Annotated in this window: 50 protein-coding genes, 3 tRNA genes and 2 pseudogenes (1 of these 55 only partly in view); 34 read left to right on the top strand and 21 right to left on the bottom strand. The window is 59.6% G+C overall.

What is annotated here, in order from left to right:
• Positions 1 to 1114, bottom strand: partial view of an ABC transporter substrate-binding protein gene (locus NAV32_RS13320; RefSeq protein ID WP_256053277.1) — the 5' portion only. Its footprint begins 74 nt before the window's first position; 1114 of the gene's 1188 nt are visible here — the first part of the coding sequence; its start codon is at positions 1112 to 1114; the stop codon falls past the left edge of the window.
• Positions 1115 to 1269: 155 nt separating this feature from the next.
• Here NAV32_RS13320 and NAV32_RS13315 point away from each other — a divergent pair, with 155 nt between their 5' ends.
• The 4 genes from NAV32_RS13315 to NAV32_RS13300 all read left to right on the top strand — a co-directional run bounded on the left by NAV32_RS13315 (position 1270) and on the right by NAV32_RS13300 (position 4256).
• Positions 1270 to 1707 carry a copper-binding protein gene (locus NAV32_RS13315; RefSeq protein WP_256053276.1) on the top strand — a complete coding sequence of 146 codons (438 nt, stop codon included), beginning with the start codon at positions 1270 to 1272 and terminating at the stop codon, positions 1705 to 1707.
• Between the two features lie 24 nt (positions 1708 to 1731).
• Complete coding sequence (locus tag NAV32_RS13310; RefSeq protein ID WP_256053275.1) at positions 1732 to 2994, top strand: sensor histidine kinase; 1263 nt, start codon at positions 1732 to 1734, stop codon at positions 2992 to 2994.
• Positions 2991 to 3644, top strand: coding sequence for a response regulator transcription factor (locus NAV32_RS13305; protein ID WP_256053274.1), 654 nt, complete (start codon positions 2991 to 2993; stop codon positions 3642 to 3644). Before NAV32_RS13310 ends, NAV32_RS13305 begins: the two co-directional genes overlap by 4 nt.
• Before the next feature lie 150 nt (positions 3645 to 3794).
• A complete protein-coding gene (locus tag NAV32_RS13300; protein ID WP_256053273.1) occupies positions 3795 to 4256 on the top strand; it encodes an REP-associated tyrosine transposase in 462 nt (153 codons plus the stop codon).
• A 104-nt stretch (positions 4257 to 4360) separates the two neighbouring features.
• On the opposite strand, the gene NAV32_RS13295 is transcribed toward NAV32_RS13300, so the two are convergent.
• Both NAV32_RS13295 and exaA read right to left on the bottom strand, forming a co-directional pair.
• Positions 4361 to 5008, bottom strand: coding sequence for a pentapeptide repeat-containing protein (locus tag NAV32_RS13295; protein WP_256053272.1), 648 nt, complete (start codon positions 5006 to 5008; stop codon positions 4361 to 4363).
• A 194-nt stretch (positions 5009 to 5202) separates the two neighbouring features.
• On the bottom strand, positions 5203 to 7074 hold the full coding sequence (gene exaA, locus NAV32_RS13290) for a quinoprotein ethanol dehydrogenase (protein ID WP_256053271.1): 1872 nt from the start codon (positions 7072 to 7074) through the stop codon (positions 5203 to 5205).
• A gap of 345 nt (positions 7075 to 7419) precedes the next feature.
• Between exaA and pedF the strand changes: the two genes are divergently transcribed.
• The 7 genes from pedF (at position 7420) to glgB (ending at position 18916) form a co-directional block, all read left to right on the top strand.
• Positions 7420 to 7857 carry a cytochrome c-550 PedF gene (pedF, locus tag NAV32_RS13285; RefSeq protein ID WP_256053270.1) on the top strand — a complete coding sequence of 146 codons (438 nt, stop codon included), beginning with the start codon at positions 7420 to 7422 and terminating at the stop codon, positions 7855 to 7857.
• 5 nt (positions 7858 to 7862) lie between these two features.
• Entirely contained in the window at positions 7863 to 8759 is an 897-nt protein-coding gene (locus tag NAV32_RS13280) for a substrate-binding periplasmic protein (protein ID WP_256053269.1), read from the top strand.
• Between the two features lie 102 nt (positions 8760 to 8861).
• Complete coding sequence (gene pgm / locus NAV32_RS13275) at positions 8862 to 10517, top strand: phosphoglucomutase (alpha-D-glucose-1,6-bisphosphate-dependent) (protein ID WP_256053268.1); 1656 nt, start codon at positions 8862 to 8864, stop codon at positions 10515 to 10517.
• 139 nt (positions 10518 to 10656) lie between these two features.
• Positions 10657 to 10941, top strand: a complete 285-nt coding sequence (ihfB, locus tag NAV32_RS13270; protein WP_181086929.1) for an integration host factor subunit beta — start codon at positions 10657 to 10659, stop codon at positions 10939 to 10941.
• Positions 10942 to 11228: 287 nt separating this feature from the next.
• Complete coding sequence (locus NAV32_RS13265) at positions 11229 to 13247, top strand: alpha-1,4-glucan--maltose-1-phosphate maltosyltransferase (protein WP_256053267.1); 2019 nt, start codon at positions 11229 to 11231, stop codon at positions 13245 to 13247.
• A gap of 133 nt (positions 13248 to 13380) precedes the next feature.
• Positions 13381 to 16707, top strand: coding sequence for a maltose alpha-D-glucosyltransferase (treS, locus tag NAV32_RS13260; RefSeq protein WP_256053266.1), 3327 nt, complete (start codon positions 13381 to 13383; stop codon positions 16705 to 16707).
• Complete coding sequence (gene glgB / locus NAV32_RS13255) at positions 16700 to 18916, top strand: 1,4-alpha-glucan branching protein GlgB (RefSeq protein ID WP_256053265.1); 2217 nt, start codon at positions 16700 to 16702, stop codon at positions 18914 to 18916. The genes treS and glgB overlap by 8 nt, the downstream gene beginning before the upstream one ends.
• A 101-nt stretch (positions 18917 to 19017) precedes the next feature.
• On the opposite strand, the gene NAV32_RS13250 is transcribed toward glgB, so the two are convergent.
• Positions 19018 to 20010 (bottom strand): TRAP transporter substrate-binding protein, encoded by a 993-nt coding sequence (locus NAV32_RS13250; protein WP_256053287.1) that lies wholly within the window; start codon positions 20008 to 20010, stop codon positions 19018 to 19020.
• Between the two features lie 274 nt (positions 20011 to 20284).
• Here NAV32_RS13250 and NAV32_RS13245 point away from each other — a divergent pair, with 274 nt between their 5' ends.
• A complete protein-coding gene (locus NAV32_RS13245) occupies positions 20285 to 21142 on the top strand; it encodes an SDR family oxidoreductase (protein ID WP_256053264.1) in 858 nt (285 codons plus the stop codon).
• Between the two features lie 91 nt (positions 21143 to 21233).
• Here the strand turns inward: NAV32_RS13245 and NAV32_RS17685 are convergent, their stop codons facing one another.
• A complete protein-coding gene (locus NAV32_RS17685) occupies positions 21234 to 21464 on the bottom strand; it encodes an H-X9-DG-CTERM domain-containing protein (RefSeq protein WP_423836434.1) in 231 nt (76 codons plus the stop codon).
• On the opposite strand from NAV32_RS17685, the gene fdnG reads away from it, so the two are divergent.
• The 5 genes from fdnG (at position 21381) to NAV32_RS13220 (ending at position 29587) form a co-directional block, all read left to right on the top strand.
• Positions 21381 to 24395, top strand: coding sequence for a formate dehydrogenase-N subunit alpha (fdnG, locus tag NAV32_RS13240; RefSeq protein ID WP_423836433.1), 3015 nt, complete (start codon positions 21381 to 21383; stop codon positions 24393 to 24395). The genes NAV32_RS17685 and fdnG overlap by 84 nt on opposite strands.
• The gene (fdxH, locus tag NAV32_RS13235; protein ID WP_256053263.1) at positions 24395 to 25330 is read left to right on the top strand and encodes a formate dehydrogenase subunit beta; all 936 of its coding nucleotides are present in this window, start codon (positions 24395 to 24397) and stop codon (positions 25328 to 25330) included. The genes fdnG and fdxH overlap by 1 nt, the downstream gene beginning before the upstream one ends.
• Positions 25327 to 26016, top strand: coding sequence for a formate dehydrogenase subunit gamma (locus NAV32_RS13230; protein WP_256053262.1), 690 nt, complete (start codon positions 25327 to 25329; stop codon positions 26014 to 26016). The genes fdxH and NAV32_RS13230 overlap by 4 nt, the downstream gene beginning before the upstream one ends.
• Before the next feature lie 11 nt (positions 26017 to 26027).
• Positions 26028 to 26966 carry a formate dehydrogenase accessory protein FdhE gene (gene fdhE / locus NAV32_RS13225; protein WP_256053261.1) on the top strand — a complete coding sequence of 313 codons (939 nt, stop codon included), beginning with the start codon at positions 26028 to 26030 and terminating at the stop codon, positions 26964 to 26966.
• A 173-nt stretch (positions 26967 to 27139) separates the two neighbouring features.
• A complete protein-coding gene (locus tag NAV32_RS13220; RefSeq protein ID WP_256053260.1) occupies positions 27140 to 29587 on the top strand; it encodes an acyl-CoA dehydrogenase in 2448 nt (815 codons plus the stop codon).
• 141 nt (positions 29588 to 29728) lie between these two features.
• On the opposite strand, the gene dacB is transcribed toward NAV32_RS13220, so the two are convergent.
• Entirely contained in the window at positions 29729 to 31186 is a 1458-nt protein-coding gene (gene dacB / locus NAV32_RS13215; RefSeq protein ID WP_256053285.1) for a D-alanyl-D-alanine carboxypeptidase/D-alanyl-D-alanine endopeptidase, read from the bottom strand.
• A 258-nt stretch (positions 31187 to 31444) separates the two neighbouring features.
• Here dacB and NAV32_RS13210 point away from each other — a divergent pair, with 258 nt between their 5' ends.
• A complete protein-coding gene (locus NAV32_RS13210; protein ID WP_256053259.1) occupies positions 31445 to 31789 on the top strand; it encodes a YggL family protein in 345 nt (114 codons plus the stop codon).
• Here NAV32_RS13210 and NAV32_RS13205 read toward each other — a convergent pair.
• The 6 genes from NAV32_RS13205 to NAV32_RS13180 all read right to left on the bottom strand — a co-directional run bounded on the left by NAV32_RS13205 (position 31779) and on the right by NAV32_RS13180 (position 37345).
• Positions 31779 to 32885: an FUSC family protein gene (locus tag NAV32_RS13205; protein WP_256053258.1), complete on the bottom strand. Its 1107-nt coding sequence runs from the start codon at positions 32883 to 32885 to the stop codon at positions 31779 to 31781. The genes NAV32_RS13210 and NAV32_RS13205 overlap by 11 nt on opposite strands.
• 180 nt (positions 32886 to 33065) lie before the next feature.
• Positions 33066 to 34397, bottom strand: a complete 1332-nt coding sequence (locus NAV32_RS13200) for a deoxyguanosinetriphosphate triphosphohydrolase (protein WP_256053257.1) — start codon at positions 34395 to 34397, stop codon at positions 33066 to 33068.
• A 254-nt stretch (positions 34398 to 34651) separates the two neighbouring features.
• Complete coding sequence (locus NAV32_RS13195; protein ID WP_041014316.1) at positions 34652 to 34951, bottom strand: hypothetical protein; 300 nt, start codon at positions 34949 to 34951, stop codon at positions 34652 to 34654.
• Positions 34948 to 35328 carry a phage holin family protein gene (locus NAV32_RS13190; RefSeq protein WP_200599565.1) on the bottom strand — a complete coding sequence of 127 codons (381 nt, stop codon included), beginning with the start codon at positions 35326 to 35328 and terminating at the stop codon, positions 34948 to 34950. Before NAV32_RS13190 ends, NAV32_RS13195 begins: the two co-directional genes overlap by 4 nt.
• Before the next feature lie 17 nt (positions 35329 to 35345).
• Positions 35346 to 35747, bottom strand: coding sequence for a DUF883 family protein (locus NAV32_RS13185; RefSeq protein WP_256053256.1), 402 nt, complete (start codon positions 35745 to 35747; stop codon positions 35346 to 35348).
• Positions 35748 to 36061: 314 nt separating this feature from the next.
• The gene (locus NAV32_RS13180; RefSeq protein ID WP_256053255.1) at positions 36062 to 37345 is read right to left on the bottom strand and encodes an OprD family porin; all 1284 of its coding nucleotides are present in this window, start codon (positions 37343 to 37345) and stop codon (positions 36062 to 36064) included.
• 381 nt (positions 37346 to 37726) lie between these two features.
• Between NAV32_RS13180 and NAV32_RS13175 the strand changes: the two genes are divergently transcribed.
• Positions 37727 to 37963, top strand: coding sequence for a glutaredoxin family protein (locus NAV32_RS13175; protein WP_256053284.1), 237 nt, complete (start codon positions 37727 to 37729; stop codon positions 37961 to 37963).
• 103 nt (positions 37964 to 38066) lie between these two features.
• Here the strand turns inward: NAV32_RS13175 and NAV32_RS13170 are convergent.
• From NAV32_RS13170 to mobA, 3 genes are all read right to left on the bottom strand, one after another.
• Positions 38067 to 38143 (bottom strand) — tRNA-Pro (locus NAV32_RS13170).
• Positions 38144 to 38248: 105 nt separating this feature from the next.
• On the bottom strand, positions 38249 to 38470 hold the full coding sequence (locus tag NAV32_RS13165; protein WP_256053254.1) for a YgdI/YgdR family lipoprotein: 222 nt from the start codon (positions 38468 to 38470) through the stop codon (positions 38249 to 38251).
• Positions 38471 to 38518: 48 nt separating this feature from the next.
• Positions 38519 to 39121, bottom strand: a complete 603-nt coding sequence (gene mobA, locus NAV32_RS13160) for a molybdenum cofactor guanylyltransferase MobA (RefSeq protein WP_256053253.1) — start codon at positions 39119 to 39121, stop codon at positions 38519 to 38521.
• Between the two features lie 66 nt (positions 39122 to 39187).
• Here mobA and moaB point away from each other — a divergent pair, with 66 nt between their 5' ends.
• The 3 genes from moaB (at position 39188) to NAV32_RS13145 (ending at position 42137) form a co-directional block, all read left to right on the top strand.
• Positions 39188 to 39727, top strand: coding sequence for a molybdenum cofactor biosynthesis protein B (gene moaB / locus NAV32_RS13155; protein ID WP_256053252.1), 540 nt, complete (start codon positions 39188 to 39190; stop codon positions 39725 to 39727).
• The gene (gene glp, locus NAV32_RS13150) at positions 39724 to 40941 is read left to right on the top strand and encodes a gephyrin-like molybdotransferase Glp (RefSeq protein ID WP_256053283.1); all 1218 of its coding nucleotides are present in this window, start codon (positions 39724 to 39726) and stop codon (positions 40939 to 40941) included. The genes moaB and glp overlap by 4 nt, the downstream gene beginning before the upstream one ends.
• 161 nt (positions 40942 to 41102) lie before the next feature.
• Positions 41103 to 42137: an acyltransferase family protein gene (locus NAV32_RS13145; protein ID WP_256053251.1), complete on the top strand. Its 1035-nt coding sequence runs from the start codon at positions 41103 to 41105 to the stop codon at positions 42135 to 42137.
• Positions 42138 to 42141: 4 nt separating this feature from the next.
• Here NAV32_RS13145 and NAV32_RS13140 read toward each other — a convergent pair whose 3' ends face one another.
• Positions 42142 to 42435 (bottom strand): I78 family peptidase inhibitor, encoded by a 294-nt coding sequence (locus NAV32_RS13140; RefSeq protein WP_256053250.1) that lies wholly within the window; start codon positions 42433 to 42435, stop codon positions 42142 to 42144.
• 137 nt (positions 42436 to 42572) lie between these two features.
• Here NAV32_RS13140 and NAV32_RS13135 point away from each other — a divergent pair, with 137 nt between their 5' ends.
• Both NAV32_RS13135 and NAV32_RS13130 read left to right on the top strand, forming a co-directional pair.
• Positions 42573 to 42974, top strand: a complete 402-nt coding sequence (locus NAV32_RS13135; protein ID WP_256053249.1) for a PA2779 family protein — start codon at positions 42573 to 42575, stop codon at positions 42972 to 42974.
• A gap of 77 nt (positions 42975 to 43051) precedes the next feature.
• Entirely contained in the window at positions 43052 to 43921 is an 870-nt protein-coding gene (locus NAV32_RS13130) for a PA2778 family cysteine peptidase (RefSeq protein WP_423836432.1), read from the top strand.
• 1 nt (position 43922) lies between these two features.
• Here NAV32_RS13130 and NAV32_RS13125 read toward each other — a convergent pair whose 3' ends face one another.
• Complete coding sequence (locus NAV32_RS13125; RefSeq protein ID WP_256053247.1) at positions 43923 to 45206, bottom strand: NAD(P)/FAD-dependent oxidoreductase; 1284 nt, start codon at positions 45204 to 45206, stop codon at positions 43923 to 43925.
• Between the two features lie 171 nt (positions 45207 to 45377).
• On the opposite strand from NAV32_RS13125, the gene NAV32_RS13120 reads away from it, so the two are divergent.
• The 10 genes from NAV32_RS13120 (at position 45378) to NAV32_RS13075 (ending at position 53183) form a co-directional block, all read left to right on the top strand.
• A tRNA-Val gene (locus NAV32_RS13120) sits at positions 45378 to 45454 on the top strand.
• A 222-nt stretch (positions 45455 to 45676) separates the two neighbouring features.
• Positions 45677 to 47599, top strand: a complete 1923-nt coding sequence (thrS, locus tag NAV32_RS13115; RefSeq protein ID WP_256053246.1) for a threonine--tRNA ligase — start codon at positions 45677 to 45679, stop codon at positions 47597 to 47599.
• Complete coding sequence (gene infC, locus NAV32_RS13110; RefSeq protein ID WP_256053282.1) at positions 47599 to 48150, top strand: translation initiation factor IF-3; 552 nt, start codon at positions 47599 to 47601, stop codon at positions 48148 to 48150. Before thrS ends, infC begins: the two co-directional genes overlap by 1 nt.
• 62 nt (positions 48151 to 48212) lie before the next feature.
• Entirely contained in the window at positions 48213 to 48407 is a 195-nt protein-coding gene (gene rpmI / locus NAV32_RS13105) for a 50S ribosomal protein L35 (RefSeq protein WP_256053244.1), read from the top strand.
• A gap of 25 nt (positions 48408 to 48432) precedes the next feature.
• Positions 48433 to 48789, top strand: a complete 357-nt coding sequence (rplT, locus tag NAV32_RS13100) for a 50S ribosomal protein L20 (protein WP_131648508.1) — start codon at positions 48433 to 48435, stop codon at positions 48787 to 48789.
• Between the two features lie 157 nt (positions 48790 to 48946).
• Positions 48947 to 49963 (top strand): phenylalanine--tRNA ligase subunit alpha, encoded by a 1017-nt coding sequence (gene pheS / locus NAV32_RS13095; protein WP_256053243.1) that lies wholly within the window; start codon positions 48947 to 48949, stop codon positions 49961 to 49963.
• Positions 49964 to 49999: 36 nt separating this feature from the next.
• Positions 50000 to 52378, top strand: a complete 2379-nt coding sequence (pheT, locus tag NAV32_RS13090; RefSeq protein ID WP_256053242.1) for a phenylalanine--tRNA ligase subunit beta — start codon at positions 50000 to 50002, stop codon at positions 52376 to 52378.
• Between the two features lie 3 nt (positions 52379 to 52381).
• A complete protein-coding gene (gene ihfA / locus NAV32_RS13085; protein ID WP_256053241.1) occupies positions 52382 to 52684 on the top strand; it encodes an integration host factor subunit alpha in 303 nt (100 codons plus the stop codon).
• Entirely contained in the window at positions 52665 to 53021 is a 357-nt protein-coding gene (locus NAV32_RS13080; RefSeq protein ID WP_256053240.1) for a MerR family transcriptional regulator, read from the top strand. Before ihfA ends, NAV32_RS13080 begins: the two co-directional genes overlap by 20 nt.
• Before the next feature lie 85 nt (positions 53022 to 53106).
• Positions 53107 to 53183: transfer RNA gene (locus tag NAV32_RS13075), tRNA-Pro, on the top strand.
• 174 nt (positions 53184 to 53357) lie between these two features.
• Here NAV32_RS13075 and NAV32_RS13070 read toward each other — a convergent pair.
• From NAV32_RS13070 to NAV32_RS13060, 4 genes and pseudogenes are all read right to left on the bottom strand, one after another.
• Positions 53358 to 53875, bottom strand: a pseudogene (locus NAV32_RS13070) (transposase); the annotation flags it as partial.
• A 64-nt stretch (positions 53876 to 53939) separates the two neighbouring features.
• Positions 53940 to 54014, bottom strand: a pseudogene (locus NAV32_RS17665) (REP-associated tyrosine transposase); the annotation flags it as partial.
• Positions 54015 to 54206: 192 nt separating this feature from the next.
• Positions 54207 to 54980 (bottom strand): glucose 1-dehydrogenase, encoded by a 774-nt coding sequence (locus NAV32_RS13065; protein WP_256053239.1) that lies wholly within the window; start codon positions 54978 to 54980, stop codon positions 54207 to 54209.
• Positions 54977 to 56278 carry a serine hydrolase domain-containing protein gene (locus tag NAV32_RS13060; protein ID WP_256053281.1) on the bottom strand — a complete coding sequence of 434 codons (1302 nt, stop codon included), beginning with the start codon at positions 56276 to 56278 and terminating at the stop codon, positions 54977 to 54979. Before NAV32_RS13060 ends, NAV32_RS13065 begins: the two co-directional genes overlap by 4 nt.
• Positions 56279 to 56580 lie beyond the last annotated feature (302 nt).

Here is a 56580-nt window from a genome sequence, read left to right as displayed (position 1 = left end):
GATGCAGGAAGCCATCCTGCGGCGAGTTGGAAACCAGCCCGCGTGGATGCACCAGCGGAATCGGCTGACGCAACTGACCGTTCCACGGGCGGAAGGTCAGCTTGCGGCCCTTGAAGCCATCGAGTGGCAATTCTTCGCTGAGCGATAGCTGGCGGATGACCTGAGGGTCCGCCTCGCCAAGCTTGGTAACTGCCGCCGCGAGGCTGCGCACGCCCATCCAGGCGGCGAAGTCGCGGTCATTCATCCAGCGATCGGCATGGGCCTCGAAGCGTTTTTGCAGTTGTGCGGCACCGTAGGTTTCAACCGTCTTGTGCCAACCGGTGGGCGTCAGGCCCTGGGTGCCGACGACAGGGCGCGGCAGCCAGGTGTGGTAGGGCACGTACTCGCCAAAATCACCTCGCTCGTCGGCCACCACCACCACGTCGTAGTCGCGGGCCTGGGTGAACAGCGGCATTTCCGCCTGGGCGCTGCGGCGCTGGTCGTTGTCGAAGCTCCAGGTCTTTTCCTCGACGATCTTGTGACCGAAGCGTTTGGCTGCGCGCTTCAGGGCCTCGGCATAGGCTTGGTCCTCGGCGGTCGGGCCGGTGATCAGCAGCCAGCGATTCCAGCGACGCACGGACAGGAACTGGCCCAGCGCGTCGGCGAGCATGCTGCGGCTGGGCAGGGTGTGCAGCACGTTGGGCAGGCAAAGGTCGGTCCGCAGCTCGTCAGCGGCGCTGCCAGCATTGATCAGCAGACTGTCGGGTAGCGCCTCGGCGAGTTGTCGCAGCGAGGCGGCCGGCGCATTGATCACGAACAGGCGCAGACCGTCGGTATGCAGCTTTCGGGCTTCTTCGAGCAATTGCTCGGGGGTTGCGCTGTTCAAGGCTTGCAGTTGGTAGCTGTGCTTGAGGAAACGTCCCGTGGTGTTGCTGTCGGCAATGGCCAGCTCGGCCCCGCGCTGCCCGGCATCCGCTGGCTCGGGAATCACGTTGGAGAGTAGCGGACCGGGATCGGGGCGATAACCCAGGTAACCGATACGCACGGATAGTTCCTTGGCTGGCGCGGCATGAGCCAATGCGGCGCAGCAGGCAAGGGCGATCAGGCAGCTGGCGTGTTGCAGGAAATGGCGCATGGGGAGCTCCTGTGGCGTTGCGGCCAGCATAGGAACCCTGTCGGAGCGGGGGAATATGCAGAAAGTACCAGTCGCTGTGTACCAAGGTAGTAAAGGGCGGTGGGGGTCGTGCCCATAGGATAGGCACATCGATAACAACAAAAGAGATCAGTCCCATGCGCGTAGCCAAGCCCTTTTTGCTCAATATCCTCTTCATCGGCAGCCTGATCGGCTTTGACCAGAGCCATGCGGCGGGTGACCTGACGCTGCGCACGCAGTCGCTGCCGGATCTTGCGTTCGGCTCCGAGGAAAGCGATTACGCGGTTTCCCAGAAGCAGTATCAGCTTGAAACCGGCGTCGCCTATCAGCTCAAGATCAGCTCCGATGGCCAGAAGGAATGTGCATTTCAGGCCCCCGAATTCGCCCAGTCGATCTTCCTGCGCAAGGTCGAGGCGGGCGGTATCGAGATCAAGGCTGTGACGCTGCTCGAGCTGGAGTTCGAGGATGCCGGTGAGGCCGAGATATTCTTCCTGCCGATCAAGCCCGGCAACTATCCCTTCTATTGCAAGGGGCTGCAGAACAAGGGCATGCAAGGCGAATTCATCGTCAAGTAATTCTTCCAGCCGGGACGAGCCTCCATGTCCGCACTCTGGCGCATCTACTGGCTGGTCTCGCTGTTCTTCGGCCTGATCGGCACGGTTTGTCTGCTGGTACTGCTGCGTCAGGCCAGCCATGACGTGGGCCGTGAACTGGACGCCGCGCAAGCGATGGTCACCTACCTGAGCGAGGTCGCCGAACGCGACCCTGCCGCGTTGCAAGCGGAACTCACTGACAACCTGCGGCATGTTCGCGTGCGCTGGCTGGAACCTGGGCAGATGTCGGAGCTGCAGAACGGGCGTTCCTGGCTCGATTATCAGATCTACCCGGCCGAACTTGCCGAGCCGGTAACTCTGCCACTGCCGGATGGCAGGCTGTTGCAGCTGAGCGTCGATCCGGGTGACGAGATCGACGAGGTCTGGGATTCGCTGCTGCAACTGCTGACCCTGTTCGGCTTTGCGCTGCTGCTTAGCCTGTTGGCAATCCGCTGGGCGCTGCGACCGGCGCTGGCGGTGCTGGATGAACTGCTTGCAGCTCTGGAGCAGGTTTCCCGGGGCCAGCTCGATAGCCGTCTGGATAGCCACTCGCTGGCCGAAGCGCGTCAGCTCGCCGGGCATTTCAACCGGATGGTCACCTCTTTGCAGAGCGCCCGGCGAGAGAACGATGAACTGACGCATTCGCTGCTGGCCCTGCAGGAGCGCGAGCGCACCCAGCTGGCGCAGACACTGCACGACGATCTTGGCCAGTACCTGGCTGGCATACGCGCCCAGGCCTGCCTGTTGCAGGCCGTCAAGGATCAGCCAAAGCTGGTTGCCAGCACCGCGCGAAGGCTGGATGACAACTGCGAGCAATTGCAGAACGGCTTCCGTCGTCTGACCCGCGAGCTGTACCCGGTGATGCTCGAGCATCTGGAGCTGCCGGAAGCGATCCGCCTGCTGGGTCAGCAATGGCGGGACGCCCAGGGTATCGAGCTGCGCCTGCATGTCGATGGGCGCATTCCGGCATTGCCATTGAACACCAAGGAACACCTGTACCGGCTGCTGCAGGAGGCGCTGACCAATGTGGCCCGACACGCTCATGCGAGCCGGGTGTGCATCCGTTTGCGTCTGCGCGGCGGGCGCTTGCTGCTGCTGGTCCGCGACAACGGCTGTGGCGCGAGCGAGGCGCGACCGCTGGGAATCGGGCTGCGCTCGATGCGTGAACGGGCGCGCTGTCTGGGCGGAACCCTGACCCTTTCCAGTCGTTCCGGCAGTGGCTGGGCGATTCTTCTGAGTATTCCGCTGATGGAGATCATGGCCGAATGAAGATTCTTCTCGTCGACGATCATGCCGTGGTCCGCCAGGGCTACGCGGCGCTCCTGCGTGCATTGCTGCCTGAGGCTCAGGTGGTCGAGGCCTGCGATGGCGAAGAAGCACTGGCAAAAGTGCAGGAAGAGATCCCCAGTCTGGTGATCATGGATGTCGGCCTGCCCGGTATCAGTGGGCTGGAAACCACTCGCCGACTGATCCAGCGGCTGCCGCAACTGCGGGTGCTGTTTTTCAGCATGCACGATGAGTTGCCCTTGGTGCGGCAGGCGCTCGATGCCGGTGCCGCGGGCTACATCACCAAAAGCTCTTCACCGCAAGTGCTGGTGGATGCGGTACGGCGCACGCTGGCCGGCTATGCCTATATCGAACAGCCACTGGCGACCCAGCTGGCGCGCAACCCGACTGCAGCCAATGCGCAGGATCCACGCCTGCAGGGCATGACGCAGCGAGAGTTCGAGATATTCGTGATGCTGGCCAAGGGCACGCCGGCCAGAGTCATTGCCGAACGCCTGTGCATCAGCGGCAAGACGGTGTCCAACTACCTGACCCTGCTCAAGAGCAAACTGCAGGTCAGCTCCCAGGCTGAGCTGGTACATCTGGCCATCGATACGGGCGTGTTGCGCGTGGGTGAGCGGGCGGTGGGGTAAGGCCTAAAAGCTCGCGGACAAGTCCGCTCCCACAAAAGACTGGACAACCGTGCGGACTTGTCCGCGAGCTTTGCTTTTATGATCCAGCGCGGATTTCCCTGCGAGCGTTTGTGCTACATCCATAACCGTTAATCCAACGAAGACAATGGAATGTCCCGCTCCATCATCGCCGCCCACCGGCTGCGCCTCGGGCGCTTTTCCGAATCGGGCCGCTGTTATCTCCTGACCACCACGGTACGCCGGCGTGAGCCGCTGCTCGGGGCATTCGCCACAGGTCGCCTGCTGGTCGCAGAGTTGCGTGCGACACATGAACAAGGCTGGGCCACGTCACTGGCCTGGGTGGTCATGCCCGACCATCTTCACTGGCTGGTTAGCCTGCAGGACCGCCCGCTGGATGAGCTGATGAAACGCATCAAGAGCAACAGCGCCCGCGCGATAAACCGCCGCCTGGGGCGCGAAGGGGCGTTATGGCAGAACGGCTATCACGACCGCGCGTTACGCAAGGATGAAGATCTGCCAGCTGTCGCCCGCTATATCGTGGCTAACCCTCTGCGTGCCGGACTGGTCGAGCGGGTGGGGGATTATCCGTTATGGGATGCGATCTGGTTATGACTGCCCTAAAGCTCGCGGACAAGTCCGCTCCCACGGGGATCGGTGTGGTTGTTTAGCCTGTGCGCGAGGCCGCACCGTGGTGGTGGCGGACTTGTCCGCGAGCGTTATTTCTCCCAATCCTGTGGGCAATCGGTGCATTGCTCCATGTTGGTTCCCTGAAAGGTTGCGTAGTGGCGGCGTGCGCCGGTAAGGGTGGCGCTGGCCAGGTTGGCGTCGTTCAGCTTGGCTTCCTGCAGGTTGGCATCGGTAAGGTCGGCGCCCTTGAGGTCGGCCTTGCTCAGCCAGGCCATTTCCAGGTTCGCTGCCGTCAGCTTCGCTCCATGCAATTTGGCCCCGCTCATGCGGGCGAATTCCAGGTTGGCGGCAGACAGGTCGGCACTCTGGAACTGGGCTGCTTGGGCGAATAGCCCCCAGCCCTGGATCGCGACCAGTCGGGCATTGGTGAAATTCGTCAGGCGCAGATTGGCCTGTTGCAGGCTGGCACGGTTGAGGATGGCACCGCTGAGGTCTGCTTTCTCCAGATTGGCCAGATCAAGCCGGGTGTGACGCAGATTTGCGCCGGACAGATTGGCTCCGGCCAGATTGATTTTGCTCAGGTCCATGTTGCTGAGGTCGGCGCCGCGCAAATCGGCGTTGGGGCATTGGCTTTCGGGCTGTAGTACACAGCCGTTGATGGTCGGCTGATCGCCATCGGCATGGGCTGTGATGCTGGCAAGCAGCAGGAGGGGAAGCAGAAGATTGGGTGATTTCATGACAGGTTCCCTGTTGGGATGGGGAGGTTCTGGAGCGGCGTTAGCTGCTAAATCGCGGACAAGTCCGCTCTCACAAGAAGCTGAGAGCTGGATGCCGGGAACCGAGAGCGCCAACTCTGCCGGTTCCCGATCAATTCCATGGCTGTCCGTAGGGCCGAATTCATTCGGCCACGGGGCCATAAAGGCCGAACAAGTCAGCGCTTCGCGGTCTTGCTGTCCCACTCGGGTAGTTTAAATACCCAGAACGAACCACCCTGCGCGACCGGCTTGGTCAGGGTGGCCATGTCGCCACCCCATAGCGGCACCGCGCCGCCATAGCCGACGGTCACGCCGATGTATTGCTGGCCGTCCTGATCCCAGGTAATCGGCGGGGAGATGATTCCGCTACCGGTCTGGAATTTCCACAGCTCGGCGCCGGTTTTCGCGTTGAAGGCCTTGAAGTAACCATCGCTGGTGCCGGTAAAGACCAGATTGCCCTTGGTTGCCAGCACGCCGGCCCATAAGGGCAGTGGCTCCTTGTGTTCCCAGGCGACCTTGCCGGTGGTGGGGTCCATGGCGCGCAGAATGCCGACGTGGTCGTCGTACATGCGCTTGATGCGAAAGCCCTGTCCGAGGTAGGCGTTGCCTTTCTTGTAGCTGACTTCCTCGGTCCAGTAATCCTCTTTCCAGTGGTTGGCAGGCACGTAGAACAGACCGGTGTCCTGGCTGTAGGCCATGGGGTTCCAGTTCTTGCCGCCGAGGAAGGGTGGCGAGACCTCGACCGATTTGCCGCGTGTTTCACCTGGTTCGGGCCTTGGTGGGCGCTGGCCTTCACGTTCGACCGGGCGTCCGGTCTTGAGGTCGATATGGCTGGCCCAGGTGATGTTGTCGACGAAGGGGAAGGCGTTCTTCAACTTGCCGTCCTTGCGGTCGACCACATAGAAGAAGCCGTTGCGGTCAGCGTGGGCGGTGGCCTTGACGGTCTTGCCGCTCTTGTCTTTGTAGTCGAACAGCACCAGTTCGTTGTTGCCGGAGAAATCCCAGGCATCGTTCGGGGTGTGCTGGTAGAACCACTTCACTTCGCCGGTGCTCGGATCAACCCCGACCTGGCCGGAGGTATAAAGGCTGTCGTAGTCCTTCGGATCGCCACCGTCGCTGGTGCGCTCCCAGCCATTCCAGGGGGCCGGGTTGCCGGCGCCGACGATGATGGTGTTGGTTTCCGGGTCGAAGCTCGCGCTCTGCCAGGGTGCACCGCCGCCCTGGCTCCAGGCTTCCTTCTTGCCGGTAGGGTGATTCGGATCGTCCGGCCAGGATGGCGCCTTGATGTCGCCAGTGGGCGTGCTTTCCTTGCCGTTCAGACGGCCCATGTGGCCTTCGACGAAGGGGCGCATCCAGACTTCCTCGCCGGTGTCCGGGTCGCGGGCGAAGAGCTTGCCGACGATGCCGAATTCGTCGCCGGAGCTGCCGTGAATGAGCAGCGTCTTGCCGGTCTTGCCGTCCTTTACCAGGGTGGGTGCGCCGGTCATGGTGTAACCCGCGCCATGATCGCCGAACTTCTTGCGCCAGACGACCTTGCCGGTGTCCTTGTTGAGTGCCACGACGCTGGCATCGAGGGTGCCGAAATAGATCTTGTCGCCATAAATGGCCGCACCCCGGTTGACCACGTCGCAGCAGGGCCGGATGTCGTCTGGCAGGCGATGGCTGTAGCTCCAGAGGCGCTTGCCGGTGCGTGAATCCAGTGCGAACACGCGCGAATAGGAGCCGGTCACGTAGATCACGCCATCGTGGATGATGGCCTGGGATTCCTGGCCGCGCTGCTTCTCGTCGCCGAAGGAGAAGGACCAGGCCGGGGTCAGCTTGAAGACATTGCTCTCGTTGACCTGCGCCAGCGGGCTCCAGCGTTGGGCGTTGGTGCCAAGCCCGTATTGCAGGACGTTTTCGGTGGAAAGGTGGTCATTGGCGATGTCTTCCCAGGTGACGTTCTTGGCCTGTGCAAGGCCACCCAGCGCCAGACTACCGGCCAGTGCCAGACAATGTACGGCGAGGGCGAGAGGGCGTTTGCTGCCGGGGTGCGATCTTGTTGTCATGGTTGCGATTCCCTTGGTCGATACGAACAAGGCCTTGCCGCATGAACGAGGTTGTCCGTTGCGAGCGAATGGCCAGGCAGGTCGATTATTGGAAGCGCGAACTCCGCTCGATACGGAAAAGCTCCCGCCGATGCAGGGAAAACTTCCCAAACGCTGTGTGTTTTCGCCTTGCTACCGGCGCACTGGCTACAAGGATCGCGTGGCGGCCTGATGCCTTACTACCAAGGAAGGAGATGCAGGCAACCAAAGCAGGATTCTGCCATTTCGAGCCGATCTCCAAGATGACCGCCATGCGCTCCGTACGGAGCCGCCTTGCTCAGGTTCTTGAACTCAACGGTGGTAGTCATGAATAACAAAACCCTATTGCGCACTCTTTTTGCTGCCAGCCTGCTCGGTGCCGCCGGCCTTGCGATGGCCCACGGTGACGTAACGCCACAGAAGGTCGAGACCAAGGGGCTGGCGCCGCTGGGCGAAGAGTGGCTGGACGAAAACCCCTACCGTGCCCCGAGCGAGTTCCACGACAGAGCCGTCGAAATTGGCTCTTCGGCCTATAACCAGAACTGTGCCCGCTGCCATGGTCTGGAAGCGATTTCCGGGGGGATCGCTCCGGATCTGCGCGAGCTGGAAGCCGATTTTGATGGGGACGAGTGGTACAAGGATCGCGTGATCAACGGTGCGGTGCGCGACGGTGCGGTCTATATGCCGCGAATGGCCGACTACCTCAGCCAGGAAGCGCTCTGGGCGATCCGTACCTATATCGAAAGCGAGGCTGCCAAGCAGTGATCACCATGCGCCGGTGGCTTGTGGGCCTTTGTCTGTTGGCGTTTTGCGCCCTGGTACAGGCACAGGTGCCACATGTGGCGAAGGTGCGCGAGTTCGACGACATCATCGACTCCGGTGTACTCAAGGTCGCGCTGTACGAGCACTTTCCGCCGTACAGCTTCATGGTCGATGGCGAGGCGCGCGGGGTTGATGTCGAGCTTGCCCGGCAACTGGCCAGCGGCCTGGGCCTGAAGGTCGAGCTGCTGTGGATCTCGCCGGATGAAACGCTGGACGATGATTTGCGCAACTTCATCTGGCGCGGACACTACCTGCGCCCCGGTGTAGTGGCCGATGTCATGTTGCGTGTGCCCTACGACCGCGAATTCTCCTACAAGCAGAACGAACTGGGCGAGTTGATCAACGAGCTGGTGGTGATGTTCGGCCCTTATCAGCGCGAGCGCTGGCAGTCGGCATTCGATCAGCGCCGCCTGGAGGAAGTGTCCAGTGTGGCGGTGTTCCAGTACCACCCGGTCGGGGTTGAGGTGGAAAGCGTGCCTTCGTTCTATCTGTCTTCGGTGCTCAACGGCAATATCAGGAAGATGCTGCATCACTATCCGAGCACCCAGGCGGCCTTTGCAGCGATGCTGGCTGGCGAAGTGGATGCGACCATGGGCATGCGCGGCGAGATCGACTGGCTGCTGAAACAGGCTAACGACAGCAATTTGCAGCTGGCCGAAAATGCTTACCCCAACATGGGCAAGCAGGTCTGGGACCTGGGCATGGCCGTGCACGAGTCCAATCGCCAGCTGGCGTATGCCATCGAAGCCGTGCTGGAAGGGCTGATCGGCGATGGCAGCCTGGAGCGCATCTATGCCGGCTACGGCTTGCGCTACGAACTTCCGGGGTTGTATCAGGCCGACTGAGCAGGGGAAATGAATTCGCTCGACTGCGGTCGTATGGAGTCGACCGCCCCTGACCGTTAATCTGGGGCGATTTATGACTTCCATCTTCCCAGGGAATGACCCATGAGCATCGATCCCAACGCAGGACGCCTGCCAGACGAACACTCGCTGACCCACATCCCGCGCCTGGTCTCGCGTTACTACAGCGAGCGGCCTGATCCCTCCGATCCGGCGCAGCAGGTTGCCTTCGGCACCTCTGGGCACCGTGGTTCTTCGCTCAAGAACAGCTTCAACGAATGGCATATCCTGGCGGTCACCCAGGCCATCTGCGATTACCGCCGGGAGCAGGGCATCGACGGACCGCTGTTCGTCGGCATGGATACCCATGCGCTGTCCGAACCGGCGTTCGTATCGGCCCTGGAAGTGCTGGCGGCCAATGGCATCGAGACGCGCATTGATGCTGGTTGTAGCGAAACCGGCGGCGCCCCCGGCTATACCCCGACGCCGGCAATCTCCCACGCCATTCTGCAGTACAACCAGGGCCGTAGCGGCGGCCTGGCCGATGGCATCGTCATCACGCCCTCGCACAATCCCCCCGCCGATGGCGGCTTCAAATACAACCCCGCCAATGGCGGGCCGGCTGATACGGATGTCACCAAGTGGATTCAGGACCGAGCCAATGCCTTGCTGGAGGCCGGGCTGCGAGGCGTCGAGCGTATGGACCATGCCCGTGCCGTGAAGGCGTCGACGACCCGGCGTTTCGATTTCATCGACAGCTATGTTGGTGGGCTTGGGCAGGTGATCGACCTGGACGCCATTCGTGGTTCGGGCCTGAAGTTCGCGGTCGATCCGCTTGGCGGCGCCGGCGTGCATTACTGGGCGCGAATCGCCGAACGCTATGGCTTGCCGCTGGAAGTGCTGTCCACGGTGGTCGATCCGACCTTCCGCTTCATGCGCCTGGACTGGGACGGCAAGATCCGCATGGATTGCAGCTCACCCCACGCCATGGCCGGGCTGATTGAAAGCAGGGACCGCTTCGACGTGGCCTTCGCCTGTGATACCGATCATGACCGCCACGGCATCGTCACACGCTCTGCCGGGCTGCTGAACCCCAACCACTATCTGGCCGTGGCCATCGAATATCTCTTTACCCATCGCCCCGAATGGAGCGCGGATGCTGGCATTGGCAAGACCCTGGTGTCCTCTTCGATGATTGACCGTGTGGCCCACGGCATTGGGCGCAAGGTTATCGAGGTGCCGGTGGGCTTCAAGTGGTTCGTTACCGGCCTTCTGGATGGCAGTCTGGGCTTTGGCGGTGAAGAGTCGGCGGGCGCTTCGTTCCTGCGCAAGGCCGGTGGCGCCTGGTCGACCGACAAGGACGGGATCATCCTCGGGCTGCTGGCTGCGGAGATGACCGCTGTCACTGGCAAGGACCCAGGCGAACGCTACCAGGCACTGACCGAGCGGTTCGGGGCGCCTGTCTACCAGCGCATCGACGCTCCTGCAGACCGTGAGCAGAAGGCCAGGCTTGCCAAGCTGTCCGCCTCCCAGGTCACGGCGGACGAACTGGCTGGCCGACCCATTACCCAGATACTGACCGAAGCACCCGGCAACGGTGCAGCCATTGGTGGGCTCAAGGTCGTGACGGATACCGGCTGGTTCGCCGCGAGGCCGTCCGGCACCGAAGACGTCTACAAGATCTACGCCGAAAGCTTCGAAGGTGAATCGCACCTCAAGCGCATTCAGGAAGAAGCCAGGGCGCTGGTAGAGCGGGCGTGAGACGTAATAGTCATCCCGGTGCGTGCCTTCTCCCGCGTCGGGTGACAGGAAAACCTCACGGGCTGTTCAAACTCTGAACAACATGCTACAAACGGCCGCAACACAAATGATCTAGCCGCTTGAAAACGAAGGGAAAACCATGACCAAGTCGGAGTTGATCGAGCGAATCGTCACCCAGCAAGGGCTGCTTTCGTCCAAGGATGTGGAACTGGCAATCAAGACCATGCTTGAGCAAATGGCTCAGGCATTGGCTACGGGTGATCGCATTGAAATTCGCGGCTTCGGCAGCTTCTCGCTCCATTACCGCGCGCCCCGCGTCGGTCGCAATCCCAAGACCGGCCAGTCCGTCCCACTCGACGGCAAATACGTGCCGCACTTCAAACCTGGCAAAGAGTTGCGCGACCGGGTGAATGAGGACGAGTGACACGGGCTGCCGCGAGAGCCCCAGTAAGGGGGCCATCTACGCTTTCGCAGGGGCGGACGGCTATCTCACATGGAGCTCATGTCCGCCGGTGTCATCTGTATGCACGCGCGTTGCTGTTGTAAGTAAGGTTTTTGCTGAACTTTTACGGGCTCTTCTGGTTCGGAAGAACTGAGTTCGTGAAACCCCTCCCAGTGGGTTTTCCTCGGTATATCCGGCCCGCTTGATAATGGTTCCTGAAGCGGACGGGTCTGCCGTATCGCAGCGTTGACGCGTCAGGAGCCCGTTCGATGACCGAAGCACCCTCTAATACCCCCATGGATTCCCGAGTCGAGCAGGCTTTGCGGACGCCGCGCATTGCCATCGATGCCATACAACCTGTGCTGGATGATGGGCGCTTTGCGGCCAAGGCAAGCATCGGGCAGCCGGTTGTGGTCAGCTGCCGGGTGTTTGCCGACGGCCACGATCAGCTCGCTGCTGCGGTTGGCTGGCGGCTCAAGGGTGAGGAGGGCTGGCGGCATGCACCGCTGAAGCGGATAGATGCCGGACTGGATATCTGGCAAGGCCAGTTCACCGCCACCCAGGTCGCCACCCATGAATTCCGTATCGAAGCCTGGTGGGACCTCTATGAAACCTACCGCTATGAATTGTCCAAGAAGCATGCCGCGGGCATTACGGTTTCGCTGGAGCTGACCGAAGGGCGCCTGCTGATCGAACGCGCCGCGCAACGTGCGCAGGGCGAAACTCGCGCCATGCTGGAGGATTTGTTGCATCGTCTCGACAGCTCGCACCTGGATGACGAGCGCGTTTCCGTGCTGCTGGCGGCGGAAACGGCCACGGCAATGGCTGCGGCTGATCCTCGTGAGCATTGCAGTGCCAGTCCCATCTATTCGCTTGAAGTCGAGCGGCCACTGGCGCAGTTCGCCAGTTGGTACGAGCTGTTTCCCCGTTCGGAAACCGACGATCCGAACCGACACGGCACTTTTCGAGATGTACACAAGCGCCTGCCGATGATCCGCGATATGGGCTTCGATGTGCTCTATTTCCCGCCGATCCATCCCATTGGTCGCGCGCATCGGAAGGGGCCGAACAACAGCCTGCAGGCCGGGCCGAACGATCCCGGCAGTCCCTATGCAATCGGCAGCGAAGAGGGTGGTCACGATGCCATTCATCCGCAGCTGGGAACGCTTGAGGACTTCCGCGAGCTGGTCGCTGCTGCCGCCGAGCACGGCCTGGAAATCGCCCTCGACTTTGCCATCCAGTGTTCCCAGGATCATCCCTGGCTGAAGGAACATCCCGGCTGGTTCTCCTGGCGACCGGACGGAACCATCCGCTATGCGGAAAATCCGCCGAAGAAATACCAGGACATCGTCAATGTCGACTTTTACGCCGAAGACGCCATGCCCGGTCTGTGGCTGGCATTGCGCGACGTGGTCTGGCACTGGGTAGAGCAGGGCGTGAAGATCTTTCGCGTCGATAACCCGCATACCAAACCACTGCCGTTCTGGGAGTGGCTGATCGCCGATATACGCGAGCGCGACCCCGATGTGATGTTCCTCTCTGAAGCCTTTACCCGGCCGGCGATGATGGCGCGTCTGGGCAAGGTCGGATTCAACCAGAGCTACACCTATTTCACCTGGCGCAACGGCAAGGCCGAGCTCAGTGACTACCTGACCGAGCTGAACGAACATCCGCTGCGCGATTGCTATCGACCGAACTTCTTCGTCAATACGCCGGACATCAACCCTTTCTTTCTGCAGGAATCCGGTCGTGCCGGTTTTCTCATTCGCGCTGCGCTGGCCACCATGGGCTCGGGCCTCTGGGGCATGTATTCGGGCTTCGAGCTATGCGAAGCCGCCGCCATTCCGGGCAAGGAGGAATACCTTGACTCGGAGAAGTACCAGATCCGCCCGCGGGATTATCAAGCGCCGGGCAACATCATCGCCGAGATTGCCCAGCTCAACCGCATTCGTCGGCAGAACCCGGCACTGCAAACCCATCTAGGCTTCAAGCCTTACCTGGCCTTGAACGACAACATTCTCTACTTCGGCAAGCGCACGGCTGATCTCTCGAACTTCGTGCTGATAGCCGTGAGCCTTGATCCGCACAACGCCCAGGAAGCCCATTTCGAACTGCCGCTCTGGGAGTTCGGTCTGCCTGACGACGCCCACACCCAGGGCGAAGACCTTATGAATGGCCATCGCTGGACCTGGTATGGCAAGACCCAGTGGATGCGCATCGAGCCTTGGAATCTGCCGTTTGGTATCTGGCGATTCACTGCGCAAACACCTGATCCGGACTTAAAGTGAATTCTAGTATAGGGATTTAAAGTTCATATATATCAATAGTTTGATATAGAAAACTAATCCTTTTTATAGGACTGATATTCGCCTCGGTGCAGCCGACTGCCGGTCGCCTGAGCCTTGAAAGGAAATAAGAAACATGGCTAAAGCGCGCAAACCCGCCGCCTTCATCAAAGATCCACTCTGGTACAAGGACGCGGTGATCTATCAGGTTCACCTGAAATCCTTCTTCGATTCCAACAACGATGGCGTGGGTGATTTCCCTGGCCTGATCGAGAAGCTCGACTACATCGCCGACTTGGGTGTGAACACCATCTGGCTGCTGCCGTTCTACCCCTCGCCGCGGCGTGACGACGGTTACGATATTGCCGAGTACCGTGGTGTGCATCCTGATTACGGCAACATGGCGGATGCCAAGCGCTTCATTGCCGAAGCGCACAAGCGCGGCCTGCGGGTGATCACCGAGCTGGTTATCAACCACACTTCCGACCAGCATCCCTGGTTCCAGCGGGCGCGCAAGGCGAAGAAGGGCTCGGCAGCGCGCAACTTCTACGTCTGGTCGGATACGGATGACAAGTACCAGGGCACGCGGATCATCTTCCTCGATACCGAGACGTCCAACTGGACCTGGGACCCGGTGGCCAAACAGTACTTCTGGCACCGTTTCTACTCGCACCAGCCGGACCTTAATTTCGACAACCCACAGGTCATGAAGGCCGTGCTCAGCGTCATGCGCTACTGGCTGGACATGGGCATCGACGGGGTGCGCCTGGACGCCATTCCCTATCTCGTCGAGCGCGACGGCACCAACAACGAGAACCTCCCCGAGACCCATGTGGTGCTCAAGCAGATTCGTGCCGAAATCGACGCCAACTATCCCGACCGTATGCTGCTGGCCGAAGCCAACCAATGGCCGGAAGACACCCAGCTCTATTTCGGCGGCGAAGACGGCGGGCCGGGCGACGAGTGCCACATGGCGTTCCACTTCCCGCTGATGCCGCGCATGTACATGGCGCTGGCCCAGGAAGACCGTTTCCCGATCACCGATATTCTGCGCCAGACACCGGATATTCCCGCCAATTGCCAATGGGCAATTTTCCTGCGCAACCACGACGAACTGACGCTGGAAATGGTGACCGACAAGGAGCGCGACTACCTCTGGAACTATTACGCGTCCGACAAGCGTGCCCGTATCAATCTGGGCATCCGCCGTCGTCTTGCGCCACTGCTGGAGCGTGACCGCCGGCGCATCGAGCTGCTCAACAGCCTGCTGCTGTCGATGCCGGGTACCCCGGTGATCTACTACGGTGACGAGATCGGCATGGGCGACAACATCTTTCTGGGGGATCGCGACGGCGTGCGCACGCCCATGCAGTGGTCGCCGGATCGCAACGGAGGGTTTTCCCGAGCCGATCCGCCCACTCTGGTCCTGCCGCCAATCATGGATCCGCTGTACGGCTATCAGGCGGTCAACGTCGAGGCGCAGCAGCGCGATCCTCACTCGTTGCTCAACTGGACCCGGCGCCTGCTCGCGATACGCAAGCAATTCAAGGCATTCGGGCGTGGCACCTTGAAGATGCTGGCGCCCAGCAACCGGAGAATTCTGGCCTATTTGCGCGAGTTCACCGGCCTCAATGGTGAAACCGAAGTCATCTTCTGCGTAGCTAATGTGTCCCGTTCTGCCCAGGCGGCCGAGCTGGAGCTTTCGCATTACGCCGGTATGGTGCCGGTGGAGATGGTCGGTGGCAGCGCGTTCCCGCCCATCGGCCAGCTGCCTTATCTGCTGACGTTGCCACCCTACGGGTTCTACTGGTTCCAGCTTGCGCCGACGCACCAGATGCCGAGCTGGCACCAGGAACCGGTGGAGGTCATGCCGGATTTCCAGACGCTGGTATTCAAGCGTCTCGACACGCTGGACAGCGCCTGCAAACGCACCCTGGAGCATGACTCACTGCCAGCCTACCTGCCGAAACGGCGCTGGTTCGCGAGCAAGGCGGCACCAATCGATTCGATCAAGATCTGCTACAGCGTGCCATTCGGTGATCCGCAACGGCCCGTACTGATCAGCGAGGTCGCGGTCGAGTCCGCCGGACATACCGATCTCTACCAGCTACCGCTTGGTTTTCTCGCCGAAGCCGATTTCGGCACGGCGCTGCCTCAGCAACTGGCTATCGCACGGGTACGGCGCGGCCCGCAGGTAGGGTTGCTGACAGATGCCTTCGCACTGGAGCAGTTTGTGTTGGGTGTCATCCAGGGCCTGCGAGACGAACAGGTGCTGAGCTGTGGTGAAGGCGAGATACGTTTCGAGCCGTTGCCGCAATTGGCTGAAATCGAGCTGCTTGAAGGTGCCGAGGTGCGTTATTCCTCGGCTGAGCAATCCAACAGCTCGGTGATCATCGGCGACCAGGTGATGATCAAGATGCTGCGCCGCGTGACGCCTGGCGTGCATCCGGAACTGGAAATGGGGCGCTTTCTGACCGAACAGGGTTTCACCCATATTTCGGCCATGCTTGGCCAGGTCAGTCGCGTCAACAAAAAGGGCGAGCAGCATGCGCTGATGGTGGTGCAACGCTATCTGGACAACCAGGGCGATGCCTGGGAATGGACGCTGAACAGGCTCGACCTCGCCGTACGTGACGAGCTGGCGGGTGGTGTGTCGCTGGCGGAGAACCCGTACAGCGCGCTGGAGGAACTGGAAAATTTCAACCGCCTGCTGGGTCAGCGCCTTGGCGAGCTGCACCTGAGCCTGTCTGCGGAAACGGACAACCCGGATTTCGCCTACGAAACCACCACGCAGGCGGACAGTGAGAAATGGGCGGCAAGTATTCGCGGGCAGATCGAACATGCGCTCGAGGTGCTGGCGTCACACCGTGACGACCTGAACAAAAAAGCGGCAGCCGACGTGGATCGGCTGCTTGGCCTGCGCGACCGGTTGCTGGATGAAGTGGGCCGGCTGGCGAACAGTGTCATCGGAGGGCTGCGCACACGGGTGCATGGTGACCTGCATCTGGGGCAGGTGCTGGTGGCGCAGGGCGATGCCTATTTCATCGATTTTGAAGGTGAGCCAGTGCGGTCGCTGGAGGAGCGTCGCGCCAAGATTTCACCGCTCAAGGATGTGGCCGGCGTGCTGCGCTCCTTTGAATACGCTGCGTTCATGATCCGGCGAAACGCGCAGGGCAGCGACACCTCCACCGAAGCCGAAGATGCTCGTCATCGTATTGCCGAAAACTATCGGCACAGTGCGCGTTCAACTTTTATGGAAGCCTACAGGCAGGCTGCCGCCGAAGTACCCCACACCTGGCGTGACGCCGAGGGTGCCGAGGCTGCGCTGGCGCTGTTCAGCTTCGAGAAAACCGCCTACGAAATCCTCTACGAAGCAGAGAATCGACCCGCCTGGCTCCCGGTCCCCCTGCGGGGCCTGTGTGAGATGGCGCAACAGTTATCCAGCGGAGGTTTCAATGAATGATCGGCCTGCGGTGACCTTGCACGGCGAACATCTTTTACCCAGCGACGTGGATGTCGAGGCGCTGGTGCGTGCCGAACATGGTGATCCGTTCTCGATTCTCGGCCCCCATCCCGATGGCGATGGGCTGATGATTCGCGCCTTTGTGCCCAATGCACTGGGTGTGGAGGTGCTGGAGCGCTCCAGTGGCGGCACGCTGGCCTCGATGGAGCAGGGGCAGGCCCCAGGCCTGTTCTTCACGCGGCTGGCGCATCCGCAGCCCTATCTGTTGAGCATTCGCTGGGCCGGCGGGGAGCAGATTACCGAAGACCCTTACAGTTTCGGGCCGCAGCTGGGCGAGATGGACCTGTATCTGTTCGCCGAAGGCAACCACCGCGAACTGGCCCGCGTGTTTGGCGCGCAGCCTACGGAGGTTGACGGCGTACAGGGCGTGCGTTTTGCCGTTTGGGCGCCCAATGCCAGACGTGTTTCGGTGGTGGGTAGTTTCAATAACTGGGATGGACGGCGGCACCCGATGCGATTGCGTTTTCCGGCAGGCGTTTGGGAAATATTCATTCCCCGGGTGCAACCGGGGGAGGCATACAAGTACGAAATTCTCGGGCCACACGGCATTCTGCCGCTGAAGGCAGATCCCATGGCATTGGCGACCGAGCACCCGCCCGGAACTGCTTCGATCATTGCCCGGCCGCTGGATTACGAATGGAAGGATGAATTCTGGTTACAGGATCGAGTGGCGCGCCAGTCCATCAGCGCACCGATGTCGATCTACGAGGTGCATGCCGGGTCGTGGCAGTGTGAAGGGGGTGATGGGGGGCGCACGTATAACTGGCACGAACTGGCGGAGCGGCTGATCCCCTATGTGGTTGACATGGGTTTTACCCATATTGAGCTGATGCCCATCATGGAACATCCCTTCGGGGGCTCATGGGGCTACCAGCTGCTCTCGCAGTTCGCTCCAAGCGCGCGCTACGGATCGCCGCATGACTTCGCCGCCTTCGTCGATGCCTGTCACGCTGCCGGCGTCGGCGTGATTCTCGACTGGGTGCCGGCACATTTTCCAACCGACGCTCATGGTCTGGGCGAGTTCGACGGCACCGCGCTTTATGAATATGCGCATCCCTTTGAGGGCTTTCATCAGGATTGGGATACCTACATCTACAACCTTGGCCGCACCGAGGTGCATGGCTTCATGCTGGCGTCAGCCCTGCACTGGTTGCGGGAGTTCCATGTCGATGGCCTGCGCGTGGATGCTGTGGCTTCAATGCTTTATCGCGACTATTCCCGGCAGGAAGGCGAGTGGATTCCCAACCGCCACGGCGGGCGGGAAAACCTGGAAGCGATCGAGTTTCTGCAGCACCTGAACGAGGTGGTCGCGCACGAAGCGCAGGGTGCGCTGGTCATCGCTGAAGAGTCCACGGCGTTTCCAGGCGTCAGCAAGCCGGTCTCTGAGGGTGGGCTGGGCTTCGCTTACAAGTGGAACATGGGCTGGATGCACGACAGTCTCAAGTACATCCAGGAAGATCCGATCCATCGCGCCTATCATCACGACCAGATGACCTTCAGCATGGTCTACGCCTATTCGGAGCATTTTGTGCTGCCGATCTCCCACGACGAGGTGGTGCATGGCAAAGGCTCGCTGATCGGCAAGATGCCTGGTGACCGCTGGCAGAAATTTGCCAACCTGCGAGCCTATCTCTCGTTCATGTGGACGCATCCGGGCAAGAAATTGCTGTTCATGGGCTCCGAGTTCGCTCAGTGGCGCGAGTGGCACCACGACCGCGAGCTCGATTGGCACTTGCTGAACGAGGCTGACCACAAGGGTGTGCATGATCTGGTGCGCGATCTCAATCGCGTGTATCGCGAGGAGCCGGCACTGCACGAACTCGACAGCGACCCTGCCGGTTTCCAGTGGCTGATCGGAGATGATCGCAGCAACAGCACCTTCGCCTGGCTGCGCAAGAGTTCCAGTGGTCATCCGTTGCTGGTGGTAGCCAACTTCACGCCGGTGGTGCGCGAGAACTACCGTATCGGCGTGCCGGTGGAGGGGCGCTGGGTGGAAATCCTCAACAGCGATGCCGCCTGCTACGGCGGCTCCAACAGCGGTAATGGAGGGGGGATTCTGGCTGAACAGGTCGAGCACCACGGGCAGTTGCTGTCCCTGTCACTGACCGTTCCGCCGCTGGGCGTGGTGATCCTGCGGCCTGGGCCGTAGAGCGGGTTTCGCTTAGGACTTAGGGCCGAACTTGTTCGGCCTTTTACGAATCCCTGGCCGAATGAATTCGGCCCAACAAGCTTTGCGGCTTTTCTCTACGCTCAATTACGCTGTTTGCGATTGACGGCTTGCGCGGCCTTGATGATGTCTTCGCCGATGACTGACTCGAATTGCTGCCAGACCGGACGCATTGCCTCGCGCCAGGCTTCGCGTTGTTCCGGGTTCAGCTCGATGATTTCCGATGTGCCTGCCTTGAGAATGCGTGCGCGGTCGGTCTGGTTTGCTTCTTCGGCTGCGCGGTTCACCTCGTAGGTCACTTCATCGATGATGCCTTCCAGCTCGGTACGAATCTGATGGGGAATGCTGAACCAGAAGCGCGTGTTGCTCACCAGCATGTAGTCGAGCACACCGTGGTTGGTTTCGGTGATATAGGGCTGCACGCTGTGCATCTTCTGGCTGTAGATATTCGACCAGGGATTTTCCGCGCCCTGAACGGTGCCGCTCTGCAGTGCGCTGAACACCTCGCCGAATGCGATTTTTCTGGTTGATGCACCTACCTGCGTGAACTGGGACTCCAGTACAGCCGACGGCTGGATGCGAAAGCTCAGCCCCGAGGCATCGCTCGGCAAATACATCGGTTTGGTCGCGGACAACTGCTTCATGCCGTTGTGCCAGTAGGCCAGGCCGGTAATGTTTGCCTTTTCCATCGAGCGCAGCAGCTGGCGTCCCTTGGAGCGTTTCTGAAAGCGATTGACGGCCTCCAGATCATCGAACAGAAACGGCAGGTCGAATACCTGCAACTGCTTGCTATAACGCTCGAACTTGGCCAGCGAAGGCGCCAGCAGCTGAACGTCGTTGTTGCTCAGGGCTTCCAGTTCGTTGGCATCGCCATAGAGCGTGGAGCCGGGATAGACCTCGACGCTTACCTGGCCCGGCAAACGCTCTTCAACCAGACGCTTGAAAAGCAGGGCGCCCTTGCCCTTGGGGGTGTCTTCGGCGACGACATGAGAGAATTTGATGACGATGGGCTCGGCCTGACCCGGCACGGCGGTCAGCGCCAATATCAGCCCGACAAAGGTGATGAGCGGCTTGATCATTGAGTGGCTCTTCATTATCTGATGGTTTGACGGTGCGTCCCGCTAACGGTCGCGTTTGGGCGTTCAACCCCACCCGCTGCAAAAGGCGAACGCTGGCTGGCCATGGCCAGCCTGGTAAAAACGGGAGCCTGTCATACTTTCTGACGCCAGAATGGCGACAAGCTCACGATTGTGCCGGTTGCGGGCCAGAGCCTCTTATCGCGCCGTCGAAACTTTCCTCTTGTCACCCCAGTCCTCCATAGACAGTTGATCGCTTGATGGAGGCTCCGGCATGACCGAGACAACCCAGACGCAGCCGCCGCAGGAACAACCCGAACCCGGCAAAGAAAGTGAGATGACCCCGCGCCCCGAATTTCGCGGCGAGGACTACAAGGCCGCCGGCAAGCTGCAGGGCAAGGTAGCCATCATCACCGGCGGTGACAGCGGGATCGGTCGTTCGGTGGCGGTGCTGTTCGCCCGTGAAGGCGCTGATGTCGCGATTCTCTATCTGGACCAGCACCAGGACGCCGATGAAACCCGTCGCGTGGTCGAGGAGCATGGCCGCCAGTGCCTCACCTTTGCTGGTGACGTGGCGGATGAGGGTGTCTGTCACAAGCTGGTCGGGGAGATGCTGGCCAAATTCGGCCGGCTCGACATTCTGGTCAACAATGCCGCTGAGCAGCATCCGCAGGAGCGTTTCGAGGATGTCACCCAGGCACAGTGGGAAAAGACCTTCCGCACCAATGTCTTCGGCATGTTTCAGATGACCCAGGCGGTACTGCCGCATCTGGAAAAGGGTGCTTCGATCATCAACACCACCTCGGTGACCGCCTACAAGGGCAATCCGATGCTGATCGATTATTCATCGACCAAGGGCGCCATTGTCGGTTTCACCCGTGCGCTGGCGATGCATCTGGCCGAGCGCGGTATCCGCGTGAACGGCGTGGCGCCAGGCCCGATCTGGACACCGCTGATCCCGTCCACATTCGATGCGGACAAGGTCGCTGAATTCGGTTCCAACGTGCCGTTCAAACGCCCCGGCCAGCCGGATGAAGTCGCACCGGCTTATGTCTACCTGGCCAGCAGTGATTCTTCATACGTCAGTGGCCAGGTGATCCATGTGAACGGTGGCACGGTGGTCAACGGCTGAACGCGGTACCGGCTGTCTCGCAGATCTGCCGACAGTGTTTGCTGATCTACGCTCAATACCGACAGGTGAAGTCGCTCCCCTGGGCGACCTGTCAGGGACGGTAGCGCAGGAGCGGAACCCCGAGCCAAGCCAGGCAGTCCACTGGATCAGTAATAACTACAAGGAGATACCCATGACCGTGAGAGTATCCCGTCGCCAGTTTCTCAAGTTCGGTGCCGCCGGTGTCGGTGCGTCGAGCATGGCCATGATGGGTTTTGCCCCGGATGAAGCGGTCGCTTCCATCCGCCATTTCAAACTCAGCGCCGCCCGCATGACGCGCAATATCTGCACCTACTGCTCGGTGGGTTGCGGCATGTTGCTCTATTCGCGCGGCGACCAGTCGATCAACGTCGTTGATGAAATCTTCCACGTCGAGGGCGATCCGGATCATCCGGTCAGTCGCGGCTCGCTATGCCCGCGCGGTGCCGGTGTGCTGGATTTCATCAAGAGCGAATCGCGGGTCAAATACCCCGAGGTTCGCGAGCCGTTCACCAACGAATGGAAACGCATCAGTTGGGATGAGGCGTTCACCCGTATCGCCCGTCACATGAAAGACGACCGCGACAAGAATTTCGAGACCCATGACGAGGAGGGGCGGCTGGTCAACCGCTGGCTGACCACATCCATGGTCGCGGCATCGGCCTGCACCAACGAAACGGCTTATCTCACACAGAAGATTACCCGCGCGTTGGGCATTCTGCAGCTCGACAACCAGGCGCGCGTTTGACACGGACCAACGGTGGCAGGTCTTGCCCCAACATTTGGTCGCGGTGCCATGACGAATCACTGGGCGGACATCGCCAATGCCGATGTCATCCTGTCCATGGGCGGCAATTCGGCTGAGGCACATCCGGTTGGCTTCCGTTGGGTCATGCGGGCCAAGGAACGCAATAACGCGATCCTGATTTCCATCGACCCGCGCTTCAACCGCACCACTGCGGTGGCGGATTATCACGCCTGGATTCGTACCGGTACGGATATTGTTTTTCTCGGCGGGTTGATCAACTACCTGATCGAAAATGACCGCTACGCCCACGAATACGTACGCGAATACACCGACGCCAGCCTGATCGTGGCCGAGGGCTTCGGCTTCGAGGAAGGTCTGTTCAGCGGCTATGACCCGGCCAGCAAGACCTACGACCGCCAAACCTGGAACTTCGACATGGATGAGCGCGGCTTCGCTCGTCGTGATCCAAGTCTCCAACACCCTCGCTGCGTGTTCCAGCTGATGCGCCAGCATTACAGTCGCTACACGGTGGAGCAGGTCGAGAATGTCTGCGGCATACCGGGGGATACGGTCGTCCAGCTCTGGGAGCTGATCGCCCAGACGTCCGCACCCGATAAAACCCTGACCATCCTCTATGCCCTGGGTTGGACCCAGCATTCCATCGGTTCACAAATCATTCGCTGTGGCGCCATGGTGCAGTTGTTGCTGGGCAACATGGGCATGCCGGGTGGGGGCGTGAATGCGTTGCGCGGGCACTCCAACATCCAGGGGCTGACCGATATCGGGCTGCTGTCCAACCTGCTGCCGGGCTACCTGAATCTGCCATCGGCCAACCTGCAGACCTACGCCGATTACCTGCGCACCCGCATCAAGCAGCCGCTGGTCGAAGGTGAGGTGTCCTATTGGAAGTTCTATGAGCGCTTCTTCGTCAGCCTGATGAAGGACTGGTACGGCGATGTCGCCACGGCGGAAAACGACTGGTGCTACGACTGGCTGCCGAAGCTCTCGGTGCCGATCTACGACATCCTCTACGCCATTAACGACATGACGCTTGGCAAGATGACCGGCGCGTTCTGCCAGGGCTTCAACATCCTGGCGGCGTTCCCCAACAAGGCGAAGGTCATGGATGGCCTGTCGAAGCTGAAATACTTCGTGATCATGGACCCGCTGACCGTGGAAACCGGCGAGTTCTGGAAGAACTTCGGCGAATACCACGATGTGGATCCGTCGCAGATCGGCACCGAAGTGTTCCGCCTGCCGACCACCTGCTTCGCCGAGGATGACGGCTCCATCACCAACAGCTCGCGCTGGCTGCAATGGCATGACAAATCCGCCCCTGGGCCGGGTGAATCCATGACGGATACGGAGATCCTTGGCGAGGTGATGCTGAGGCTTAAGCACATGTACCAGGAAGAGGGTGGCGCCTTCCCCGATCCGATCCTCAATATGAGCTGGAATTACAAGGTGCCGACCTATCCCACGGCCGAGGAACTGGCCAAGGAATACAACGGGCGGGCGCTGGTGGACCTGACCGATGACAGCGGTCAGATCATCCGTCGCAAGGGCGAGCTGCTGAAGGATTTCAGCGAGCTGCGCGACGATGGCAGCACGGCCTGTGGCTGCTGGATCTACTCGGGTGCCTGGACCGAGGAAGGCAACATGATGGCCCGGCGCGACAACGCAGACCCTTACGGCACCGGCAATACCATTGGTTGGGCCTGGGCCTGGCCGATGAACCGTCGCGTTCTCTACAACCGCGCCTCGGCCCGGCCGGACGGCACGCCCTGGGCGCCGAACAAGGCGTTCATCTGGTGGGACGGCGAGCGCTGGACGGGCGCCGACGTGCCGGATTTCCCGCTGACCTCGCCGCCGTCGCAGGGGGTAAGGCCATTCATCATCACCCAGAGTGGCGGTGGGCATTTCTTCGCCGCCGAATGGCTGAACGAAGGGCCTTTCCCCGAGCATTACGAGCCCATGGAGTCGCCCATCGACCGCAACCCCATGAGTCCGAACAATCCTCTGGCGTTCAACAACCCCATCGTCCGGGTGTTCGAGCAGGACCGCGACTCCTTCGGTTCCAACAAGGACTTTCCGTACGCGGCAACCACCTACCGACTGACCGAGCACTTCCACTACTGGACGACTCACGCACGGCTCAATGCCATCGCGCAGCCCGAGAAGTTCATCGAAATAGGCGAAGTGCTGGCGGGCGAATTGGGCATCAGCGCGGGCGAGCGGGTCAGGGTGACCTCCAAGCGCGGCTTCATCACCGCAGTGGCCGTTGTGACCAAGCGTCTGGTGCCACTGGAAATCGACGGGCGCACCGTCCACCAGATCGGTATTCCCATTCACTGGGGGTTCAAGGGCGTGGCGAAGAAGGCGCACCTCACCAATACCCTGACGCCCTTCGTGGGTGACGGGAATACGCAGACACCGGAATTCAAGTCGTTTCTGGTGAATGTAGAGAAGATCGGAGGGACCGCCTGATGCGTGGTGACCAGATCAATCTGCAGAACATCATCGCCCGTTCGGCGAGTACGGTGCCTTCACCCCAGGTGCGGCAGGGTGGCGTCGACAAGGTGACCAAACTGATCGACGTGTCGGTCTGCATTGGCTGCAAGGCATGCCAGGTGGCCTGTTCGGAGTGGAATGACCTGCGTGACGAGGTCGGAACCTGCGATGGCACCTACAACAATCCCCAGGACCTGAGCGCCGAATCCTTCGAGGTCATGCGCTTTTCCGAGTACGAGAACGAGCAGGGCAACCTCGAGTGGCTGATCCGCAAGGACAACTGCATGCATTGCGCCGAGCCCGGCTGCCTCAAGGCCTGTCCGTCGCCCGGTGCCATCGTGCAGTACGCCAACGGCATCGTCGATTTCAACTCCGAGCATTGCATCGGCTGTGGCTATTGCATTGCCGGCTGCCCATTCGATATTCCGCGGATCTCGAAGAAGGACAACAAGGCCTACAAATGCACGCTGTGCTCCGACCGGGTGTTCAACGGCCTGGAGCCGGCCTGCGTCAAGAGCTGTCCGACCTCGGCGATCATGTTCGGCACCAAGGAAGACATGCTCGACTACGGCGCCATGCGCGTTGCCCATCTGAACGGGCGAGGCTATGAGAATGCCGGCATCTATGATCCGCCAGGGGTCGGCGGTACTCATGTGGTTTATGTGCTGCAACACGCAGACAAGCCGGAAATCTACAGCGGCCTGCCGCGTGACCCGCACATCGCGCCGACAGTAGAGCTGTGGAAGGGCATTACCAAGCCGATCATGTCGGTGGCGCTCGGCATATCGGTGCTGGCTGGCTTTTTCCACTACGTCACCCAGGGGCCGAAGGAGGAACCGGAGGATGACCCGGATATTGACGAGACGGCAGCGGAGCGTGAGTTCAACCGTCGCGAGGAGGATCGGCCATGAGTCATTCCAACGTCCGCCACGGCATCCTGCGCTACGGCAAATGGACCCGCGTCAATCACTGGATCGTTGCCATCAGCTTCGTACTGCTGACATTGAGTGGGCTGGCGTTCTTCTACCCGGCGTTCTTCGGACTCACGGCACTGTTCGGAGGGCCGGAGCAGACGCGAATCGTGCATCCGTACATTGGCGTGTTCATGTCGTTGTTGTTCGCGATCCAGGCAGTGCGCTTCTTCGGCGACAACCTGTTCCGTCGCCATGACGTACAGTGGACTCGGCAGATTCGCGACGTGCTGACCAACCGGGACGAGCGATTGCCGGCGGTGGGCAAGAACAACGCCGGGCAGAAGCTGGTGTACTGGATCTTCCTTGCCACGGTGCCGGTTCTGCTCATCACTGGAATCGTGCTCTGGCGTCCGTGGATTGCCGATGACATGCCGGTCTGGGCGTTGCGCTGGGCCGTGACCATCCATGCCTACGCAGCGTTTATCGCCATCATCACGCTGGTGATCCACATCTACTCGGCCATCTGGGTCAAGGGTTCGGTCCGCGCCATGACCCAGGGACGTGTCAGCCATGCCTGGGCCAGGCATCATCACCCGCTCTGGTACGAAGACATCATGCGCAACCGCAAGACCGATGCACAAAGTGCTTCGCCAACCAGCGAAACGCAGAAGGACCGACCATGACAGGAGCATCGATGAAAGGGGCAGAAGTGGACCACAGCTATGGAAGTGCACCCTCGGGCATCATGCAGGCGCCAGAGGTCATCCTGGCAGACGCGAAGCTGTTCAGTAAGCGTGCCTTGCGCCTGCGCGAACTGGTCGAGCAGGTGCCGGCGCTGGACGAGTTCCTGGCGTTCATGGCTCGCCTGGCCCAGGCACAGCACCAGATACTGAGCGAACGCAAACCGGCCTGGCGGCCAGCGCCGGATGCCTTCGACGCCGCGCTACAACACGGCATGCCGCCGCTGGGGCATCGTGCGCTGCGTCGTGATATCGACTGGCAGGCCGATCTGCTGGCCATCCTTGATGCGCTCGATCTGCATGTGGGCGAGCGCCAGCGTCCCTTGCTGAAGGCTCTGCGCGAGATGACAGACGAACAGCGTGCTGCCCTGGCCGAAGATGTGCTGGAAGTGCGCCCCGGGAGCGAGGAGACACGAGGCCTGATGCCGTTGGTGGCGGCGGCGCTGCAGGTCAGCTGGCTGCGCCTGGCCCTGTCGCTGCCCAGACCACCAGAGAGACCGGACGAGCAGGCGCGTGCCCTGTGCCCCTGCTGCGGTTCCCTGCCGGTGGCCAGCGTGATCCATAGCGAACGTCAGCGCAGTGGCGTGCGCTATCTGCATTGCAGTCTGTGCGCCACCGAGTGGCATCTGGAACGGGTCAAGTGCAGCGAATGCGACAGCGCCAAACTGATCTACCTCAGCCTCGATGACGACAAGGGCAAGCCTTTTCTGCCCGTGCAGGCCGAAGCCTGCGGTGAGTGCCACAGCTATCTGAAAGTGGCCCAGCGCGAACTGCATGGGCGTGCCGATCCGGTCGCCGATGACCTGGCGAGCCTGGCGCTCGACCTGCTATTGGCCGAGCAGGGTGAGTATGAACGTATCGGTTACAACCCCTGGTTCATCACCGGCGGCTGACGTAGGCGCCTGAACGTCACAGGAACAGCTGATAGGTTAAGGTTGTCGTAGGTCATGTGTTAGCGGGAGCGTAATCCACGCCTGAAGGCTGCGGTTCCGGCGCAATGCCGCTCCTTCGCCGTTCCACACGCCTATGCTTATGGAAGAAGTCCTTCGTTCAACAAGGAAAACCTATGACTTTGCTCTGGCTGCTCGTTCTACTGCTCGGCATCGCCGTGATCGCCCATCTGCGGGTTTCGCCCGTACCAGCACTGGCCGTTGTTGCGGCATACCTTGTGCTTATGGGCGCCGCCGGTGAGCCCCCGGTCTGGCTCATGATCATTCTCTGGCTCGTGCTGATCGCCGTTGCCGTGCCGCTACTGGCTACCGATTTGCGCATCAAGTACTTCAGCAGGCCGATGTTCGACTGGTTCAAGAAGGTGCTGCCGCCGATCTCGGATACCGAGCGCGATGCCATCGAGGCCGGCAGCGTCTGGTGGGATGGCGAACTGTTCAGTGGTCGACCGAACTGGGACACCTTGCTGAGCTATCCGAAAGCCCGGCTCACTGAAGAAGAGCAGGCCTTCCTTGAGGGCCCTACCGAAACGCTCTGCGCCATGGTCAGCGACTGGGATATCGGTCAGCGGCTGGATCTGCCCCAACACGCCTGGGATTACATCAAGGCCGAAGGCTTTTTTGCCCTCATCATTCCCAAGGAGTACGGCGGCAAGGGCTTTTCAGCCTACGCTCACTCGCAGATTGTGATGAAGCTGGCCACCCGCAGTGGTGATCTCGCCAGCACCGTCATGGTGCCCAACTCGCTCGGGCCAGCTGAGCTGCTGATGCATTACGGCACCGACGAGCAGCGCAACCATTACCTGCCGCGACTGGCCAACGGCACAGATATTCCCTGCTTCGCCCTGACCGGCCCCTATGCCGGCTCCGATGCGGGCGCGATGAACGACAGTGGCGTGATCTGCAGAGGTATGTGGCAAGGCGAAGAAGTGCTCGGGCTGCGCCTGAACTGGGAAAAGCGCTACATCACCCTGGGGCCGGTCGCGACCTTGCTTGGCGTTGCCTTCAAAACCTATGATCCCGAACATCTGTTGGGCGACGAGGAAAGCCTGGGGATCAGCCTGGCCCTGATTCCTACTGACACGGCGGGCGTCGAGATCGGTCGCCGGCATCTGCCTCTGGGCGCGGCCTTCATGAACGGGCCGAACTGGGGCAACAACGTATTCGTACCGCTGGAGGCCATCATTGGCGGGCGCGAGATGATCGGCAAGGGCTGGATGATGCTGATGAATTGCCTCTCGGTTGGCCGCTCCATCTCGCTGCCGGCCACGGGCGTCAGTGCCGCCAAGACCTGCAGCTACGTCAGTGGACGTTACGCACGTATCCGCGAACAGTTCGGTGTGCCGCTGGCGGCATTCGAGGGCATTCAGGAGCCGCTGGCCCGCATTGGCGGCAATGCCTGGCTGATGGACAGTGCGCGCATCCTGACCGCCAGTGCCGTGGATCTGGGCGAAAAGCCCTCGGTGCTTTCGGCCATCCTGAAATACCACCTGACCGAGCGTGGCCGCCAGTGCATCACCGATGCCATGGACATCCACGCCGGCAAGGGCATCATCATGGGGCCGAACAACTACCTTGGCCGCCTGTGGTTGTCCGCGCCGATCTCCATTACCGTCGAAGGCGCCAACATTCTTTCGCGCAACCTGATGATCTTTGGTCAGGGCGCGATCCGCTGCCATCCGTTTGTGCTGCGCGAAATGGAGCTGGTCCATGAGCCGGATCGCGACGCAGCCGTGGCGAAATTCGACAAGCTGCTTATGCAGCATATCGGCTTTGCGGTCGGTAACACCGCCAGTACCTTCGTACTCGGGCTGACCTTTGGTCGACTCGGCAAGGCACCAGGCAGCGGCCTGACTCGGACTTATTTCCTGGCGCTGAACCGTATTGCTGCCGCCTTCGCCATGCTGGCAGACCTTTCCATGATGCTGCTGGGTGGCGAACTTAAACGCCGTGAACGCCTGTCGGCGCGTCTGGGAGATATCCTCAGCCAGCTGTACCTGGCGTCCGCCGCGCTCAAGCGTTATCAGGATCTGGGTCATCCGCAGGAGCAGGCACCCTTGCTGCGCTGGGCGCTGGAAGACTGCCTGTGTAAAGCCGAGCAGGCGCTGGCCGACACCCTTGCCAACTTCCCCAACCGGATTCTCGGCTGTGCATTGCAGTTACTGGTATTTCCCTTTGGCGCGCGACACAAGGGACCTTCCGATGAGCTGGATGCCGAAGTCGCCGCGATTCTTGGTCGCGCAGAGGGAGACCCGGCGCTTGAGCAGATTCTCGACGGTGTATACCGGCCAGAGAATACGGACGAGCCGCTCGGCGCGCTCAGGCATGCCTTCGATACGCTCGCTGAAACCCAGCCGCTGGCCAGAAAGCTGCAGCAGGCGATCAAGCGCGGCGAGCTGAATCCCGCCGCTACGCAGGATCCGATCAGCGCTGCGCTGGAGGCTGGCCTGCTCAGCCAGGAAGAGGGCACCCGGCTACGCAAGGCCGAAGTGGCCCGCCGCAAGGTCATCGACGTGGACGACTTTGGCAAGGAAGAGCTGGAGCTGAAGAGCGGGAAGGTGCGGTAGAGCGTGGATGACGCTTTTTTCATCCACCAATTGGGGTGCGCAGTTGGTGGACAAGCTTCGCGTTGTCCACCCTACGCCTACGAACTTGTTCGGCCGCTTGCTTGCCGAACAAGGTCGGCCCTTGATCCGGTGTCGTTCAGCTCAACGCTGTGCAGTGCTTTCGCTGCGCTGGTTGTAGAGGCTCACCAGTACCTGGTCCAACACCGAAGAGGCGCCCCAGGGGCGAGGGTGATTGAGGATGGCGACGACTGCCCAGGTGTTGCCGTCATTGTCGCGGCTGTACCCGGCGATGGCCCGTACGGTGTTCAGCGTGCCGGTCTTGATGTGCGCCTTGCCGGCGACGCCGGTGTTATGCAGGCGCTTGCGCATGGTGCCGTCCAGCGCGGCTACGGGCATCGATGAGATGAACTCGGCGGCGAACGGACTCTGCCAGGCGGCCTGCAGCAAACTGGCCAGCTCGCGAGCGCTGACGCGCTCGGCGCGCGACAGCCCCGAGCCGTTTTCCATCACCAGGTGCGGCGAGATCAGGCCTTTTTTTGCCAGCCATTGACGGATGACCCGTTGCGCAGCCATGGAGTCGTCAGGGTCCGCCTCGTTGCGAAACTCCGCACCCAGGCTCAGGAACAGCTGTCGGGCCATGGTGTTGTTGCTGTATTTGTTGATGTCCCGAATGATTTCCACCAGATCCGGCGACCAGGCGCGGGCGATCATCCGGGCGCTGTCAGGCACCGTGGCGACCCGATCTTCACCCAGAATGCTGCCGCCCAGCTCCTTCCAGATGGCGCGCACGGTGCCAGCGGCATAACGCTGATGGTCCAGCAGTGACAGATAGGTCTGCCCGCTGCAACCAGCCGGCAACTTGCCGGTAACCACCACTCTCACGCCGTTGGCTTCTTCAATGGGGTTGTAACGTATGTCCGGCCAGCCGGGGCATTTGGCTTTGGGCAGGGCTTCTATGCGGTTGTCGATGCGCACCGTGGCAATGGGCGGCTCGACCATGACGTTCACGTTCCCGTCGTTGTTGCGGGCGATAAAGCGAAGCGCCTTGAGGTTGACCAGCAGAGAGTCGGGGCCGACCAGAAAGGGTTTGTTCTTGTCATTGCCGTCGTCGTCAAAAACCGGTAGATCCGGCTGCACGAAATGGCTGCGGTCGAGAACCAGATCCCCGCTCACCGTCTGCACGCCGTTGGCCCGCAGGTCGCGCAGCAGCAGCCAGAGCTTTTCCATGTTCAGCTTGGGATCGCCACCACCCTTCAGATACAGATTGCCGTTGAGGATGCCGTTTTCAATGGGGCCATCGGCATGGAACTCGGTTTTCCACTGGTGATTGGGGCCTAGCAGCTCCAAGGCTGCATAGGTGGTGACCAGTTTCATGGTCGAGGCGGGATTGATCGAAACGTCGGCGTTAACGAAGGTCGGCGATGCGCTGCCGTTGAGGGGCAGCAACACAACGGACAGGGCGCTGCTCTCTATCTTGTTGGCCTTGAGTGCCTTCGCAACACTCGGGGGCAGGCTTTGGTTAGCCGTTTGGGCCAACGCCGGAAAAGCCAGCGGCATGGCCAGAGCGGCAATGGAGAGAGGGCGTATGAACCAGCGCATGGGAACGGATGAAATAAGTGACATGAAGATTCCCTACAGCTTTCAGGGAAGAAATAACGAGACACTATGCTCGCGCCTAAAGTTAACTACAGCACATGTTGCCAAGCGTAGCCGGCTGATTCGAGATTCTGCAAAGAGATTTACCGCAAGGTGTGACTTCTCCGGACAGGCAGTCTGCCAATCGGGGCTTGTAATCGCACAAGTACGGCGTAGCTGTTAGAGTGCGCGCCGTTATCCCGTTAAGAAAGGACCGAATCAATGGCTACCAATCGCTCGCGTCGCTTGCGCAAAAAACTCTGTGTCGACGAGTTCCAGGAACTGGGCTTCGAAGTCACGCTGTCCTATGTTGAAGGCCTCGACGCCAAGGCTGTGGACGAATTCCTGGAAGCCTTCCTGGTTGAGGCCATGGAAGCCAACGGGCTGGGCTACATCGGTGGCGAAGACTATGGCTTCGTGTGCCTGGGCAAGCGTGGTTCGGTCAGTGAAGAGCAGCGCACTCAAGTCGAAGCCTGGCTCAAGGGCCGTAGTGAGCTGACTGAGTTCGGCGTCAGCCCGCTGATGGACGTCTGGTATCCGGAAAACGAGATCAACGTCAAGGCGTGATCGAGTCGTCCCGGTCCCGGCTCCTGCCGTGACCAGATGCTGTGGATGGCCCGGTTTTGCGCAATGCAATCCGGGCGCTCAGCCGACGCAGCAGATACACCAGCAAAGTGACACCCAGCGCAACGCCAATGCCAATCGCGGCATTGATCAGGCGTATCTGGGGCATGTCCCAATCCAAAGCCAGGGTTTCGGTCAGCAGAATGAAACTCAGCGTCGTCTGCAACACAAAAAGCCTGTAATGATGGGCCTGAAATGCCCGGCTGAGCATCAGCAGTGGCAGCAGGATCATCACCATCAACGCTGGGTCTACCAGGCTGTGGCCCATGTAGATCAGTATGGCTGCCGCGCACAGAACCCCCAGGCTTGCCTGCAGTGCCCGTGCCAGGCTGCGCTGCACATCCATCTGCAAGACCACGAGTATCGCCAGCGTCAGCCAGTAGCCGCGTGATAGATCAGCAATGACCACAATCACACCGCCCAGCGCAGCTGCCAGTAGATGGGTCAAGGCCTGCAAACGCCACTGGCGAGCCGATGTGCGCCGTGCCCGTCGCCGCAGGACCTTGAACATGCTGAGCAGGCGCGGCATAGAGGGCCACATTCGCAGGCCGTGCAGGCCGCGCAAACCAAAAGCCAGTAGCGTGACCCACAGCCCGCCCAGGACAAACAGCATGGCGATCGCCTGCGGGTTGTTGAAATCACCGATGCCGTACTGGCCCTGGCCAAGGCACAGGCAGATGGCAAGGCCAATCCCCAGCTTGCCGGCTTCACTGCCGTAGCGTTGCAGCCAGGCCAGTAGCAATCCGTAGCAGGCAAACAGGCCCAAGCTGATAAGGGGATAGGACGCCGCCCAAAAACCGAGACCGGCGCTGCAGGCTCCGAGCGTAATCTGCATCAACATGCGTAGCATGCCGAGGCGGTGCAAGGGGTTGGCTCTGGCCGCCTGGAAGGCGCCCAGGGTTGCCCATAAAAACCCCGGATGTCCGCTGAACAGCCCGAGCAGAAGCGGCAGCGCGCAGCCCAGACCGGTAATCGTTGCCGCTCCCCAAGTAGGCGGGGCCGGTTTCCAGCTATTTCTGCGCCAGAGTGATTTCTCCACGACTATGTCCCTATTAGCGGTTACGAGCACTTGAAGTGTGAGGAACCAACTGTGGGAGCGGTCGGGCGGCGTTCCGCTTCAGCCGCGAAATTCGCGGAGCACGCCAGACTAAAAACCGCACCCACAAAAGCAGGATTGCTCTACCGGCACGTAATGGGAACATAACCTTATTCATGCTGCTCACGTCGGGCTTGAACGCCCGGTCATCTCCCCAGCCATTTCGGTGGCATAACTATCGGTCATGCCAGCGATGAAATCGATCATACGCAGGAAGGAGCGATAAAGCGGCCAGTCGGGGTCGGGAGCATTGCTGCCCAGGAGGTCGAGGATGCGGCGATTCTTGAACGAGAGCGTGCTCCCGCCGTGCTGTTCCAGTGCTGCACCACAGAAGGCGTTGAGCAGAATTTCAAGGGTGGTGTAGGCGCCGATTTCATGCAGAGTCTTGCGTTTGTCCTGGAAGATCTTTTCGCGCGCCATGGCCTTGGCCTGTACCACACAGGTTTTGGCCGGGCCGTGCATGTGCTCTACCAGGTCGCCCACGAGCGTGCCGGCCAGCAGTGCATCCTGCTGTTCGACGAAGGCGCTTGCTGCTGCGTTGGTCAGATGCTCGATGGCCTTGCCCCTGAGAATCGCCAGCTTGCGCCTGCGCGAGTCGCCGGGGCCGAGCAGACGATAGGTTTCCGGCAGGTCATCGCCGACCAGATTCAGCAGCAGCGCTTCCACTTCGGCATAGTCGAGCAACTCCATCTCCAGACCATCCTCGAGATCGATCAGGCCGTAGCAGATGTCGTCTGCCGCCTCCATCAGATACACCAGCGGATGGCGCGCCCAGCGTTGCTCTTCCAGTTGTGGCAGGCCGAGCTTCGATGCGATCTGTTCCAGCAGCGGCAACTCGCTCTGGTAACAGCCGAACTTGTGCTTCTTGTAACCGAGTGCCTCGGCGTGACGCGATGTCCAGGGGTACTTGAGATAGGTGCCGAGGGTGGCATAGGTCAGCCGTGTACCGCCGTCGAACTGATGATATTCAAGCTGGGTGAGTACCCGAAAGCCCTGTGCGTTGCCCTCGAAGTTGAGAAAGTCGGTGCGTTGAGCATCGCTCATGTCATCCAGCCAGCCGCGGCCAGCGGCCTGCTGAAACCAGTGGCGAATGGCATCCTCACCCGAATGGCCGAACGGTGGGTTACCTATGTCGTGGGCAAGACAGGCCGACTGCACGATCATGCCGAGGTCGGCAGGGCTGCACCACTCGGGCAGGTTTCCGCGCAGCACTTCGCCCACACGCATGCCCAGCGAGCGTCCGACACAGCTGACTTCCAGCGAATGCGTCAGGCGCGTGTGAATGTGATCATTGCTGGAGACCGGATGCACCTGCGTCTTGCGTCCGAGCCGGCGGAAAGCCCCGGAAAAGATGATCCTGTCATGATCCTTGTGAAACGGACTTCGACCAAGTTCTTCAGTGCTGTGAACAGACTTTCCGAGCCGTTCACGATTAAGCAGGGTATGCCAGTCCAAAGGGGGCTATCTCCTTGTGGCCGCCAGGGAGGCTGGTACGCCGACAGCGCAGTGTGGCGCATTCCAGGTATTGATTACAGGCCTGACCAGCACCCATAGGCCCGAGTTCATTCGGCCAGGATTGCCAGCAGAGGGCGAAAAGGTTCGGCCCTACGGTTCGACCATTTTGTCGCCGATTAGGCAGGGCCTGTAAATGCGGTTTCTGCTTTTTGGAACGTGCCGGATTGCAGTTATTTGCGCCATTGTGCCTTGGGCTACTGGCGCAGTTTGCGAACCAGCGGGTAGAGCGTGATTCCCAGACGTGCAAGCTTGCCTACTTTGCCCAGGCGCGGGCCGAATACGGCGAGTACAACGGTCGCAGCCAGCATCAGCGGCCCTTTTCCGTGGCGCTCGGAAGCTGCGCCACGGTTGCTCATGATGCTCTTGATACGCTGCACAGGATGAGCCAAAGGCTGCGCATGATAGAGGATCTGCTGACGATTCATCTCCATGCGCAGTCGAATCAGATCCTTGCGCAGGGCCAGATCGCTGGAAGTGCTGAGGGGAAGACTCATGGCAGTAAACGCTCCTGGTTGCGGGCCAGTTCCTCGACTGTTGCCTGGAAGGGCGACGCGCATGCCTTGGCGAGGCGAATGGCGCGGCTTATACACACCGCCATGACAATCGCATACACCAGACAGAGAATCAGAATGGCCGCGATGGGATTGGTTTCCCAGAAGGTGATGACGATGGCTGCTGAAAGCCCCACCAGAATCAGCAGGCCCAGGATCAGGCTGATACTTGCCAGAAGAAACAGCCTGAATACGCGGCTGCGCTCTTCCTGGAGCTCTATTCCAATCAGCTCCAGATGCCCTTGAAGAAGGCCGACAACCGCGCCGCCCATTTTTTTCAGGGACGGTGCGGGTGCTTCATCGGAATATTTTGCTTCCATTGGCCTGCTTTCCTCCTTCAGCGGCGCATGATCATGCCAAGAAGAAAGCCGGCGCCCGCAGCAATACCAATGGACTGCCAAGGGTGCGTTTGAACGTATTCTTCCGTGCACTGAATGGCCGCTTCACTCTGATCGCGCAGCGTGCTTTCCTGCTCCTTCAACATTTCCCGGGCACGACTCATGTTGGCGGTGATTTTCCCGCGCAATTCTTCGGTCTGGCTTCCGGCGGTGTCCTGAGTGTGTTTGAGCAGACGCTCGGTATCTGCGATAAGCGTGTGGAATTCTTCGATCAGTGCGTTCTGTGCAGCCTGAAGGTTGCGGCGGTGAGCTGATTTGTCGATCAGCGAGCCGGTAGAGCCAGCGGTTGCATCAGGGATAGGGGTGTTATCACTGGTGCTGAAAGTGGATTCGGTAGACATCTGCTTGCTCCTTGGTGAAGTCATGGGAATGGTGACGGTACTTCAAGTTCGAGCATGACGGTGACGCAAGGTTCCCGCTTCGTTTTGAATGAAGCAGCGGAAAGCTGCGGTTACGGTGAGAAGTGAAATGACTCGGGTTTGTGTTGAGCGTGCAGTGAGCCTCAGAAACGCCTGCGGTGATTCCACCCTTTAATTGCACAGCACTTTTATCACAGGCGGAATTGATAAAGCCTGTAATACGCAACCTTCCTGAAAAGAAAAACCCGCCGAAGCGGGTCTTTCTGACTACTGCATCGAGATGCGGTAGGCCGCTATTACATCAGCGGGATGGTGTAGCTAACGATCAGACGGTTTTCGTCAAGGTTGTTACCGCTATTGCCCGCAATGTTGCCGCGGGAAGTTGCGTTACGCCATTTAACGTTGAGGTTCTTCAGTGCACCTTCCTGGAAGGTGTAACCGATGTCCATGTCGCGTTCCCACAGCTTGCCTTCGGACTGACCTGCTCCACGGTCTACATTGTCGCCCGTGATGTAGCGGGTCATGAAGGTCAGACCAGGAATGCCGACAGAAGCAAAGTTGAAGTCATAGCGGGCCTGATAGGAGCGCATGTCAGCAAATGCAAAGTCGTTGATCTGGACATAGTTGACCAGGAAGGGGTCTGTGACCTCGGCCATATAGGCGAAACCGGTGTCGCCACTCATTTTCTGATAGCCGAGACCAAAGCTGTGACCGCTAAGTGAGTAGGTGACCATGGCGCCCAAGGCGCGGTTGTCGACGTTGGACGAGCCGTCTTCAGAAGAGCGTGCATAACGCAGATCTGTTTTGAGGGACTGTTTGTCACCCAGCGGAAGTATATGTACCAAGTTGGTCGAGTGCTGTTTGTAGACTTCTTCCAGGTTGCTGTAGTAGTACGAAGCAGTAAGGTCATCAGTCAGCTTGTAGCTGCCGCCTGCAAAGATAAAATCATCTGCATCAGTGGCATTAATGGCAGGCTCACCAACAGCTGCACCTTTACCGCCGTAGCCCAGACCTTCATTGTTGGACGAGTTGCGATGGTTGGCGCGGTTGAGATAGCCGCCATCCAGAGTCAGTCCCGTGATTTCCTTGGAGACAATCTGTGCGCCCTGGAAGGTTTGTGGCAGCAGGCGAGAATCGCTGGAGGAAATCGCCATGTTCTTGGGTTGGAGAGTACCAACTTTCAGAATGGTTTCAGATACCTTGAATTTTGCAGCGAGACCCAGCGACGAGTAATCATCGGCAGCTTTGCCTGAGTCTCCGACGGGCAGCAGTTGCGTACCGTCACGGCCACCGCCCGAATCGAGCTTGACGCCCAGCAGGCCAAGCGCATCAACGCCAAAGCCTACAGTACCTTCAGTAAAGCCGGACTCAACGCGGAGGATGAAGCCTTGAGCCCATTCTTCTGCTTTGTTGTTTGCGGTATTCGGGTTTCCGCGGAAGTCACGGTTGAAATAGAAGTTACGCAGCTCCAGGCCAGCCTTTGTATCTTCGATAAAAGCAGCTTGAGCCATGGAAGGAATGGCTAGGGTTGCTCCCAGAGTGGCCAGGGCCACGCCCCGGGCGATTGGGGTCTTGAGCATTTCTTGTTCTCCTCGTTGGATGATGCTCTGAAGGTCGCTCTTACGGCGACATGCAATAAAACATTTCATCATTGTTTCAGCCTTTAGACCTTAGTCTTTAGGGCTGGGGCGTCAAGGTCAGGAGTGGTTTGTTCGATAGTCTCGTTAGGCTACAAAACGTCTTACCACTTCCGGCCCGCCGGATTATTGTTCAGGTGGGCAGCCGAATCCTAACGGTTTGATGGCCACTAGTCGAATGCCGAAGTCAAACTCTTGTTTGAGTGAGGGTGGCGTCTCGTTTTTTGACCTGCACCGAACGTGGTGGGCCAGACGGCTGCCAATTGCTCGGTAATCAACCTGCTAGAATCAGTCGCTCGACAAATCCTTCGACGGGCCGCCGTGATGCTTCCTGAATGCCAGCTGTTTGGAACCCTGGGCTGCCACCTGTGTGAGCAGGCTGAGGCGGTCGTGATGCCGCTGGTGGAGCACGGGCTGCTGGTGAAGCTGCTGGACGTGGCGGACAGGGTGGAATGGGTCGAGGATTACGGCCTGCGTATTCCCGTACTGCGTCGGGTGGATACGGGGGCGGAGCTGGATTGGCCGTTTGAAGTTGAGCAGGTTGTCCGCTTTCTTGAATGAATGAAGAGCGGCAAAATGTCGCCAGGCCAAAACAGAAAAACCGGCTGCAAGAGCCGGTTTATATGCATCAGATAGCACGCCAAAAAGCGCTGATATCGGGAAATGGTCGGAGCGACTGGATTCGAACCAGCGACCTTCTCGTCCCGAACGAGACGCGCTACCAAGCTGCGCTACGCTCCGAAGATGGCGCGCATTTTACCTAAAAGGTTTTGTTTCACAAGAGCTTAGCGCCCGTTTTTTTAATGTGCCGGTGCTGTGGCCGACACATGACGAGCGCCAGGGAAATCAGAGTTCCTTGACGGTGCGAACCTGATCCTTGTTGACCTTGCCAGGCTTGCCATCCAGTCCTTCGTATTCATAGAAGCCGGATTCATCGTCGAAGTCAGGGTGATCCAGTGTCTGGATTTCACGACCATCGTTGAGCGTAATGACGCTGGGGCTCGAGCAGCCGGCAAGCAGGAGCAGGCCGAGCAGCAATGTCAGGGTAGGGGCGATTCCTGAGCGCATGGTGATTCTCCTCAATGGTGGGTGTATCTGTGACGTGTCCGGGTCGAGTCAAGTTCCCATGGGTGGTGTGTGCCTGGCGAGCAGTTCAGGAGCGTTCAGGTTGGCAAGGCGGGGGTCGTCTTCGAACAGCTCAAGGCTACGCGCGCCTAGTTCAACGAGTATGCGGCGGTTGCTTCTTTCGCCCGCTTGCCACGCGGCTTCGATTGCACCAGCGATGCTCAGTGGAATGACGCAGAAAAGCGGTTCCCATTGTGTGTCGCGCCGCACCATGACAGGCGTGTCCGGTATTTCACGCGCAATGCCGTGAAGCTGCAGGAGCAGTGCTTCATCGATCAGTGGGGCGTCGCACGGCAAGACCATCATCCAGCGGTGGCGCGCCGCCGCAAGGCCTGCGCGAATACCGGCAAGTGGGCCGGGGAAGTCAGGCTCATCGTCGCTGACAAGCTGGTCAGCGAACGGGGTATAGCGTTCCGGATTGCGGTTGCATGAGATGAGCAGGTCGTCGGTCAGCGGTCGTGCTACTCGCTGCGCCCAGGCTACGAGTGGCTTGCCGTGCCATTCGACCAGGCCCTTGTCATGCCCGCCCATCCGCTGCCCACGGCCACCGGCAAGCAGCAGGATTGAGCAATCGGCAAGCAGGTGTTGTGGCATCAGATGCTCCGGCAAAAGCCTGTGATATAACACCCCGCATCGCAGACCAACAACCGGAAGCCGTTTATGAGTCACCTTGCCGAGCAGTCTTTTGTCCCTCTCAATATTGCCGTTCTGACCGTCAGCGATACACGCTCGCTGGATACCGACACCTCTGGCCAACTGCTTGTCGAGAAGCTTCTTGCTGCTGGACACCGGCTTGCCGAGCGTGTGTTGCTGAAGGACGACATCTATCGCATTCGTGCGCAGGTTGCCCACTGGATCGCCGAAGACAGGGTGCAGGTTGTGCTGATCACCGGAGGCACCGGCTTTACCGCGCGTGACAGCACGCCGGAAGCGGTTCTCTGCCTGCTGGACAAGCAGGTTGATGGCTTTGGTGAGTTGTTCCGGCAGATATCGGTTGCGGATATCGGTACTTCCAGCGTGCAGTCTCGGGCCCTGGCGGGCCTGGCCAATGCAACGCTGGTTTGCTGTATGCCGGGGTCGACCAATGCCTGCCGAACCGCCTGGGACGGCATCCTTGCCGAGCAGCTCGATGCGCGTCATCGTCCCTGCAATTTTGTTGCCCATCTCAAGCAGGCTGCGCCATGCGAGAGCCGCTCATGACGGCGGGCGCACCATCGTCGGCGCTGATGTCGGTGGAGGCGGCGCGCGAAGCCCTGCTGAAACTGGCCCATGACGCCGCAATCCAGGAAATCGAGAGCGTTACGTTGGATGAGGCGCTGGGACGTGTGCTGGCCGAGCCGCTGGTTGCACAGCTGGATCTGCCACCGTGGCCCAATAGCGCGATGGATGGATATGCCCTGCGTCAGGCGGATCTGGAGGGCCAGCCGTTAGTGGTCTGCCAGAAGATTTTCGCGGGCAGTCAGCCGTTGCCGCTGCAACCGGGCTGCTGTGCGCGGATCTTTACCGGTGCGCCGATGCCGGAAGGCGCAGACAGTGTCGAGATGCAGGAGAATGTCGAGGTTCTTGAAGATGGTCGCGTGCGCTTTGTCGAGCCAGTCCGGCGCGGCCAGCATGTACGGCCGCAAGCGGGCGAAGCACGCACTGGTGAAACCGTGCTGGAAGCCGGCGTGATCCTGGGGCCGATCGAGCTGGGGCTTGCGGCATCATTGGGGGTTGCCCGGCTGAAGGTGGTGCGTCGGCTAAGGGTGGCGTTGCTCTCTACTGGCGATGAGCTGGTGGAGCCGGGACAGCCACTGGCGCCTGGGCAGATCTACAACAGTAATCGTGTGCTGCTGCGACACTGGTTGCAGCGCCTGGGTTGTGAGGTGATTGATGGCGGAATCGTGCCGGATGATCCCGCGCAGGTTCGTCAGTGCCTGGCTGGGTTGCAGCAGGTGGATCTGATTCTTTCCACGGGCGGCGTTTCGGTTGGTGAGGCCGATTATCTCGGTCAGGTCATGCGGGAAGAGGGTGAGCTGGCCTTCTGGAAGCTGGCCATCAAACCGGGCAAACCGCTGACCTGTGGCACCTATCACGGAGTGGCGGTGATTGGTCTGCCCGGCAATCCGGCGTCCACGCTGGTGACGTTTGGCTTGTTTGCGCGGCCTTATCTGCTTCGCCGCATGGGTGTCTCTCAGGTAGATCCCCTGAGTTTTCCAGTACCCGCCGGATTCGTCTGGGACAAGCCGGGCAAGCGTCGCGAGTTTTTACGTGCGCGGTTGGAGGCGGGAAGGGCGGTGCTCTACCCCAATCAGAGCTCATCCATCCTGCGCAGCGCAGCCTGGGCCGATGGGTTGGTGGAAATACGCGAACACAGCCAACTGCGTGAAGGTGATCCGGTAGCTTTCATCTCCTTCGCCGAACTGTTTGGCTGACACGCCTGTTCTCGGGCCGCACGACAGACGGTCGAGCGGCCCGAACTCCCGTTCAGCATTCGCTGACAACGGATGGTGCTTTTTCTTGTCTAGTCCTCTTCATCCTGCCAGTGGCTGGTCGGGACACGTCTGCTATTGCACAGATGATGAGGAGGAGCGCAATGCAGGAAAGAAATGCCTGGGTCGATTATGCCAAGGGCATCGGCATCATTCTGGTGGTCTATGGACATGTGGCGCGCGGTGTCTTCAATGCTGGCCTGCCGATGGATGAAGGTCGCTACGTGCTGGTGGACAGCATCATCTACAGCTTCCATATGCCCTTGTTCTTCTTTCTTTCGGGGCTGTTCTTTTACGACTCATTGATGAAGCGGGGCAAGACAGGGCTGATCGTCAATAAGGTCGATACCATCGTCTATCCGTTTCTGCTCTGGTCGCTGTTGCAGGGGCTGTTCGAGGTGGTCTTGTCGGATTACACCAACGGTGATGTCGCTCTCTCGAGCGTTCTGTTTTCGTTGGTCTGGTCGCCGCGAGCGCAGTTTTGGTTTCTTTATGCGCTGTTTCTGATTTTCGTGGTGTGTTCGTTCGTTTATGCCAGGGCCGGGCGCCGCTTGTTTCTGCCCATACTGCTGGCGTTCGCCATTCTTTACCTCTTCAGGCAGGCCATGCTGGCCAACAGTGCTGTGCAGTTCGTGCTGGGTAATGCCATATTTTTCGCATTGGGTATCTGGATCAACGAGGTCAAGGCCTTTCTTCTGGCCCGTCATACCCAATTGATGCTGCTGTTTGGCGCGTTGTTCATAGCGGGACAGTATGCGTTTCACGTTCCACTGGGGCTGACTTGGGACGTCGGTGGAGTGGCCGCCCTGGCGCTGGCGACCATTTCGATTCTGTTCATGGTCACGCTGTCGATGTGGTTGGGGCGGTTTCGTATCCAGTGGCTGCTGTTTTTCGGCGCTTCTTCAATGACAATTTATCTGCTGCATATCCTGGCGGGCAGCGGTGTGCGGGTGATCATGAGTGCTTTTCTGGATATTGACTCCATAGTTGCGCACTTGCTGGTCGGTACGTTGATAGGGCTTGCGGTACCCTTGCTGGCGCAGGTGATCATCCAGCGTTACAACCTGTACTTCCTGTTGACGCCTCCCAGGTCGGTGTCGGCGAACAGCCTGCGCAATCGTACAATGGCTCATCAATAACCAGTCAGCCGCAGCCGATGCGAGTGATCCGTCCATCTTTGTCCGTCGACAGTGTCAGGCGCTGGGCGTTGTATTCCAGTGTGACGATGTCGTCAGGCCGGAGCAGGCGTGCCACTTCTGCACCACTGTCGCGACGGGCCTGGTCGAGCAGGACGGGGCTGGCCTGCTTGCCAATGAGGCCGCGAACCGCTGCGGCGTTGCAGTCGCCCGTAGTGGCTGGAGATTGTGTCGATGGCGATGACTCGCAGCCTGCCAGCGTCAGGCCGAGCAGTATCAATAGGGTTGTTTGGATGTTCATGCTTTCTCCGGATGTTCTTGAGCTGTGCGAGACAGAAAATCACCTTGAAGGGAACTGGCGCAACAGTGACCACGTCTTAGCTGCGATGGCCCACAGCGACGGCGCGAGGGCTGATGAACACAATAAGGAGTTCCGCCATGTTCAATTCGTCCCTGATGAAGCGTGTTGCCAGTATTCTTGCTGCGATGCATTTCATGCTCTTTGCGCAAATTCCCCTGGCTCAGGCCGCGATGATAGGCACGCCGGAGGTGATTGCCGAGCAACAGCAGCAGGTTGATCGACAGCAGTTGCTGACGATGCTCGACGATACCGATGTGCAGAAGAAGCTCGAATCCATGGGTGTCGAGCGTAATCAGGTCGAACAGCGTATCAACAGTCTGACACCTGCGGAGCTTGCGCAATTCAATCAGCAACTGGATCAGGCACCGGCCGGTGCGGGCGTGGTTGGGGTCATTGTGCTGTTTCTGGTGATCTTCATCATCACCGACATGCTGTGCGCGACCAATATCTTCAACTTCATCAATTGCATCAACCGTTGATTGGAAGGCTGCTCCTGCTGTTGGGCGCCATTCTGCTCGGGGCTTGCGCGCGCAGTCCGGTGCCGGTGACGGGCAGCATGGGTCTGCCCGAAAGGGTTGAGCTGGTCGACGTGCCGTTTTACCCGCAGGAAGATTACCAGTGCGGACCGGCTGCGCTGGCGACCATGCTGACTCATCGGGGCATCGGCACTGATCCCGAGCAGTTGGTCGAGCGCGTTTATATTCCGGAGCGCAAGGGTAGCCTGCAGATCGAAATGGTGGCTGCGGCCAGAGCTCACGATCTGCTGGTCTATCCGCTTGAGCCGCGTCTGGATGCGTTGCTTGCTGAGGTTGCGGCGGGCAATCCGGTGCTGGTGTTGCAGAACCTTGCCTTCGACCGCTGGCCCCAGTGGCATTTTGCGGTTGTGGTGGGTTATGACCTGGCGAGCCAGACAATTATCCTGCGATCCGGAACCACTCAGCGCTGGACGGGCAGCTTTCACCAGTTCGAGCGCAGTTGGGCCAAGGGTGATCGTTGGGCTGTGGTAACGGTTGAGCCTGGTCAGCTGCCCGCGGGTGCGAGGGAGACCGTGTGGCTGAAGGCAGCGAATGATCTGGAGCAGACCGGACGCAAGGATGCGGCCCGGAAGGCTTATGAGGCGGCGACGGCGCATTGGTCTGGCGGTCTGTCCTGGTTTGCACTGGCCAATAGCTTGTATGCGGAGGGTGACCGGCACGCAGCGGAAGAGGCCTTGCGCAGCAGCATTGCGAGTGATGACGCCTTCGCGGCGGGCTGGTTCAACCTCGCCCAACTGCTGGCCGAGCGTGGTTGCGCGACACAGGCTTCCAGGGCGAAAGCCTGCGCTGTTCAATTGGCCCCCGAGGATAAGCGGTTTGCTGTCGGGTTGTCGCAGCAGCGCGAGCAGGCGGGGGGCTGTGAGTCACTGCCGGCGTGTCCGGTGCAGTGATTTAGAACCCTATCCGGTCTCGTAGGCTGTAATACAGCGCGCCGAGCGCGCTGAGCGGTGCGCTGAACTGCTGGCCGCCAGGAAACGGGTAGTGCGGCAGATTGGCGAAGGCGTCGAAGCGTTCGGCTTGGCCACGCAATGCCTCGGCAATGATTTTCCCGGCCAGGTGGGTATAGGTCACCCCGTGCCCACTGCAACCCTGCGAGTAGTAGATATTGTCGCCGATTCGTCCGACTTGCGGCATGCGCGACAGGGTCAGCAGAAAGTTGCCAGTCCAGGCGAACTCCGTCTTGATACCTTGCAGTTGCGGGAAGGTCTTGAGCATTTTTGTGCGAATAATTGAATCGATATCCGCCGGGTCGCGTGCGCCGTACACCACGCCGCCGCCGTAGATCAGGCGCTTGTCCGCCGATAGCCGGAAATAGTCGAGCAGATAATTGCAGTCCTCAACGCAGTAATCCTGTGGCAGCAGGCTGGCAGCGAGTTCATCGCCCAGCGGCTCCGTGGCGATGACCTGAGTACCGCAGGGCATTGATTTTGCGGCCAGTTCCGGCACCAGGTTACCGAGGTAGGCATTGCCCGCAACAACCACGAATTTGGCGCTGACTTGGCCGCTGGTTGTGTGCACGCGGGGTGAGTCGCCACGGTCGATGCGAAGGGCTGGGCTTTGCTCATAAATGATCCCGCCCAAGGATTCCACAGCCTCCGCTTCGCCCAGCGCCAGGTTGAGTGGATGGATATGGCCGCCTCCGTGGTCCAGCATCCCGCCGCTGTAGCGATCGCAGGCCACGACGTTGCGAATGCTGTTGTGGTCGAGCATTTCCAGTTGGTCGTAGCCATATCGCTCCCAAAGCGCTTTTTGCGCTTCAAGATGGTGCATCTGTCTGGCATTGAAGGCGGCGAATACACCACCGTTTTTCAGGTCGCAGTCGATGCCGTAGCGCGTGACTCGCTCGCGGATGATGCGTGCGCCCTCGAACGCCATCGCGCCGATCAGTCGTGCGGCATCAGGGCCGGCGCTGCGCTCGACGGTGTCGATGTCGCGGCTATAGCTGTTGACGATCTGCCCGCCGTTGCGCCCGGAGGCACCGAAGCCAACCTTGGCTGCCTCCAGAACCACAACCCGAAAACCCTGTTCCAGAAGAAAGAGGGCCGTTGAGAGCCCGGTATAGCCTGCGCCGATCACGCAGACATCCGTCTGGATGTTGTCGCTCAAGACTTCACGGCGAGGTGCCGGATTTGCCGAGGCGGCGTAGTAGGAATCGGGATAGGGCGTGTGCGGCATTTTGTTAATCCCTGTTCTGAATATTTGACGCGATGCTAGCGCTACAAACCCTTCCGCACCATAGAGACGTTGATTGCGCTGCTCGCCGCTTTCAAAAATCACAGATATCAGTGGCTTAGCGAAAAAAAGCTTGACGCTGTCATGGGTATCTATAGAATGCGCGTCCATCGGAGGCACATAGCTCAGTTGGTTAGAGCACCACCTTGACATGGTGGGGGTCGTTGGTTCGAATCCAATTGTGCCTACCAATTCCGAAAAGGGTCGCGATAGCGGCCCTTTTTTTTGCGTTGATTGTTCGTGCGGTGGCTTTCTGAAAGTCTCCGTGCCCCATGTTCCCAGTGACTTCGGTTCGTTTCGATCAGTCTTCGGGCTCCTGCCACCGTGCGGCGGGTTATTCGGCGAATCGCTTTCCTGGCTCATCCCAACCCACGTGGCCTTTGGTAGGGGTCACCACTAGGAGAGGAGGCGCCATGCCCATCATTACTCTTCCTGACGGCAGTCAGCGTTCGTTCGATCATTCCGTCTCCGTTGCCGAGGTTGCCCAGTCCATCGGCGCCGGCCTTGCCAAGGCGACCATTGCCGGGAAGGTCAATGGTCGCCTGGTCGATGCCTGCGACCTGATCGAGAATGACGCGACCCTGCAGATCATCACATCCAAAGATGAAGAGGGGCTGGAGATCATTCGGCACTCTTGTGCACACTTGGTCGGGCATGCGGTCAAGCAGCTCTATCCGGCGGCGAAAATGGTGATCGGCCCGGTAATCGCCGAAGGCTTCTACTACGATATCGCCTTCGAGCGGCCTTTGACCCCTGAGGATATGGTCGCCATCGAGCAGCGCATGAAGGCGCTGATCGACACCGAATATGACGTGATCAAGAAGCTCACTCCACGCGCTGAAGTCATCGAGGTGTTTCGGGCGCGCGGTGAGGATTACAAGCTGCGCCTGATCGAAGACATGCCTGACGAACAGGCTATGGGGCTGTACTACCACGAAGAATATGTCGACATGTGCCGTGGGCCGCACGTGCCCAATACGCGCTTTCTCAAGTCGTTCAAGCTGACCAAGTTTTCCGGTGCCTACTGGCGTGGCGACGCGAAGAACGAGCAGTTGCAGCGCATCTATGGCACTGCCTGGGCCGACAAGAAGCAGCTGGCTGCCTATATTCAGCGCATCGAAGAAGCCGAAAAGCGTGATCACCGCAAGATCGGCAAGCGCCTGGGGTTGTTTCATGCCCAGGAAGAGGCGCCGGGGATGGTCTTCTGGCATCCCAATGGCTGGACGCTCTACCAGGTGCTTGAACAGTACATGCGCCAGGTGCAGCGCGAGAATGGCTATCAGGAAATCCGCACACCGCAGGTGGTTGATCGAGTGCTCTGGGAGAAATCCGGACACTGGGCCAACTACGCCGAGAACATGTTCACCACTGAATCGGAAAGCCGCGACTACGCGATCAAGCCGATGAACTGCCCGTGTCATGTTCAGGTCTATAACCAAGGCCTGAAAAGCTATCGCGAACTGCCGCTGCGTCTGGCCGAATTCGGTGCCTGCCACCGCAACGAGCCCTCAGGTGCGTTGCATGGCATCATGCGTGTGCGCGGCTTTACCCAGGACGATGCGCATATTTTCTGTACGGAAGAGCAGATGCAGTCCGAGTCGGCTGATTTCATCAGGCTGACGCAGGCGGTGTATGCAGATTTCGGCTTTGATGATATCGAGCTGAAGCTCTCGACCCGTCCGGAAAAGCGTGTCGGCTCCGATGATCTGTGGGATCGCGCCGAAGCGGCTCTGGCAGCTGCGCTGGATAGCGCCGGCCTGCCTTACGACCTGCAGCCGGGAGAGGGCGCGTTTTATGGTCCGAAGATCGAGTTCTCGCTGAAGGACTGCCTTGGGCGTGTCTGGCAGTGCGGTACGCTTCAGCTGGATTTCAATCTGCCGATCCGCCTTGGCGCTGAATACGTCAGCGAGAACAATGATCGCCAGCATCCGGTCATGTTGCACCGTGCGATTCTCGGCTCGTTCGAGCGCTTCATTGGTATTCTGATCGAGCACTACGAGGGCGCATTCCCGGCATGGCTGGCGCCGACGCAGGCGGTGGTGATGAATATCACCGACAAGCAGGCCGATTTCGCGACCGAAGTGGAGAAAATTCTCAATCAGAGCGGCTTCCGCGCCAAGTCTGACTTGAGAAACGAAAAGATCGGCTTTAAAATCCGCGAGCATACCTTGCTCAAGGTTCCCTATCTTCTGGTTATCGGAGATCGGGAAGTCGAGACACGATCCGTTGCCGTGCGCACCCGTGAAGGAACTGATCTGGGCTCAATGCCCCTGGATGATTTCGCCCGGTTGCTGGCACAAGCGGTTTCCCGGCGTGGTCGCCAAGAATTGGAGTAATCATTATTAAGCGTGAAATGAGACAGGATAAACGAGCTGCACCCAAGGCCCCGATCAACGAGAATATCTCGGCTCGTGAGGTCCGTTTGATTGGTGCTGATGGCGAGCAGGTTGGCATCGTCTCGATTGATGAAGCGCTTCGTATCGCTGAAGAAGCGAAGCTGGATCTGGTGGAAATCTCCGCCGATGCATCACCTCCCGTATGCCGTGTGATGGATTACGGCAAGCACCTGTTCGAGAAAAAGAAGCAGGTTGCTGCGGCGAAGAAAAACCAGAAGCAGATCCAGGTGAAAGAAGTCAAGTTTCGCCCAGGGACGGAAGAGGGTGACTATCAGGTCAAGCTACGCAACCTGATACGTTTCCTGAGTGAAGGGGACAGGGCCAAGGTATCGTTGAGATTCCGCGGTCGTGAGATGGCCCATCAGGAGCTGGGGATGGAACTGTTGAAGCGGGTCGAGGGTGACCTGGTTGAATATGGTTCGGTCGAACAGCATCCGAAGATGGAAGGACGCCAGCTGATCATGGTCATCGCTCCCAAGAAGAAAAAGTAACCCCCAGGGCACTGGCAGGCCTTGCGGTTATTTGTAATCACCCACACTGTGGAGTACCGAACATGCCAAAGATGAAGACTAAAAGTGGCGCTGCGAAGCGCTTCAAAAAGACGGCTAATGGCTTCAAGCACAAGCACGCTTTCAAGAGCCACATCCTGACCAAAATGTCTACCAAGCGTAAGCGTCAGCTGCGTGGTACATCTCTGATGCACCCGTCTGACAAAGCAAAAGTAGAGCGCATGCTGCGCGTACGTTAATCGGTCAAGAATAGAGGAATAACTCATGGCTCGTGTTAAGCGTGGCGTCGTCGCTCGTCGCCGTCACAAGAAAATCCTGAAACTCGCAAAAGGCTACTACGGCGCTCGTTCGCGCGTGTTCCGTGTTGCCAAGCAGGCGGTAATCAAGGCTGGCCAATACGCCTACCGTGACCGCCGTCAGCGGAAGCGTCAGTTCCGCGCTCTGTGGATTGCTCGTATCAACGCCGGTGCGCGTGTAAACGGTCTGTCTTACAGCCGTTTGATCGCTGGCCTGAAAAAAGCAGCCATCGAGATCGACCGCAAGGTTCTGGCCGAGTTGGCAGTGAACGAAAAAGCAGCTTTTGCTGCGATTGTCGAAAAAGCTAAAGCTTCTCTGGCCTAAGCCCATCGATAATCGGATCTTCGGATCCGTAGTGTCACCGATAGGGGAAGAGCCTTGTGCTCTTCCCCTATTTCGTATCTGAAGGGGCATTTGCAAAAGTGCACCAGGCGATGGGTATCGCTCGGTGCGGTTCTGCAAGAACCTCTGGAGGTTGTACATGGAAAACCTGGATGCACTGGTCTCGCAAGCGCTTGAGGCGGTGCAACATAGTCAAGACATCAATGCCCTGGAGCAGATCCGGGTCCAATACCTCGGCAAGAAGGGCGAGCTGACCCAGGTCATGCAGACGCTGGGCAAGCTGTCCGCGGATGAGCGACCGAAAGCCGGCGCTCTGATCAATGCGGCGAAGGGCCGAGTGCAGGATGAGCTGAATGCGAAGAAGGCCCATCTGGAACAGGCGGCGCTGAGCGCCAGGCTTGCCGCCGAACGAATCGATGTGACCCTGCCTGGTCGCGGTGAAGCCAGCGGCGGCCTGCATCCGGTAACCCGCACGCTTGAGCGGATCGAGCAGTTCTTCAGTCATATCGGCTATAGCGTTGCCGAGGGGCCGGAAGTCGAGGATGACTATCACAACTTCGAAGCACTGAATATTCCGGGGCACCACCCTGCGCGTGCGATGCACGACACCTTCTATTTCGACGCCCGCATGCTGCTGCGCACTCACACCTCGCCAGTGCAGGTGCGCACCATGGAGTCGCAGCAGCCGCCTATCCGTATCGTCTGTCCGGGCCGGGTCTATCGCTGTGATTCGGATATCACCCATTCCCCGATGTTTCACCAGGTCGAAGGCCTGCTCATCGATGAAGGCATCAGCTTCGCGGACCTGAAGGGCACCATCGAGCAGTTTCTGCGGGTGTTCTTCGAGAAGCCGCTAGGCGTGCGTTTCCGTCCATCATTCTTCCCCTTCACCGAACCCTCGGCTGAAGTGGATATGCAGTGTGTGATGTGCAGCGGTAAAGGCTGTCGTGTGTGCAAGCAGACCGGCTGGCTTGAGGTGATGGGTTGTGGAATGGTGCACCCGAATGTGCTGCGCATGTCTGGAATCGATCCGGAGAAATATCAGGGCTTCGCTTTCGGCATGGGCGCCGAGCGACTGGCCATGTTGCGTTATGGCGTCAATGATTTGCGCCTGTTCTTCGATAACGACCTGAGATTCCTGGCGCAGTTTCGCTAGGTCCGGGTCCAGTCAAAGCATCTTTGGGAGAGCAGGATGAAATTCAGCGAACAGTGGTTGCGTACTTGGGTCAATCCACAGGTTTCCCGCGAGGAGCTTGTGGCGCGTCTATCTATGGTTGGTCTGGAAGTGGATGCGGTCACTCCGGTTGCCGGCGAATTCAGCGGCGTGGTGGTGGGGGAAGTGTTGAGCACCGAACCGCATCCCGATGCCGACAAGCTGCGCGTGTGCCAGGTCAGCAATGGCAGCGAAACCCTTCAGGTGGTCTGTGGTGCGCCGAATGTGCGTCCCGGCCTGAAAATTCCCTTCGCCATGATCGGTGCAAAGCTGCCGGGTGATTTCAAGATCAAGAAGGCCAAGCTGCGTGGCGTCGAGTCCAATGGCATGTTGTGCTCGGAAACCGAGCTGCAGATTGGCACCGATGACAGCGGGCTGATGGAGTTGGCGCCGGATTCTCCGGTGGGCGGTGATCTGCGTGAATACCTGGGGCTGGACGATGCGAGCATCGAAATCGGTCTGACTCCGAACAGGGGCGATTGCCTGTCCATCGCCGGGCTTGCTCGCGAAGTGGGTGCGATTTACGGCGCGCAGGTTGTGCCAGTCGATATTGCGCCGGTAGCAGCCGTACACGATGAGGTACGTCCCGTTGAAGTGCTTGCTCCGAAAGCCTGCCCGCGTTATCTCGGTCGCGTGATCAGTGGCGTCGACCTGTCGCGTCCGACGCCGCTGTGGATGGTTGAGCGTCTGCGTCGCTCCGATATCCGCAGCATCGATGCGGTGGTGGATGTCACCAATTACGTGATGCTCGAACTGGGGCAGCCGCTGCATGCCTTTGATCTTGCCGAAATCAACGGCGGCATCAGGGTGAGGATGGCGCAAGAGCGGGAAGAACTGGTTCTACTCGACGGCCAGAAAGTGCAACTGCGTGCTGACACGCTGGTGATTGCCGACCATCAGCGTCCGCTCGCGATTGCTGGTGTGATGGGTGGCGAACACAGCGGTGTGAGCGCTTCGACGCAGGACCTGTTCCTTGAGAGCGCCTTCTTCGACACCATCGCACTGGCGGGCAAGGCGCGTTCTTATGGTCTGCACACCGACGCCTCCCATCGTTACGAGCGTGGTGTGGATTCCAGGCTTGCCCGTCGTGCCATGGAGCGGGCCACCGCACTACTGCTGCAGATCGTTGGCGGCAATGCAGGTCCGGTGATCGAAGCCGCCAGCGAGGCTGATCTGCCGGATGTCGCGCCGATTGTGTTGCGTGCCGAGCGTATCGATCAGATGCTTGGGCTGGAAATGCCGGCGGGGCAGGTGGTCTCGCTCCTTTCTGCACTGGGCCTTGGCATTGTCGAAAAGTCGCAGGGCTGCTGGGAAGTCAGCGTGCCCAGCCATCGCTTTGATATCAGCCTTGAAGTTGACCTTATCGAAGAGCTGGGGCGGTTGTATGGCTACGATCGCTTGCCAGTGCGTTATCCCCAGGCGCGCCTAGCGCCCGAGGCCAGCCCGGAAGCTCGTGCAGAACTGCCAGCGCTGCGCCGTCTGCTGGTTGCGCGTGGCTATCAGGAGGCAATTACCTACAGTTTCATCGATCCGAAGCTGTTCGAACTGTTCAGCCCTGGCGTTGAGCCGCTGCAACTGGCCAACCCGATTTCCTCGGACATGGCCGCCATGCGGGCGACCCTGTGGCCAGGTCTGATCAAGGCGCTGCAATACAACCTTAATCGTCAGCAGACGCGGGTTCGCCTGTTCGAAAGCGGGCTGCGTTTTGTCGGTCAACTTGGTGATCTGAAGCAGGAGGCGATGCTGGCTGGTGTCGTCACAGGCAGCCGTCTGCCGGAAGCCTGGAGCAATGGGCGCGAGGCTGTCGACTTCCATGACATGAAAGCCGATATCGAGGCCGTACTCGGCTACGCTGGCGACGCCGCTACCTATACCTTCATTGCAACCGAGCATCCTGCCCTGCATCCGGGGCAGACGGCTCGTATTGAGCGCGAAGGGCGCTTGGTCGGTTTCGCCGGCAGCCTGCATCCTGAGCTGGCCGCCAGCCTGGGTATTGACCAGCCGGTCTACCTATTCGAACTGCTGCTTGCGGAAATCAGTGAGGGGCGGCTGCCACGCTTCAGCGAACTGTCGCGCTTCCCCGAGGTGCGTCGCGATCTGGCGATTCTGGTGGCAGTCGATGTTCCCGCAGGTGATGTATTGACCTGCATTCGCGAAGCGGCGGGCGATAACCTGACGGACCTCAAGCTATTTGACGTCTATCAGGGTAAAGGTATTGATCCGCTTAGCAAAAGTGTGGCAGTTGGCTTGACCTGGCAGCACCCTTCGCGCACTCTAAACGACGATGAGGTGAGTAGTGCGATGCAGCAAATTCTCACTTCCCTGGAAGAAAGGTACAACGCCACGTTAAGGAAATAGCGTATGGGGGCTCTGACGAAAGCTGAAATGGCCGAACGTCTTTATGAAGAGCTAGGCTTGAACAAGCGCGAGGCCAAGGAGCTGGTCGAGCTGTTTTTTGAGGAAATTCGCCAGGCGCTGGAGCATAACGAACAGGTCAAGTTGTCCGGATTCGGCAACTTCGACCTGCGCGACAAGCGACAGCGGCCTGGCCGTAATCCGAAGACAGGCGAGGAAATACCGATCACGGCACGCCGTGTCGTGACGTTCCGTCCGGGGCAGAAACTCAAAGCCAGGGTCGAGACCTATGCTGGAACCAAGCCATAACGACGAGCTCCCGACGATTCCGGGCAAACGCTATTTCACCATCGGTGAAGTCAGCGAACTCTGCGCGGTAAAGCCCCATGTGCTGCGTTACTGGGAGCAAGAGTTTTCACAACTCAATCCAGTAAAGCGCCGTGGCAACAGGCGTTATTACCAGCGTCAGGACGTGCTGATGATTCGCCAGATCCGGGCGCTCCTCTACGACCAGGGCTTCACCATTGGTGGTGCGAGGCAACGCCTCTCCAGCGAAGAAGCCCGGGAAGACACTACCCAGTACAAGCAAATGATCCGGCAGATGATTTCGGAACTTGAAGAAGTGCTGCAAGTCCTGCGGAAATAATCCACCGGAGTGCTAAAAAACTTTCACATTTTCAGGTGCTTAAGGTATAGTTCGATCCGTTTTCAGCAGTGCTGAAAACACTAGTCGGGGCGTAGCGCAGCCTGGTAGCGCACTTGCATGGGGTGCAAGGGGTCGAGTGTTCGAATCACTCCGTCCCGACCAAAAAATCCCTAGAAAATCCAGTCACTTAACGGCGACTGGATTTTTTATGTCCGCTGATTTTAGGCCGCTTCCCAGAAAAAGGCTTTCTGGTTGCCAATTGAGATTGACTAGGCTGTCAGGGCTTCCGGCATATCTGCAATCGTTTACTGCTAGGTCTGTTCGCGGATAGGCGTTTTCATCCCTAAGCATGGCAACGATACTGCGGCTGCCAGCTGAGCTACGACTTTGGCTGAAAAGCTCGTTGATGCGGCTGCGTAAACCCACCCGCCGAACATCCATGCGGCGGCGCCGAACCATATGGGCGTAGTAACAGGAACGGGGCAGTTCAAACACTGAACACAGCAGTTGAACGGGGTAGCGTGCTGCTAACTGCCGAATCGACTTCAACGTCTGCGCCCGTGCTCTTCGGCCATCAAGAGCGCAGTGGCCTCCTTTAAGATTTTCTTCTCAAGCTCCAGCCGGTTGATGCGGGCTTGAAACTCCTGAATGGTTTGCTGCTCAGGCGTAAGTGCTTTGGCAGTAGGTGTAATGCTACCGCGCTCCAGCTGCAACTGGTTGACCCAGCGCCGCAGTGCGGTCTCACCTACATCAAGGAATTTGGCTGCCTCGGGACAGCTGTAACCCTGGTCGAGCACCAAGCTGGCTGCCTCGTGCTTGAACTGGGGAGTGAAAGTACGTCGTTGCCTGCTCATCGAACACCTGTGAATGGCGAGCATTCTCGCCCTAAATGGGTGTCCGGGATTAGTAGACCACTACACTTCGACGGTTGAGCAGATTAACGGTGAAGAAATACATGGCGCCTGGCACACGGGCGCGGAGGTAGTGGGACATGACGGCTCATCCTTGAGTTTAATGTTGGCGGAAAGATCGTACCGGTGGATAAGCAAAGCGTTATCCACCCTACGCCATCTCACCTGCCCATTCCGCCGACGCTTCGACGTTGCGTAGGGTGGAAAAACGGCGAAGCCTTTTCCACGCGTCACTTCCAGGCTACTCGCTGTTCCCTTTTTCTTGGGGACGCACTTAATCCAGCGTTTGCACACCGCCGCCGTTGACGAATAGCACTTGCCCGCTGACCCAGCTTGAGATGGGCGCGGCAAAGTAGAGCACCGCTCCGGCAATGTCATCCGGCTCACCCAGGCGCTTGATCGGAGTGTGCGCCAGCATGCGCGCCTCGATTTCGGGGGTGAGCACCGTTGCCAGGGCCGCGGTTCTGACGGCACCGGGGCCTACTGCATTGATGCGAATTTCCGGACCGTAGTCATGGGCCAGGTTCGCCGTCATGTGATTGATCGCCGCTTTGGAGGCGGCATACGCACTGATCGCGGGGCTTTTGTTGATCGAACTCATCGACGACATATTGATGATCGAACCGTAGCCGGCCTTCTTCATGTGCGGTGCGCATAGCTGCGCCAGGCGCCAAGCACTGAACACATTGATTTGAAAGGGGCGCTCGAATTGCTCTAAGGAAATTTCGAATGGGCTTTCCTTGCCTGCGCCGCCACCTCCGGCGTTGTTGACCAAAATGTGGATCCCGCCGTACTCGCTGAGCGTGCGGTCCACCAGCGTTATTAGGTCGTCTTCACGCAGTACGTTGCATTCCATCGCCAGTGCGGTGCCGCCGCTGGTCGTCACTTCATGGGCGACTTCTTGTGCGTCGGCGGCTTTCCAGTCGGCGACGACCACGCTGGCCCCGTAATTGGCCAGCATCCGGCAACAGGCGGCGCCGATGCCATTGCCACCACCGGTGACGATGGCGACTTTGCCGTGCAAATCGAAAAGGTCGGTCGGTTTCACGGGGCGTTACTCCGTTCGATTAAATACTGGGCAACCGCGGCATAGGCGGGCAGCGACGTGGGATCGTTGGCGCTGTTGGCGGCAATGGGGTGTGAGGCGAAGCGCACAATGACCATTTCGGCGGTGGGGTCGATGTAGATGGTTTGCCCATGCACGCCCCGCGCGGCAAACGCGCCATGCGCGTTGCCGGTATGCCACCACATGTCCCGATATGACCAGTTAAGCAGTCCGCTAAATCCGGCTTTGGCGAATTTCGCCTGATTGCCGCCCTTGGCGATGTCTTCGAGCGCACGCGCGGGCAAAATCTGCTCGCCTTGCCAGTTGCCTTTGTTGCGAATCAGCTCGCCGAAGCGTGCCAGGTCGCGCAGACCGGCGTTGAAACCGCCGCCGGCGAAGGGGGTGCCCAGTTCATCCACCGAATAGTAACCGTCCTGTTCCATGCCAATTTTGCTCCACACTCGCTCGGCCAGAAGTGTGTCCACCGATTGGCCGCTGGCCCGGGCGATGAGCCAGCCCAAGGCGTCAGCGTTGGGGGTTTTGTAGCCGAAGGCATCACCATGTGGACCGGCTTTTTTGATCGTTTGCAGCGCGGCGTAGTAGCCGATTGCCCCGCGATAATCACTGGGTTTCGGCAGCGGGTTGCCGGCTGCCGAGAATGCCCAGATATCGGCGTTGGGGTTGGCGTAGTCTTCGTTGAACTGCAGCGCGGTCGTCATATCCAGCACTTGCCGCACGGTGGCGTCGGCAAACGCAGAGCCCTCGAGTTCGGCGATGTAGTCGGTGACCGGGCGATTTTCGTCCAACGTGCCTTCGGCGACGAGGACCGCGCCCAGCGCCCCAGTCAGCGATTTTGTCAGTGACATCGCGGCGTGTTGGTGGCTGGGTGTGAGCGCGCCAAAGTAGCGCTCATAAACGATGTGACCTTTGTGTAGCACCAAGATGCCGTCGGTGTAGTTCTGCCACAGCGACTCTTCCCAGGTCATGTCTTGAGTGGCGTTCAATGGCCGGAACGTGATTGCGTCGATGTGCGGATCGAGGCTCTGAGGCAACTGAGTCGGTGCGCCCAGCCCTCGCGACACATTGACAGTGGGCATGAACTCACGCATGTGCACAACGCTCCAGCGCATGGCCGGAAACTTGAAAAACGAACCGTCGGCGAAGTTCAGGCGCTTGTCCCGGGGAGGTGGGAACCCCTGCATCCAGCCCATTTTTATCGGGTCGCTCGCGCGTGCAGAAGGAAACGTGCCCAGGGTTTCGGCCGTACCCTGAAGGGGGAAGACGCTCGCGCCTAAGGCCATAGAAATACCCAATATCCAGCCGTACTGGCGGGGCTTACTGTTACGGTGCATAGGCAGGCCTCAGCACGTCATGGGTTAGCGAGAAGAGCTACCGCAGTGTAGACAGAAACGCAGCGCCGGCAATTCACTGACTGCGTCGGTTCTGCTAGCTAGCGGTAGAAATCAGTAGGTGCTGTTTTCGACAACCCATTCAGCGTTTGAGCGCACGCTTGTGCTGGCGATGCGGGTAATCCCAGTCTGCATCACTTGCGAATCCCTCCACTTCATCACCGCACCATCAACGGGGTAGACCCCACCGCCGA

The organism is Stutzerimonas stutzeri (genome assembly GCF_024448695.1).
Lineage (GTDB): Bacteria > Pseudomonadota > Gammaproteobacteria > Pseudomonadales > Pseudomonadaceae > Stutzerimonas > Stutzerimonas stutzeri_T.
This window is presented reverse-complemented; position numbering and strand designations above follow the sequence as displayed.

What these genes read in the sequence shown, in the direction of transcription:
- NAV32_RS13315 (WP_256053276.1), top strand. Translation starts at nt 1,270, where the DNA reads ATGCGCGTAGCCAAGCCCTTTTTGCTCAATATCCTCTTCATCGGCAGC.
- NAV32_RS13310 (WP_256053275.1), top strand. Translation starts at nt 1,732, where the DNA reads ATGTCCGCACTCTGGCGCATCTACTGGCTGGTCTCGCTGTTCTTCGGC.
- NAV32_RS13305 (WP_256053274.1), top strand. Translation starts at nt 2,991, where the DNA reads ATGAAGATTCTTCTCGTCGACGATCATGCCGTGGTCCGCCAGGGCTAC.
- NAV32_RS13300 (WP_256053273.1), top strand. Translation starts at nt 3,795, where the DNA reads ATGTCCCGCTCCATCATCGCCGCCCACCGGCTGCGCCTCGGGCGCTTT.
- NAV32_RS13295 (WP_256053272.1), bottom strand. Translation starts at nt 5,008, where the DNA reads ATGAAATCACCCAATCTTCTGCTTCCCCTCCTGCTGCTTGCCAGCATC.
- exaA (WP_256053271.1), bottom strand. Translation starts at nt 7,074, where the DNA reads ATGACAACAAGATCGCACCCCGGCAGCAAACGCCCTCTCGCCCTCGCC.
- pedF (WP_256053270.1), top strand. Translation starts at nt 7,420, where the DNA reads ATGAATAACAAAACCCTATTGCGCACTCTTTTTGCTGCCAGCCTGCTC.
- NAV32_RS13280 (WP_256053269.1), top strand. Translation starts at nt 7,863, where the DNA reads ATGCGCCGGTGGCTTGTGGGCCTTTGTCTGTTGGCGTTTTGCGCCCTG.
- pgm (WP_256053268.1), top strand. Translation starts at nt 8,862, where the DNA reads ATGAGCATCGATCCCAACGCAGGACGCCTGCCAGACGAACACTCGCTG.
- ihfB (WP_181086929.1), top strand. Translation starts at nt 10,657, where the DNA reads ATGACCAAGTCGGAGTTGATCGAGCGAATCGTCACCCAGCAAGGGCTG.
- NAV32_RS13265 (WP_256053267.1), top strand. Translation starts at nt 11,229, where the DNA reads ATGACCGAAGCACCCTCTAATACCCCCATGGATTCCCGAGTCGAGCAG.
- treS (WP_256053266.1), top strand. Translation starts at nt 13,381, where the DNA reads ATGGCTAAAGCGCGCAAACCCGCCGCCTTCATCAAAGATCCACTCTGG.
- glgB (WP_256053265.1), top strand. Translation starts at nt 16,700, where the DNA reads ATGAATGATCGGCCTGCGGTGACCTTGCACGGCGAACATCTTTTACCC.
- NAV32_RS13245 (WP_256053264.1), top strand. Translation starts at nt 20,285, where the DNA reads ATGACCGAGACAACCCAGACGCAGCCGCCGCAGGAACAACCCGAACCC.
- fdxH (WP_256053263.1), top strand. Translation starts at nt 24,395, where the DNA reads ATGCGTGGTGACCAGATCAATCTGCAGAACATCATCGCCCGTTCGGCG.
- NAV32_RS13230 (WP_256053262.1), top strand. Translation starts at nt 25,327, where the DNA reads ATGAGTCATTCCAACGTCCGCCACGGCATCCTGCGCTACGGCAAATGG.
- fdhE (WP_256053261.1), top strand. Translation starts at nt 26,028, where the DNA reads ATGAAAGGGGCAGAAGTGGACCACAGCTATGGAAGTGCACCCTCGGGC.
- NAV32_RS13220 (WP_256053260.1), top strand. Translation starts at nt 27,140, where the DNA reads ATGACTTTGCTCTGGCTGCTCGTTCTACTGCTCGGCATCGCCGTGATC.
- dacB (WP_256053285.1), bottom strand. Translation starts at nt 31,186, where the DNA reads ATGCGCTGGTTCATACGCCCTCTCTCCATTGCCGCTCTGGCCATGCCG.
- NAV32_RS13210 (WP_256053259.1), top strand. Translation starts at nt 31,445, where the DNA reads ATGGCTACCAATCGCTCGCGTCGCTTGCGCAAAAAACTCTGTGTCGAC.
- NAV32_RS13195 (WP_041014316.1), bottom strand. Translation starts at nt 34,951, where the DNA reads ATGAGTCTTCCCCTCAGCACTTCCAGCGATCTGGCCCTGCGCAAGGAT.
- NAV32_RS13190 (WP_200599565.1), bottom strand. Translation starts at nt 35,328, where the DNA reads ATGGAAGCAAAATATTCCGATGAAGCACCCGCACCGTCCCTGAAAAAA.
- NAV32_RS13185 (WP_256053256.1), bottom strand. Translation starts at nt 35,747, where the DNA reads ATGTCTACCGAATCCACTTTCAGCACCAGTGATAACACCCCTATCCCT.
- NAV32_RS13180 (WP_256053255.1), bottom strand. Translation starts at nt 37,345, where the DNA reads ATGCTCAAGACCCCAATCGCCCGGGGCGTGGCCCTGGCCACTCTGGGA.
- NAV32_RS13175 (WP_256053284.1), top strand. Translation starts at nt 37,727, where the DNA reads ATGCTTCCTGAATGCCAGCTGTTTGGAACCCTGGGCTGCCACCTGTGT.
- NAV32_RS13165 (WP_256053254.1), bottom strand. Translation starts at nt 38,470, where the DNA reads ATGCGCTCAGGAATCGCCCCTACCCTGACATTGCTGCTCGGCCTGCTC.
- mobA (WP_256053253.1), bottom strand. Translation starts at nt 39,121, where the DNA reads ATGCCACAACACCTGCTTGCCGATTGCTCAATCCTGCTGCTTGCCGGT.
- moaB (WP_256053252.1), top strand. Translation starts at nt 39,188, where the DNA reads ATGAGTCACCTTGCCGAGCAGTCTTTTGTCCCTCTCAATATTGCCGTT.
- glp (WP_256053283.1), top strand. Translation starts at nt 39,724, where the DNA reads ATGACGGCGGGCGCACCATCGTCGGCGCTGATGTCGGTGGAGGCGGCG.
- NAV32_RS13145 (WP_256053251.1), top strand. Translation starts at nt 41,103, where the DNA reads ATGCAGGAAAGAAATGCCTGGGTCGATTATGCCAAGGGCATCGGCATC.
- NAV32_RS13140 (WP_256053250.1), bottom strand. Translation starts at nt 42,435, where the DNA reads ATGAACATCCAAACAACCCTATTGATACTGCTCGGCCTGACGCTGGCA.
- NAV32_RS13135 (WP_256053249.1), top strand. Translation starts at nt 42,573, where the DNA reads ATGTTCAATTCGTCCCTGATGAAGCGTGTTGCCAGTATTCTTGCTGCG.
- NAV32_RS13130 (WP_423836432.1), top strand. Translation starts at nt 43,052, where the DNA reads ATGGGTCTGCCCGAAAGGGTTGAGCTGGTCGACGTGCCGTTTTACCCG.
- NAV32_RS13125 (WP_256053247.1), bottom strand. Translation starts at nt 45,206, where the DNA reads ATGCCGCACACGCCCTATCCCGATTCCTACTACGCCGCCTCGGCAAAT.
- thrS (WP_256053246.1), top strand. Translation starts at nt 45,677, where the DNA reads ATGCCCATCATTACTCTTCCTGACGGCAGTCAGCGTTCGTTCGATCAT.
- rpmI (WP_256053244.1), top strand. Translation starts at nt 48,213, where the DNA reads ATGCCAAAGATGAAGACTAAAAGTGGCGCTGCGAAGCGCTTCAAAAAG.
- rplT (WP_131648508.1), top strand. Translation starts at nt 48,433, where the DNA reads ATGGCTCGTGTTAAGCGTGGCGTCGTCGCTCGTCGCCGTCACAAGAAA.
- pheS (WP_256053243.1), top strand. Translation starts at nt 48,947, where the DNA reads ATGGAAAACCTGGATGCACTGGTCTCGCAAGCGCTTGAGGCGGTGCAA.
- pheT (WP_256053242.1), top strand. Translation starts at nt 50,000, where the DNA reads ATGAAATTCAGCGAACAGTGGTTGCGTACTTGGGTCAATCCACAGGTT.
- ihfA (WP_256053241.1), top strand. Translation starts at nt 52,382, where the DNA reads ATGGGGGCTCTGACGAAAGCTGAAATGGCCGAACGTCTTTATGAAGAG.
- NAV32_RS13080 (WP_256053240.1), top strand. Translation starts at nt 52,665, where the DNA reads ATGCTGGAACCAAGCCATAACGACGAGCTCCCGACGATTCCGGGCAAA.
- NAV32_RS13060 (WP_256053281.1), bottom strand. Translation starts at nt 56,278, where the DNA reads ATGGCCTTAGGCGCGAGCGTCTTCCCCCTTCAGGGTACGGCCGAAACC.